Origin of the sequence: uncultured Desulfovibrio sp. (assembly GCF_944324935.1) — a bacterium.
In the GTDB taxonomy this organism is placed as follows: Bacteria; Desulfobacterota; Desulfovibrionia; order Desulfovibrionales; family Desulfovibrionaceae; genus Desulfovibrio.
The window spans coordinates 1-57,671 of the sequence record NZ_CALUYG010000009.1 but is presented as its reverse complement, the minus strand read 5'-3'; the positions used below and the strand labels follow the sequence as shown (position 1 = coordinate 57,671).

At 64.6% G+C, this 57,671-nt stretch carries 46 protein-coding genes and 1 pseudogene (1 of these 47 running past the window's edge); 11 read left to right on the top strand and 36 right to left on the bottom strand.

Annotated elements, in window-relative coordinates; genetic code table 11:
• On the bottom strand, positions 1–1,007 hold the 5' portion of the coding sequence (locus Q0J54_RS03660) for a trimethylamine methyltransferase family protein (RefSeq protein WP_296304044.1). The gene continues 433 nt to the left of window position 1, outside the view; 1,007 of the gene's 1,440 nt are visible here — the first part of the coding sequence; the start codon lies at positions 1,005–1,007; the stop codon falls past the left edge of the window.
• Between the two features lie 51 nt (positions 1,008–1,058).
• On the bottom strand, positions 1,059–2,579 hold the full coding sequence (locus tag Q0J54_RS03655; protein WP_296304043.1) for a BCCT family transporter: 1,521 nt from the start codon (positions 2,577–2,579) through the stop codon (positions 1,059–1,061).
• A gap of 343 nt (positions 2,580–2,922) precedes the next feature.
• Here Q0J54_RS03655 and Q0J54_RS03650 point away from each other — a divergent pair.
• Positions 2,923–4,470: pseudogene (locus Q0J54_RS03650) on the top strand (trimethylamine methyltransferase family protein).
• 161 nt (positions 4,471–4,631) lie between these two features.
• Here Q0J54_RS03650 and Q0J54_RS03645 read toward each other — a convergent pair.
• On the bottom strand, positions 4,632–5,003 hold the full coding sequence (locus tag Q0J54_RS03645) for a hypothetical protein (RefSeq protein ID WP_296304042.1): 372 nt from the start codon (positions 5,001–5,003) through the stop codon (positions 4,632–4,634).
• A gap of 347 nt (positions 5,004–5,350) precedes the next feature.
• On the opposite strand from Q0J54_RS03645, the gene Q0J54_RS03640 reads away from it, so the two are divergent.
• The gene (locus tag Q0J54_RS03640; RefSeq protein ID WP_296304041.1) at positions 5,351–6,319 is read left to right on the top strand and encodes an AraC family transcriptional regulator; all 969 of its coding nucleotides are present in this window, start codon (positions 5,351–5,353) and stop codon (positions 6,317–6,319) included.
• Between the two features lie 111 nt (positions 6,320–6,430).
• On the opposite strand, the gene Q0J54_RS03635 is transcribed toward Q0J54_RS03640, so the two are convergent.
• The 18 genes from Q0J54_RS03635 to Q0J54_RS03550 all read right to left on the bottom strand — a co-directional run bounded on the left by Q0J54_RS03635 (position 6,431) and on the right by Q0J54_RS03550 (position 32,195).
• Complete coding sequence (locus Q0J54_RS03635; RefSeq protein WP_296304040.1) at positions 6,431–7,078, bottom strand: flavodoxin; 648 nt, start codon at positions 7,076–7,078, stop codon at positions 6,431–6,433.
• A 45-nt stretch (positions 7,079–7,123) separates the two neighbouring features.
• A complete protein-coding gene (locus tag Q0J54_RS03630) occupies positions 7,124–7,882 on the bottom strand; it encodes a carboxymuconolactone decarboxylase family protein (RefSeq protein WP_296304039.1) in 759 nt (252 codons plus the stop codon).
• A gap of 155 nt (positions 7,883–8,037) precedes the next feature.
• Positions 8,038–9,087, bottom strand: coding sequence for an alcohol dehydrogenase catalytic domain-containing protein (locus tag Q0J54_RS03625; protein WP_296304037.1), 1,050 nt, complete (start codon positions 9,085–9,087; stop codon positions 8,038–8,040).
• Between the two features lie 33 nt (positions 9,088–9,120).
• Positions 9,121–10,308 (bottom strand): aldo/keto reductase, encoded by a 1,188-nt coding sequence (locus Q0J54_RS03620; RefSeq protein WP_296304036.1) that lies wholly within the window; start codon positions 10,306–10,308, stop codon positions 9,121–9,123.
• A 93-nt stretch (positions 10,309–10,401) separates the two neighbouring features.
• Positions 10,402–10,896, bottom strand: a complete 495-nt coding sequence (locus tag Q0J54_RS03615) for a cupin domain-containing protein (protein WP_346666747.1) — start codon at positions 10,894–10,896, stop codon at positions 10,402–10,404.
• 342 nt (positions 10,897–11,238) lie between these two features.
• Entirely contained in the window at positions 11,239–11,742 is a 504-nt protein-coding gene (locus Q0J54_RS03610; protein WP_296304034.1) for a flavin reductase family protein, read from the bottom strand.
• Positions 11,743–11,819: 77 nt separating this feature from the next.
• The gene (locus Q0J54_RS03605) at positions 11,820–12,374 is read right to left on the bottom strand and encodes a flavodoxin family protein (protein ID WP_296304033.1); all 555 of its coding nucleotides are present in this window, start codon (positions 12,372–12,374) and stop codon (positions 11,820–11,822) included.
• Positions 12,375–12,585: 211 nt separating this feature from the next.
• Entirely contained in the window at positions 12,586–13,236 is a 651-nt protein-coding gene (locus Q0J54_RS03600; protein WP_296304032.1) for a TetR/AcrR family transcriptional regulator, read from the bottom strand.
• A gap of 33 nt (positions 13,237–13,269) precedes the next feature.
• On the bottom strand, positions 13,270–14,643 hold the full coding sequence (locus Q0J54_RS03595) for a restriction endonuclease subunit S (protein ID WP_296304031.1): 1,374 nt from the start codon (positions 14,641–14,643) through the stop codon (positions 13,270–13,272).
• Positions 14,643–16,061, bottom strand: coding sequence for an N-6 DNA methylase (locus tag Q0J54_RS03590; protein WP_296304030.1), 1,419 nt, complete (start codon positions 16,059–16,061; stop codon positions 14,643–14,645). The genes Q0J54_RS03595 and Q0J54_RS03590 overlap by 1 nt, the downstream gene beginning before the upstream one ends.
• The gene (gene hsdR, locus Q0J54_RS03585; RefSeq protein WP_296304029.1) at positions 16,058–19,318 is read right to left on the bottom strand and encodes a type I restriction-modification system endonuclease; all 3,261 of its coding nucleotides are present in this window, start codon (positions 19,316–19,318) and stop codon (positions 16,058–16,060) included. The genes Q0J54_RS03590 and hsdR overlap by 4 nt, the downstream gene beginning before the upstream one ends.
• Positions 19,319–19,488: 170 nt before the next feature.
• Complete coding sequence (locus Q0J54_RS03580; protein ID WP_296304028.1) at positions 19,489–20,901, bottom strand: ABC transporter ATP-binding protein; 1,413 nt, start codon at positions 20,899–20,901, stop codon at positions 19,489–19,491.
• On the bottom strand, positions 20,894–21,907 hold the full coding sequence (locus tag Q0J54_RS03575) for a class I SAM-dependent methyltransferase (RefSeq protein ID WP_296304027.1): 1,014 nt from the start codon (positions 21,905–21,907) through the stop codon (positions 20,894–20,896). The genes Q0J54_RS03580 and Q0J54_RS03575 overlap by 8 nt, the downstream gene beginning before the upstream one ends.
• Positions 21,904–23,085, bottom strand: coding sequence for an acyltransferase (locus tag Q0J54_RS03570; RefSeq protein ID WP_296304051.1), 1,182 nt, complete (start codon positions 23,083–23,085; stop codon positions 21,904–21,906). Before Q0J54_RS03570 ends, Q0J54_RS03575 begins: the two co-directional genes overlap by 4 nt.
• The gene (locus Q0J54_RS03565; protein WP_296304026.1) at positions 23,075–23,905 is read right to left on the bottom strand and encodes an ABC transporter permease; all 831 of its coding nucleotides are present in this window, start codon (positions 23,903–23,905) and stop codon (positions 23,075–23,077) included. The genes Q0J54_RS03570 and Q0J54_RS03565 overlap by 11 nt, the downstream gene beginning before the upstream one ends.
• Complete coding sequence (locus Q0J54_RS03560; RefSeq protein ID WP_296304024.1) at positions 23,902–26,901, bottom strand: rhamnan synthesis F family protein; 3,000 nt, start codon at positions 26,899–26,901, stop codon at positions 23,902–23,904. Before Q0J54_RS03560 ends, Q0J54_RS03565 begins: the two co-directional genes overlap by 4 nt.
• A gap of 21 nt (positions 26,902–26,922) precedes the next feature.
• Entirely contained in the window at positions 26,923–27,897 is a 975-nt protein-coding gene (locus tag Q0J54_RS03555) for a glycosyltransferase (RefSeq protein ID WP_296304023.1), read from the bottom strand.
• A 518-nt stretch (positions 27,898–28,415) separates the two neighbouring features.
• Positions 28,416–32,195 (bottom strand): hypothetical protein, encoded by a 3,780-nt coding sequence (locus tag Q0J54_RS03550; RefSeq protein WP_296304022.1) that lies wholly within the window; start codon positions 32,193–32,195, stop codon positions 28,416–28,418.
• A 218-nt stretch (positions 32,196–32,413) separates the two neighbouring features.
• On the opposite strand from Q0J54_RS03550, the gene Q0J54_RS03545 reads away from it, so the two are divergent.
• From Q0J54_RS03545 to Q0J54_RS03525, 5 genes are all read left to right on the top strand, one after another.
• Positions 32,414–32,968: a recombinase family protein gene (locus Q0J54_RS03545; protein ID WP_296304021.1), complete on the top strand. Its 555-nt coding sequence runs from the start codon at positions 32,414–32,416 to the stop codon at positions 32,966–32,968.
• Positions 32,969–33,323: 355 nt separating this feature from the next.
• Positions 33,324–35,078, top strand: a complete 1,755-nt coding sequence (locus tag Q0J54_RS03540) for a type I secretion system permease/ATPase (RefSeq protein WP_296304019.1) — start codon at positions 33,324–33,326, stop codon at positions 35,076–35,078.
• On the top strand, positions 35,071–36,453 hold the full coding sequence (locus Q0J54_RS03535) for an HlyD family type I secretion periplasmic adaptor subunit (RefSeq protein WP_296304018.1): 1,383 nt from the start codon (positions 35,071–35,073) through the stop codon (positions 36,451–36,453). The genes Q0J54_RS03540 and Q0J54_RS03535 overlap by 8 nt, the downstream gene beginning before the upstream one ends.
• A 1-nt stretch (position 36,454) precedes the next feature.
• Positions 36,455–37,468, top strand: a complete 1,014-nt coding sequence (locus Q0J54_RS03530) for a hypothetical protein (RefSeq protein ID WP_296304017.1) — start codon at positions 36,455–36,457, stop codon at positions 37,466–37,468.
• A gap of 10 nt (positions 37,469–37,478) precedes the next feature.
• Complete coding sequence (locus Q0J54_RS03525; protein ID WP_296304015.1) at positions 37,479–38,786, top strand: TolC family protein; 1,308 nt, start codon at positions 37,479–37,481, stop codon at positions 38,784–38,786.
• Positions 38,787–39,064: 278 nt separating this feature from the next.
• On the opposite strand, the gene Q0J54_RS03520 is transcribed toward Q0J54_RS03525, so the two are convergent.
• A complete protein-coding gene (locus Q0J54_RS03520; protein WP_296304014.1) occupies positions 39,065–39,979 on the bottom strand; it encodes an AraC family transcriptional regulator in 915 nt (304 codons plus the stop codon).
• 139 nt (positions 39,980–40,118) lie between these two features.
• Between Q0J54_RS03520 and Q0J54_RS03515 the strand changes: the two genes are divergently transcribed.
• The 4 genes from Q0J54_RS03515 (at position 40,119) to Q0J54_RS03500 (ending at position 42,997) form a co-directional block, all read left to right on the top strand.
• Positions 40,119–41,171 carry a flavodoxin family protein gene (locus Q0J54_RS03515; RefSeq protein ID WP_296304013.1) on the top strand — a complete coding sequence of 351 codons (1,053 nt, stop codon included), beginning with the start codon at positions 40,119–40,121 and terminating at the stop codon, positions 41,169–41,171.
• Between the two features lie 34 nt (positions 41,172–41,205).
• A complete protein-coding gene (gene dmpI, locus Q0J54_RS03510; protein ID WP_296304012.1) occupies positions 41,206–41,406 on the top strand; it encodes a 4-oxalocrotonate tautomerase DmpI in 201 nt (66 codons plus the stop codon).
• A 27-nt stretch (positions 41,407–41,433) separates the two neighbouring features.
• A complete protein-coding gene (locus Q0J54_RS03505) occupies positions 41,434–41,889 on the top strand; it encodes a putative quinol monooxygenase (RefSeq protein ID WP_296304011.1) in 456 nt (151 codons plus the stop codon).
• 106 nt (positions 41,890–41,995) lie between these two features.
• Positions 41,996–42,997, top strand: a complete 1,002-nt coding sequence (locus Q0J54_RS03500; RefSeq protein ID WP_296304008.1) for an aldo/keto reductase — start codon at positions 41,996–41,998, stop codon at positions 42,995–42,997.
• 126 nt (positions 42,998–43,123) lie between these two features.
• Here the strand turns inward: Q0J54_RS03500 and Q0J54_RS03495 are convergent, their stop codons facing one another.
• From Q0J54_RS03495 to Q0J54_RS03430, 14 genes are all read right to left on the bottom strand, one after another.
• The gene (locus Q0J54_RS03495) at positions 43,124–43,603 is read right to left on the bottom strand and encodes an Hcp family type VI secretion system effector (RefSeq protein ID WP_296304007.1); all 480 of its coding nucleotides are present in this window, start codon (positions 43,601–43,603) and stop codon (positions 43,124–43,126) included.
• A 41-nt stretch (positions 43,604–43,644) separates the two neighbouring features.
• Positions 43,645–45,123: a type VI secretion system contractile sheath large subunit gene (tssC, locus tag Q0J54_RS03490; RefSeq protein WP_296304006.1), complete on the bottom strand. Its 1,479-nt coding sequence runs from the start codon at positions 45,121–45,123 to the stop codon at positions 43,645–43,647.
• Positions 45,124–45,131: 8 nt separating this feature from the next.
• Positions 45,132–45,623: a type VI secretion system contractile sheath small subunit gene (gene tssB / locus Q0J54_RS03485; protein WP_296304005.1), complete on the bottom strand. Its 492-nt coding sequence runs from the start codon at positions 45,621–45,623 to the stop codon at positions 45,132–45,134.
• 82 nt (positions 45,624–45,705) lie between these two features.
• Positions 45,706–47,229 carry a type VI secretion system protein TssA gene (gene tssA / locus Q0J54_RS03480; protein ID WP_296304004.1) on the bottom strand — a complete coding sequence of 508 codons (1,524 nt, stop codon included), beginning with the start codon at positions 47,227–47,229 and terminating at the stop codon, positions 45,706–45,708.
• Between the two features lie 164 nt (positions 47,230–47,393).
• A complete protein-coding gene (gene tssE / locus Q0J54_RS03475) occupies positions 47,394–47,810 on the bottom strand; it encodes a type VI secretion system baseplate subunit TssE (protein ID WP_296304003.1) in 417 nt (138 codons plus the stop codon).
• Positions 47,811–47,817: 7 nt separating this feature from the next.
• Positions 47,818–48,435, bottom strand: coding sequence for a hypothetical protein (locus Q0J54_RS03470; RefSeq protein WP_296304001.1), 618 nt, complete (start codon positions 48,433–48,435; stop codon positions 47,818–47,820).
• Positions 48,429–51,728 carry a type VI secretion protein IcmF/TssM N-terminal domain-containing protein gene (locus tag Q0J54_RS03465; protein WP_296303999.1) on the bottom strand — a complete coding sequence of 1,100 codons (3,300 nt, stop codon included), beginning with the start codon at positions 51,726–51,728 and terminating at the stop codon, positions 48,429–48,431. The genes Q0J54_RS03470 and Q0J54_RS03465 overlap by 7 nt, the downstream gene beginning before the upstream one ends.
• Before the next feature lie 206 nt (positions 51,729–51,934).
• Positions 51,935–52,726, bottom strand: a complete 792-nt coding sequence (locus tag Q0J54_RS03460; RefSeq protein WP_296303998.1) for a DotU family type IV/VI secretion system protein — start codon at positions 52,724–52,726, stop codon at positions 51,935–51,937.
• A 25-nt stretch (positions 52,727–52,751) separates the two neighbouring features.
• Positions 52,752–54,137 carry a type VI secretion system baseplate subunit TssK gene (gene tssK, locus Q0J54_RS03455; RefSeq protein ID WP_296303997.1) on the bottom strand — a complete coding sequence of 462 codons (1,386 nt, stop codon included), beginning with the start codon at positions 54,135–54,137 and terminating at the stop codon, positions 52,752–52,754.
• Positions 54,127–54,723 (bottom strand): type VI secretion system lipoprotein TssJ, encoded by a 597-nt coding sequence (gene tssJ / locus Q0J54_RS03450; RefSeq protein WP_296303996.1) that lies wholly within the window; start codon positions 54,721–54,723, stop codon positions 54,127–54,129. The genes tssK and tssJ overlap by 11 nt, the downstream gene beginning before the upstream one ends.
• Positions 54,724–54,739: 16 nt before the next feature.
• Complete coding sequence (locus Q0J54_RS03445; RefSeq protein ID WP_296303994.1) at positions 54,740–55,105, bottom strand: DUF4150 domain-containing protein; 366 nt, start codon at positions 55,103–55,105, stop codon at positions 54,740–54,742.
• A 37-nt stretch (positions 55,106–55,142) separates the two neighbouring features.
• A complete protein-coding gene (locus tag Q0J54_RS03440) occupies positions 55,143–55,733 on the bottom strand; it encodes a DUF3540 domain-containing protein (RefSeq protein ID WP_296303993.1) in 591 nt (196 codons plus the stop codon).
• A gap of 9 nt (positions 55,734–55,742) precedes the next feature.
• On the bottom strand, positions 55,743–56,645 hold the full coding sequence (locus Q0J54_RS03435) for a pentapeptide repeat-containing protein (RefSeq protein ID WP_296303991.1): 903 nt from the start codon (positions 56,643–56,645) through the stop codon (positions 55,743–55,745).
• Positions 56,646–56,654: 9 nt separating this feature from the next.
• Positions 56,655–57,647: a pentapeptide repeat-containing protein gene (locus Q0J54_RS03430; protein ID WP_296303989.1), complete on the bottom strand. Its 993-nt coding sequence runs from the start codon at positions 57,645–57,647 to the stop codon at positions 56,655–56,657.
• Between the last annotated feature and the right edge of the window lie 24 nt (positions 57,648–57,671).

The window sequence follows — 57,671 nt, the reverse complement described above, 5'->3', positions numbered from 1 at the left end:
ATGGTCTCGTAGCCGGCCTGGATGTCGGGGATCTTGGCATCGGTATTGCCCGCCATGAAGCGGGTGGGCAGGCGGTAGAGCGTCTGCGCCAGTTGCAAGGCCGCCCTGTCGACCAGTTTGGAGTCCGGCGAGCCGGTGACGAAAGCGCCGGTGCGCAGGTCGGAAGCATAGGTCCCGATGCCGTAGATGACGGGGATGCCCGGCGTGACGACCTGCGCCAGGACGAGCCCCGCGAGGATCTCGGCATTCTGCATGACCAGGGAGGCCACGTCGCCGATGGGCGCGCTGACGCCGTTCATGGGCGCGGTGAGCAGGAGGACGGGCTGACCGGCCCGGGCATAGGCGATGATGGTGTCCGCGGATTCCTGCGCATATTGCAGGGGCGAGAGCGCACAGACCGATGCCGTCAGGAAGTGGTTGCGGGCAAGATACCCCTCGCCCATGACCATCTCCACCATGCGGAAAATATCCTGCGTGGCCCGGTCGCTCATCTGCGGCCAGGAGAGGATGGGCTTGTCCGTGTACCGCAGCAGTTCATGGGTGATGCGCGTGTGTTTGGCGGGCGAGTCGTCCAGTTCATGCGGATCGACGGTGCACTGCCCCACGATGCGGGTCACGGAGCTTGTCTGGCCCAGCTTGTAGAAGTTGACGACATCGTCGAGCGTGCCCAGCCGCCGCGTGCCGCTGCGCTCCTGCACGAAAACCGGCCCGTGATCCTGCATGACCAGTACGCCGTCCTGTCCGTCGCCGACCAGCAGGCTCTTCCGGCTGTCGCGCGCCTGCCAGAGGAAACGCGGCGGGCATTGCGCCAGAGCCGCTTCCACCTGCGAAGGGGAAAGGCGGATGCATTCTCCGTCCACCCGTGCCCCGTGGCGTGCCAGCAGGGCACGGGCCGCCTCCGAATGGAAGAGGACGCCCTTGCGCTCCAGGACCTCCAGCGTCAGCGCATGGACTCGCTCGAGCTGCTGATCCGTCAGTACCTTGAATTCCCTGTTGAAGTACCTCATTACGTTTCCCTCCCGTACGCTGGCTGCGTCGGTTGTTGCAGTTTTTCGTGATCAGGAACGGCCTTCGCTGGTGGGAAAGTCGGCATGCATCATACGCCAGATGGAGATAATGTAGGCGATCATAACGAGGACGAAGAGCGTCCCGCCGGAGATGGCCAGCGACTTGATGGCCGAAAATCCGCCGCTCACCTGGAAGATGATGCCGGTCATGCCGATGACGCAGCCCCAGAGAACGCGCATGGCGAGGCTGGAGTGCTCTTCGCCCGGAGCCACCTGCCGCGCGATGAAGTGCGAGGCGGCGTCAGCGGTGGTGATGGCGAAGCCGCAGAAGCAGATGAAGGCAACGAAGCAGAGCACGGAGCCGAAGGGGAAGGAACCGAGCAGCATGTACAGCGCCTGCTCGGGATTTTCCTTCACCACCTGCCACATGGGCTGATAGCCGGAGAGCTGTTCGAAACAGGCGTTGCTGCCCCAGATGGTGAACCACAGCAGGCACATGATGATGGGGACGATGGCCGTTCCGAAGACGAATTCCCGCATGGTGCGGCCACGCGAGATGCGCGCGATGAAGCCGCCGGTAAAGGGCACATAGGACATGTTCCAGAGGATGTAGAAGATGAACCAGGTCCCCGACCAGGGACGGGGAGCGATCTGGGTGGCGTCGGCCCAGAAGAGGTTTTGCGGCAGGCGGAACAGAAATTCGCCCGTGACCTGCAACAGCATGTTCAGCGAGTAGGTGATGGGCGTATTGCCGAGGAAGAGCACAGCCACCAGCAGAAAGAGGGCAAGATAGCCGGTGGATTCGCTGAACAGGCGCATGCCCTTGGCGATGCCCGACGCGGAACTGAGGATATAGATGACGATGAGGCCCAGCATGACGGCAAACTGCCCAACAGGGCCGAGCTCGATGCCGAAAAGCAGCTTGAGGGCAAAGGTGATGGAGGCCACGCCCAGGCCGATCATCATGGCCACGCCGGCCAGCACGTCAACAATCTTGCTGATCAGGGTGTCGTTGCAGCGTTCACCAAGGATGCCGTACAGGCCGGTGGAGGTACGCAGGGGCTTCTTGTAGCGGTAGGCGGCATAGCCTATGGCCCAGCCCGCCGTGCAGAACAGCGGCCAGCCGAAAAGTCCCCAGTTGACCACGGCAAGGCGGATGGCCTCGGGCACGGCGTCGATAATGGTCGGGGCGCTGTAGAGGTGGTACAGCGGTTCAGCCGCCCCGAAAATGACGAAACCTGTCCCCAGGCCGGCACAGAACAGCATGCTGACCCAGGCGTAAAAGGAAAATTCGGGTTTGCAGTCCTTTCCGCCCAGCCGGATCTGGCCGAAGGGCCTGTTCAGCAGCATCCAGAGGGAGAACAGGATGGCCGCCGCGCCGACGGCAAGGATAAGCCAGCTGAAATTGGTCAGGACGAATTGCTGGATGGAGGCAAAGAAGGCGCCGCACGTCGCCGGGGCGACAAGGGCAAAGATCAGGATGGCGATGAACACCAACAGGGAGGGCCAGAACAACTTATGATCGACGAGGCCGAACAGGCCTGGTTTCCGGGCGCTGGTCACGGTATGCATATTTTCTCCTGAGCGTGCTGCGGGTTGCGGCATGCCCGCCGCTGCGCCGGGACGTCTGCCGTTGACGGATGTCGTAACGTCCTTGCCATGCTGGCGGCGGGACGATTTGCTGTGGGGGGGGCTTGCCACGCGGATACCTCCTTTTCCATGAGATATTTTTTTATTTTTTTTGATATATCAATTGCCCAAAACGGAAGCAAGCGTATGTAAGGGGTGTTTTTGGTGCTTTTATATAATATGCTGAAATTATTTACTTTAAAAAAATATTTTTTTCACATAACATAAAGGTCAGAGAAAAAAATAAATCAAAAATATTTTTGATTGAAATTTTTTTCTATCACATATATCAAAGAACAAAGGCCGGCATCCAGTCCCTGGTCCCGGCAGACAGGCTCGAAAAAAGGAGGCTCACATGGCACAACGCTGGAAACAGGCCGGTAGCCTTGCCAGCGGCGGATTGCGTCTCAACATGTTCACGCAGGACGAGATGGACGCCATCCATCGGGCTACCCTTGAGATCCTCGAGACCACAGGCGTGCTCATCGGCTCGCCGGAGGCGCGCGAGCTGCTCGTACAGGCGGGCGCCAGCGTCTATGACGAGGATCTGGTACGCATCCCGCAATGGCTGGTGGCTGAGGCCGTGGCCAGTGCGCCCGAGGTGCTGACGCTGCCGGGGCGCACGCCGGACAGGGATGTGATGATGGACGGGAGGCGGGTTGTCTTCACCAACTTCGGCGAAGCCGTCTATATCGTGGACCCGGAAAGCGGCGAACTGCGCAATTCCACCAAGAAGGACGTGGAGGATCTGACGCGGCTCGTGGATGCGCTGGACGTCATACCGGTATGCGAGCGCATGGCCGGGGCGCAGGATTATCCCGAAGCCGTGGCCGAGCTGCACAATTATGAAGCCCTGCTAATGAACACCACCAAGCATGTGTTCACCGGCGGCGGCAACGGCAAACTGACCCAGTACATGATCGACATGGCCAGGGCCGTGGTGGGCGAGGAGGACTTCGCCAACCGCTGCCCGGTGACCTTCAACACCTGCCCCATCAGCCCGCTGAAGCTCACCGGCGACGTCTGCGAAGTCATCATGGTGGCCGCCCGCAACGGGGCCATCGTCAACGTGCTGTCCATGGGCATGGCCGGCGGTTCCACGCCGGTCAACCTGGCCGGGGCGCTGGTGGTGCATAATTGCGAGGCGCTGGCGGGTCTGGTGCTTTCGCAGGTCACGCGCAAGGGGGCCAAATTCATTTACGGAAGCTCCTCCACAGCCATGGACCTGCGCTACGGCGCGGCGGTGGTGGGCACGCCGGAACTTGCCATGCTCAACGCCGGCGTCGCCTGCATGGCCCGCTACTACAAGCTGCCCTCCTGGGCAGCGGGCGGCTAGGGGGACAGCAAGTGCGGCGATGCCCAGAGCGGCCATGAAAAGACGCTGACCGGACTGCTGCCGATGCTGGCAGGTGCCAACATCATTTACGGTCTCGGCATGCTGGAGATGGGGATGACCATCAGCTACAGCCAGCTCTTGATGGACGCGGAAATGGCGGAGATGATGCTGTATAGCATGGACGGTATCGTGGTGAACGACGAGACCCTGTCCGTGGACGTGATCAAGGAGGTCGGTCCGCGCGGGGATTTCCTCTCCCACATGAATACCTTCGAGAATATGCACATCCAGTCGAAGCCCAAACTTATCGACCGGCTGACGCGCGACCGCTGGAAGGAGGCGGGATCGCTCGATATGGAAGCGCGGGCGCTGGAGGCGGCCAGAAAGCTGCTTGCCGAGTGGCGGCCGGAACCGCTGTCGGAAGAGGCCCGCAGGCGGGTACGCGCCGTCATCAATGCGGCGGAACGGGACTACGGCGTGCCGGAAAGCTCCCGGTAATGTGGTGCGGCGGCCGCCGGCAAGGGTGGCGGCCGCATGAGCGTACAGCCTGAGGCGGGAATGCACCGCTTCTGTTCAGGATAATCCAGCGGGGTGGCCGCAAGGCCGCCCCGCTTTGCGTGCGCAGGTGAGAGGGAGGGGAAGACGGGGTCTTCTTTGTGTCAACTTTCGTTTGACAATCTGCCACGCAAGGTCTGCACACCGCGTATCTCTCCCTGATCCGGTCGCTTATGCAGCGCCGAAGCCATGCGCAATTCGGCGTCCAGCACGGGAAAGCTCAGCATGCGCTCAAATTCCACTCCGGTGCGGATAAGCAGGCGGGAGCGTATCCATTCCAGGACAGCCAGCGTCATCAGCGCCACCACGGCTGCAAGGGCGATGACGACAAGCGTGGACACATTGCAGCTTGTCAGCACCCTGTCGTAGACCTGAAGCATGTGGATGGAAAACGTCAGCCGCAGGATGTTGATGAACAGGCTGAACAGCATGGCGCAGCCGAAAATTTTTTTGCATGCGGCAAGAAAGACATCCATGATAGCCATCCTCTGCCGATGCGACGGCAGCTCGTGGTCGTGGAAAGAAACCTTCTTTTGATATAGTTTTTTATATATATGCACTATTTAAATTTTCCATTATATTTCAATATGATATGTATTGCATAGTACACATTTCCCGCCTGTGCTGGCCGGACGGCGGCAAAATGCGCGAGGGATGCGGGTCGGGCTGACAGGCGCTGCGGGCCGGGTGGGACAGGCGGCCGGCGCGGCGTCTCGACTGTTGCGGTCAAGTCGGGTAGGATGGCGGACGCTCACCGGAAAGGCGCGCGGCTCCGTACGGAAAGCGCGTCATACACGCCCAATGCGTCGAGGAGATGACAAGCATGCCGGATGATTTTGATCGCGCAAGCCGCCTGAATGCCCGCATCAGGGAAAAGCTCCTGCACTATCTGCCGCGGCCCGGCATCCTGCCCACGGCCATCGAGGGCTTTAGCCTTGCGCGGCGCGAGGAGACGGGCACACCCGAAAAATGCTTTGAAAAGCCGCTGGTGGGGCTGGTGGTGCAGGGCACGAAGCATTCGTACATGGGCGGTCGGGAATATGTCTATTCCGCCAGCCAGAGCATCGTGGCCGCCGTGGATATGCCCATTTCCTCGTATGTGGAGGGCCCGACGCCGGAGGAGCCCTTCCTCTTCTGCTACTGCTATCTGGACAAGCCGCTGCTGGCCGCGCTGACGGCGGAGATGCCCCGGGGGACTGAGGCGGGAACGGACGAGATGACCGGCGTATCCGTTGCGGATACCCATCCCGATATTCTGGAGATGTTCCTCCGCCTCATCGAGCTGCTGGAAAAGCCGGAGCAGATAGCTCTTCGCGCGCCCATGATGCTGCGCGAATTGCATTATCTGCTGTTGATCAGTCCGCACGGCCATATCCTGCGGCGGCTGAACACCCTGGGAACGCAGAACCATCAGGCCATGCAGGCGGTCGAATGGATCCGCCGGAACTACAGAACCACGCTGCGTATCGCCACGCTGGCGCGTCAGGTCAACATGTCGACGGCCAATCTGCATCGCTGCTTCAAGCTGCTCACGGGGCTCAGTCCGTTGCAATATCAGAAGCAGCTGCGGCTGTATGAAGCACAGCGCCTCATGCTGTTTGAAAACGAGCGGGCCTCGGCGGCGGCCTTCAAGGTGGGATACGAGAGCATCACCCAGTTCACCCGGGAGTACAAGCGGGAGTTCGGCGAACCCCCGCTGCGGGATACGCATCGCCGCCGGGGCACGGCAGCGCTGTCCGGCCGGCCCGAGCCCCCGGCAAAGCGCGCCGCCTGTCCCGCCGACGGCGGGTAAGGAACGGACGCTGCCCCCTCCCGGGTTCCGGCACGGGCGTAAATGCGAACGGCCTGCCGCCGTCACCGGAAAAGGACGGCGGCAGGCCGGGGGGGAAGGGACGGCGGCGCTTCAGATCAGCCCCAGCTCCGTCAGCCAGGCTTTCACGGCCGGTTCCGCGCCGTCCACGCGCGATCCGCGCACCTCAAAGCCCTTCAAAAGGCGGGCCTGCGGGCAGAGCCGCCGGAGATCCTGCTCGCTTTTGCCCAGGCGGCTGCCTTCATGGGTGCAGAAGGGGACGAGCGTCCTGCCGCCCACCGGATAGCTTTCCAGAAAGGTCGCCACCGGCATGGGAAAGGTCCCCCACCAGTTGGGATAGCCGAGAAACAGGGTGTCGTAGTCCGCCGGGTTCGGCTGCATGGGCGCGATGGCCGGCCGGACGTTGCGCCGCTGCTCCTGTTTGGCCATATCCACCACGGCGTCATAGTCCCGCGGATAGGGGGTCAGGGGGCGGATCTCCGCGCTGTCGCCGCCTGTCAGCCGCTGGATGCACGCGGCAAGGCGGCGCGTATTGCCGGAGTGGGAAAAATGGACGATCAGCATGGACTTTCCTCCTTGAGCGGCGGCGTGCGCCGCATGTCCGCGCAGCAGCGGGGCCGCGGCGACGGCCGCGACGCCGAGGGCGACAGTGCGCAGGAATTCCCGCCGGGCGCGGAGGCCGCTTCCCTCAGCGTGAGCAGGGCGGGCGTACTGGGGCGGGGTGTGGTGTGTTTCGTTCATGGGGGATCTCCTTGATGGGGTCTCCCTGGTGGGGCCCCGCGAGCGCTACTTGCCGGCGTCGGCGTTCTTTTCGGGGATGACGGCATTGACGCAGGCCAGGGCGTTCAGCGTGCGGGGAAAGCCGATGCAGGGCAGGAGCTGGGCCAGGGCGTCGATGAGGTCGTCCTTGCTGTTGCCCACGTTGACGTTGCCCTGCACATGCGCCCGGACCTGAGCGTCGCAGCCGCCGAGGGCCGCGATGATGGAAAAGGTCAGCAGTTCGCGGGTCTTCAGATCAAGCCCCGTGCGGGTGTAGATGTCCCCGAAGCAGAAGGCCGAAAGATAGTCCTTCATAATGGGGAGCTGGGCGGGCGGCGTGTTGCGGTGCATGGCGTCGATGGCGTCGCCGAAGATGCGTTTTTGCACGCGCAGGCCGTCGGCAAAGCGGGACGCTTCGGACACTGTCGCCTGAGGCGCCGTCGGCAGGGCGATGCCTTCGGCGGCAAAAACGTCGTTGACCACGCGCAGGGCGGCTTCCGTGGCCGGAAAGCCGATGTACGGCGCGCACTGGTACAGCGCTTCCTTGATCTCCACGGGCGTCGCGCCAGCGCGCAGGGCGGCCCGGACCTGGGCGTCCATGCCGTCCGGCGTGCGGTTGGCGGCCAGAGCGACCAGCGTGACAAGCAGGCGCTGCGTGTCGGTGAGGCTGCCGCGCTGCATGATCTCGCCGTACACGAGCCTGTCCCGTATGGCGGCAAGTTCAGGGTCGGTCGTGGCGAGCGGCGTTTGATCGGTCCCCAGGAATTTTTTCATGGTACGTTGCATGGCGGGTCTCCTGTCCGGGCTGTCGGCCAGCGCCGGGTGCGTTGCGGAAAGCAGGCCCGCGGCAAGGTCAAGGAAAAAAAAAAAAAAAAGGGGCAGGTGCGGGCGTGAGCGCCGGCGGGTGGTCATGGTGCATACCTCCGGGAGGTTGTGCGGCATCAGGGCCGGATGATGGTTTTCAGGACGTTCCCCGTGGGGGAGATCTGCCGTTCAAAGGCCTGCTGCAAGTGCGAGAGGGGCAGCACATCGGTCACATAGCGCGTCACGTCGATGCTTCCTCCGGCAATGAGGTCGATGGTCCGCGCAAACTCCGCCCGCGTACAGGAGACGCTGCCGGTGAGGCGTATCTCATGCAGGACGGCCCTGTTGAGCGCAAAGGGGATGTCGGGCGTCATGCTGTTGCCGATAAGGACGATCTCGCCGCCGGGGCGCACGCCGTCCAGACAGGTCGCCAGCGCCTCCGCCGAGCCGACCGCCTCGAACGCCACGTCAAAGCCGCCCGCGGACAGTTCCCGCATCAGGGCCGCCCGATCCGGGGCATTGCCGTCCAGATAGTGGGTGAAGTCGCCTATTTCCCGCGCTTTTTTCAGCTGACGGTCGTCGATGCGGGACATGGTCAGGCAGGAGGCTCCCGCCCGTCTGGCCAGCCCGCCCACGAGCTGGGCGATGATGCCGCTGCCGACCACCAGCACCTTGTCGTGCAGCTTCAGGCGGGATCGCCGGACGGCATGATACGCGACCATGAGCGGGTCGATGAGCCCGGCCGCCACGTCCGATACGGCATCCGGCAGACGATGGGCATTGCGGGCCGGGCCCACGAAGTATTCCGCATAGCCGCCGTTGCAGACAAAACCGATATACCGCCTTCCGTCGACTTCCCGGCAGAGCTGTTCCCTGCCGCTGCGGCACATGTCGCACTGTCCGCAGTACAGATTTGCCCAGAAGGCGACGCGTTCGCCGATCCGGAGATCGCTGTCGCCGGGATCGACCACCACGCCGCAGAACTCGTGCCCCATATGGAAATCGGCGATGGGCTCCGTGTTCCAGCCTCTGCCGGCTTGCCACAGATGGATGTCGCTGCCGCAGACGCCGCAGGCCGACACTCGTATCTTGAGCATCCCCGGCGTTACCGGCGGGACGGGGACCTGCCGGATCTCCACGCGCCGGGGGCCGGTCAGCACCCCGGCTGTCATCATTTCCCGTGTCATTTTTCCGCTCCTTGTTCGCTCCGCATCCCGGGCTTACCGCGTCTGTACCTGTTTCTGCTGGTCAGCGGGATAGCGGTCGCCCACCACGGGCACGGCGGCCAGCGTCGCTTCAAGCTGCCGCCATTCGTCAGGGCGCGCCGTCAGTCGGGCGGCCCGGATGTTTTCTTCCAGATGCGCAAGCTTGGTCGTGCCGGGAATGGGGACAATGCCGTCGCCCCGTTGCAGCAGCCAGGCCAGCGCCACCTGGGCAGCCGTCATACCCCGCGACCGCCCGAACGTGTGGAGGGCTTCCACGAACAGCAGGTTTTTGCCCAGGGCCTCGGGTTGGAAGCGGGGCAGGGTGGCGCGATTGTCATTGCCTGAGGCAAAGCGGGTGTAGGCGGTCATGTCCCCGCCAAGAAATCCCCGGTTCAGGGGACTGTAGGGTACAAAGCCGATGCCCAGTTCCGCCAGCAGAGGAAAAATATCCTTTTCCGGCGCGCGCCACATGAGATGGTATTCGCTCTGCAAAGCGGTGACGGGCTGTTCGGCATGGGCCCGACGGATGGTCTCCGGCCCGACCTCGCACAGGCCGAAGCGCTTGACCTTGCCCTCACGGATGAGGTCGCCGACGGTTCCGGCCACATCCTCGATGGGCACGGCGGGATCAAGACGGTGTTGATAAAAGAGGTCGATGGCCTCCACCCGCAGACGTTTCAGGGAGGCCTCCGCCACCCGGCGGATAGTTGCCGGGCGGCTGTCCAGCCTGCCTGTCTGGTAGACTCCATTGATGATGCTGTGCCCGAATTTGGTGGAGATGGCGACCCGCCCCCTGTACGGGGCCAGCGCTTCGCCCACCAGCTCTTCATTGGTGTGGGGACCGTAGACCTGGGCCGTGTCGAAGAGGGTGATGCCATGTTCGGCAGCCTGGCGCAGCAGGGCGATGAGGCTCTTTCTGTCCGGGGTGATGCCGCGATTATAGGTAGCGCCCATAGCGCCGAAGCCCAGCGCGGAAACTTCCAGGCTGTATGCTCCTCGCCCCAGCGTACGTTTCTGTTCCATCAGGGGAAGATCGGGATATTCCCCGCTGCCGGAAGCGCCGGAAGGATGTGTCGCGGCGCGGACGCGGGCGGGAGTGGTCAGGGCACTCAGGGCCACGGGTGCGGCCGCCAGCAGGGCGGCCACTCGCAGGGCGGCTCGCCGGCTAATCTTCCCATGTGATTGTGCAGATTGGTCATGCATGAAGGTACTCCCTTGTTGCTTGAGAACTAACAGCGCCATGCCGGCCCCGACCGGGGCGACAGTCGGCCCGGTCGGGGAAAGCCCGCATGACGCCTAATTGCCGTTGTACTGGGCGTCCGTCACTTCCTCCATCCATTCGACGACCTTGCCGGGCTCCTTTTCCTCGCAGATGGAGATATGGGTCATGGCGCTGTTGGGGGCCGCGCCGTGCCAGTGCTTGACGCCCACGGGGCATATGACGACATCTCCGGCCCGGATCTCCTGGACGGGCTTGCCCCACTCCTGCGTTCTGCCCACGCCGGACGTGACGATGAGCACCTGTCCCACCGGATGGACATGCCAGTGCGAACGCGCGCCGGGCTCAAAGGTCACGCTGCCGCCGCTGGAGCGCATGGCGTTGTTGGCGGGATAGAGCGGATCGATGCGGACGCTGCCGGTGAAGAACTGGGGCGATCCCTTGACGGCGGCCTGTTCGCCGCCGCGGATGATGGTCTGACCTTTGTCGGGCTCGGCCAGAGCGGGCTGGGCGGCCGTCATGGCGGCGGCCGCGGAAACGGAAAGCAGGCCGGCGAGTACGGTTTTTTTCATAATGCTTCCTCCCTGTGACGAGTGTTCGTGATGAAGAGAGCATACGCCGCGACGCCCGGCGGGCCAGCCACGATACTTGCAACTTCTTGCCTGATCCTCGCAGGCGTTCGTCCCGTGACGCCGGCAGGCGCTTCACCGTCCGGGCGGCGTCCGGGAGGAGGCCCCGTCGTCCTTGCGGCACGGCTGCGGTGCGCTGCAAAGCGGCCCCTGTCCATGCCGCAGCGTGGGCCGCAAGGTGCGGATGCAAAAACACCTTTCCGGCAGGGGGGATCCGCGTCCCGCGGCGTGCCGGAAAGGTGTCTGGGGCGTCATGCGTCACGCCGCCCGGTCAGGGGGGCTGACTCACGCCTGCCGGGCCGGGGCGATCCTGGCATAGCCCATCCAGGCGAAGAGAGGGGCCTCGTCCGCATCGGCAAGGACGCGCTCCACGTCGCAGATGTGGAAATAGTGATCGCCGACGTCGATGTGCTCCCGCAGGCGGCACTGTATGGCCACAACGCTGTGCGCGGGAATACGGATGGCGCAGTCCGGCAGTTCCATCAGCGCGATGTCGACTGTCGTTGCCTTGTCCTGCGTTCTGCCGGTCGTGCTGCCGCACTGCATGACGGCGCGCGCCAGCGGCACGCCGGGGATGGTGAGCACGGCCTGTCGCGTGCCGCGCACCAGTTCGCCGGTATGGGAGGGCTTCATCATGGCAAAGCCGATGGTTTCCGGTTCCAGGCTCAGGCAGGTCCACCAGGAAACGGTGGCAAGATTGGTCCTGCCGTCGGGCGTGAGGGAGCAGATGAGCGATACCGGATTGGGGGAAGTATGCTTCGTCGCATCAGGAAGCGAGAGGGATCGCATGGCGTTCTCCTTGGGGAGTGCTGGTGTGGCCGGCGGGTCGTGGCCGTGCTGGACCGCGGCGCGCCGGCGGTTGTGTGTTACAGGGAGGCCCCGAGCGTGCGGGCTTCCCGCACGGCGGGATGTCCGGCCACCGCGCCCGCCTCAAAGACGCCTCCGGCCAGCACCTGTCCGCAGTCCCGCCAGTGGAGGAAGCCGAGCAGGGCGTGGTAGTAGTCCAGCACCGGTTTCCAGTTCTCCGGGCTGTTGCCTTCCGCCGCCATGAGGAGCACGCAGTCCTTGCGCGGATTGGCGTAGCCGGGTTGGCATTCGGCCACGGCAAACAGGCGGTCAAAAGCGGTCTTGAGCTGGCCGGAAAAGCCCCAATAATACATCGGCGAGGCCAGCACGAGCACATCCGCCGCCGTATAGGCCGGGTAAATGGCCGCCATGTCGTCCTTTTGCACGCAGGGGTGAGCGGCATCCCTGCCGCCCTTCACGCAGCCGAGACAGCCGCGTATGTCCATCTGCTGCAGATCGAAGCGGGTGACGATGTGTCCGGCCTCGGCCACGCCCTCGGCAAAGGCGTCGCAGAGCATGGACGTATTGCCGTGCCGGCGGGGGCTTCCGTTCAAGATGACGATGTTCTTGCTCATGGTCGTTCTCCTTCTATGCGGGAAATGGCGGCTGCGCGGACGGCGGCCGTGCGGAGGGGGGCGCGGGCACTGCCCGGCCGTGCCGCGCATGACATTTTTTTAACGACTACTAAAAAAATGTCAATGACCCAGGAAGGCCGGAGAGAGGGCAAGCCGGCCGTCAGCGCGCGTCAGGCGCAGCAGCAGGCGCAGCGGCGGTCGGCGGCGGGCATTAACGGTCGGTGGCGGAGGCGCGCGGCGGCAGCAGGCGGACGGCGAGGCCCGCGATGTCCGAGAGCGCGGAGAGGGAGAGGTCGTTCCTGGTCTGGAGGGAGAGGCCCTCGAGCAGGGTGTTCAGGGCGCCGGCCAGCGGCTCGAGGGGCGTATGCGGGGGGAGCTGCCCCTCCTGGACGGCCCGGCGCAGGCGGTCGGCAAACATGGTCTGAGTGGCCTGCCTGAGCTCGCGCACGGCCGCGATGATCGCCGTTTCGGACTCGGCGATGTTGACGGCGGCCAGCACCACCATGCAGCCGCAGGGCGTGTGCGGCGAAAGCAGGATGCGCGCCGCATCCTGAAAAAAGCGCTCCACGGCCGCGTACACGTCGGGCTCTTCCTGAAAGCGGCGGGCCGGGGCGTCCCAGTAGGTCCGCTCATAGTAGCGGAGCGCCTCGAGGAAGAGAGCGGCCTTGTTGCCGAACGTGGCGTACAGACTGGGAGGCTTGATGCACATGGCCGCGCACAGCTCCGCCACGGAGGCGGGCGCATAGCCCCGCCGCCAGAAGACCTCCAGCGCCTTGTGCAGGGCCTGCGCCCGGTCAAAGGCGCGGGGCCGGCCCTTGCCGCGACTGGGGGAGGACTGAGGGGTGGGAGGATGGGCGGGCATGGCGTTCTCGTTCCGAGGGGATGCGGGGAGGCGTCAGGCACGGGACGGACGGTCCGCCCGGCCCAGCTCGCCCCGGAAGGCGCGGGCAAGGATGGCCTTTTTCATGCGCTCGATGTGCGCCACGACGGCATCGGCGGCCTCCCCGATGCGCCGCTCCCTGCCGAGGAGATCGTCGAGGAGGCGGACGATTTCCCGCTGTTCGGGAAGCGTGGGGAGAGGGATGGTCAGACCCAGTAATTTCTTTTGCGAAATATTCCGCATTCCATCCTGATTGCCTGATGCGGCATTTTCAATTTGGCTTCTGTATTGATCTGACAGAGAAAAAAACAGCAGATAGTTTTTTAGTGTGCATTCATCAAGAGAGAATCTAAGTATTTTATCTGATAGCATCAATTTTTTTGTAATATTTTCGACGATGACACAATTTCCAACTAGCTGAAGAGTATTTGCCCGGCTAAATAAAAAGTCTCCTTTTTTTATCTGAATGTTTTCATTATATAATGATGGGTCTGGACAGGTTTTGCTCTCCATTTCATTAAAGAAACCCCACGTTACAGCACTGACCTTGATAATGCCTGCTTCATTTTCGCGTGGAGGCCTTTCCTCACACCGCACATTTTTCCCAGCCTCAATGTTCGTAATGATGTGGGCAAAGTCTTTTTTTTTCCAACTCTCCTTGCTTATCCCCTGCTCCTCCCGCCATTTGGCCGTCAGTTCTCCCGTGAACGCCTTGTGCAGGATGGCAGCCCGGCGGAGGGCCACACTGTCCCGCACGGCTTCCGCCTTTTGCCGGGCCTCGTCCAGCCGGGCAAAGAGGGATTCAATATGTCCGACGATGCGTTCTTGCTCCTCACGCGGGGGGAGGGGGAAGGGGATACGCGCAACCTTTGTGGCAGACAACTCAAGAAATGTTGTTCCGCTTGCATATGATTCAAGAAGCGGTTTACTCCCTTTTAAATACCAGTAGAGAAATCGAGGAATATATAAATGAGAAGGCAGAAAGTTCTTAAATCCCTGATTTGTGCACAGCGGGTTTTGTGCTATAACTACATAACCTATAGGTGCACGAGAAGAAAGACAAACTGTATTTGAGGGAAGCAGGCGTGCTGAAGAATTTTTGAGTCCCAAAGGGGTAAGCATTTTTTTGCCATGTGAAATATATACGGCATTATAGTTTGATAAATCTGCTGGTGATAACCATGGGATATTACCGTTATCGTAAAATTCTTTTGTCTTGGAAGAAGGTGTCCCACCGCTTGCAATTTGTGTAACATCTCCCAGCCGCACCCATTTCCAGCCCTCGGGCAGAGGGTAGGGCTGTTCCCGCACGGGGATCTCCGGCAGGGGGGCGCTTTCCGGCAGCAGGGAGGCGCGGGACGCGTCGGCATTCTTGCGGGGGCGGGCCATTATTCCGCCTCCTTGCCGGTCAGGCGTTGCAGCTCCCGTACCACGCCCCGCATCAGGTCCATCGCCTCGTCGAGCAGGGCAAGGCATTCCTCGCCGCTCTCGACGGGATCGGGCAGCTCGGTGGCGTCCACCAGCGCGGCGTCCCGGATCAGGCCGAGGTCCAGACTGTCCCCCCGCGCCGCGATGGCCTCCCGGCTGAAGGCGCTCCAGCGTTCATCCCGCACGGCGTGGCGGTCCGGCGCGGCATAGGCCGCCTCAAAGGCGGCGAAGTGCTCCGGCCGGAGCGGGTTGGTCTTGCCGAATGAAGGCATATTGGTACGCAGGTCATAAAACCAGACCTCGGCGGTATTGCCCCTGTCGCTCTGGCCGCGCGCAAAAAACAGCACGTTGGTCTTGACGCCCTGGGCATAAAAGATGCCCGTGGGCAGGCGCAACACGGTGTGCAGATCGCATTTGTCCATGAGGTCCGTCCGGATGCGCGCGCCGTCGCCGTCGGCAAAGAGCACATTGTCCGGCAGCACCACGGCGGCCCGGCCGCCGCGTTTGAGGCTTCGGTAAATATGTTGCAGGAAATTCAGCTGCTTGTTGCCGGTAGGGAAGGAAAAGTCGTCCCGGCTGGCCCGCTCGCCGCCCTTTCTGGTACCGAAAGGCGGATTGGTCAGCACGAGGTCGTAGTCCTTGAGGTCCTTGCCCGCCGTGGACAGGGTGTCGGCAAGGCGTATCTCCCCCCGCAGGCCGTGCAGCATGGCATTCATGAGGGCAAGGCGGTGGGTGTCGTGCACCAGCTCGCAGCCGGTGAAGGCCTGCGTTTTCTGAAAGACGGCCTGCTCCTCGTCCAGATCGAAATAGTCGTCGGTACGCGCCCTGAGGTATCTGTCCGCGGCGATCATGAAACCAAAGGTGCCGCAGGCCGGGTCATTGCAGCGCTCCCCGACTCGCGGCTCCATAAGGCGCACCATCACGTCGATGAGCACGCGCGGGGTGAAATACTGGCCCGCGCCGGACTTCTTCTCATTGGCGTTCTTTTCCAGCAGGCCTTCATAAAGGTTGCCGAGGCCTTCCTCCTGCGCGGAATACCAGTCCAGCGCATCGATGCTGGTGATGATCTTTTCCAGATTCTTCGGTTCGTCGATGTTGGACGCCGCGCCCTGATAGATCTCCCGCACGCGGCCCGTGCCGGTCTCGCCCAGTTCGGCAAGCGCCCGCTTGTACGCATGTTTGAGCTCGATGCCGCTGCGGGCGGTCAGCGCGTCCCAGCGGCAGGCGGCGGGGATGCCGGCTTCCTTGTCGGTCTCCTTGGCCATTTTCAGAAAGAGGAGGTAGGTCAGCTCGGTAACGTACTGATGGTAGGTAATGCCGTCATCCCGGAGGACATTGCAGAGGTTCCAGAGTTTGGCGACGATCTCCTGTGTGGTCATGCGGCAAGGCCTCCATCATCGTACAGATAGGCATTCAGTTCGTTCACAAGGCTTTCCAGGTCATTGCGGAACAGCTTGTTCAGCGCCGCAAAGCCGCCCTTGTCGCGAAAAACGACGCTCTCGTCAAAGGTGCGTACGGAAAGCACGGACTCGTTGAGCAGATATTTTTCCATGCGGTCGATCCATTTGCTCTCCGCGGCGGAAAAATCGTGAGCCCGCTTCAGCCGGGCCACGGCACGGCGGATGCGTTCCTCGTGGCCGAGCAGCTCCGCATTGACGCCGTAGCGGCGCACAAAGCCGATGATGTCCGCCGCGATGTCCGTATTGCTCATGCGGGACAGGGCGGAATTGAGCTGCCGGACGGTGAAGCCCTCCCGCCCCAGGACCAGGCGCAGGCTCTTGAGGCTCTCGCGCGTGAGGTCGGCCGGGCGCGTGCAGATGAGGTTCATGGCCGCGATCTCGTCGCGGTGCTCCCGCACGAAGCGGGCAAAGGATTCCAGATAGTCGGCGGGGCGCAGGTGATCCTTGCCGTAGCCCTGCGTATGGCTGGTGAGCGCGTCCGGCGTATCGGAAAGGACGATGGGCCGGCTGCCCGTCCCGTTCGACGCCCGCAGAAGGGCCAGTGCGTCCCGCCGGGCCAGCAGAAGTTCCCTGGCCTCTCGCGGCCGCGCCGTCCGCACCCGCCGGATGAGGGCCTCCGGCGTGTCGCCGCACAGGTCGGCAAACTGCTGCCGGGCTTCCTCCGGCAGGCTGCGCCGGCGGCGTTGCAGCAGGCCGAGTATCTGCATGACCTGACTCTGGATGTGCTCCGGCTCGTCCATGACCTCCAGCCCGTCCAGCAGCAGATCAAGGCTCGCCGAGGGATTGCTGACCACCGGCCGCATGCTGGTGAGCGGCCCAAGGGCGCTGAACTGGCCCACGGCGTCGTAGACCTCGAAATGCGTTTTGCCGATGGCCGGGCACAGGCGGGTGGCGCGGCCGAGCATCTGCTCGAAGAGGATGCGCGACTTGACCCGCCGCAGGAAGACGAGGCGGGTGATCTCCGGCACGTCGATGCCGGTGGTGAGCAGGTCCACCGTGACGGCGATGCTGGGAAAGCTCTCGTTCCTGAAACGGCGGATGGCCGCATCGATGTTCTTGCGGTTGCCGATGCTGCCGGTGATCTTCATGACGGCATCCGTATCCACCAGCTCCCCGGCATAGATCTCCTTGAGGATGCGGACGATCATGTCCGCGTGGCGGTCGTTGACGGCGTAAATGAGCGTCTTGCCGGCGGAGGCGTCCTCGGGGTCGATGTCCCTGGCGATCTCTTGCAGGATCTCCCGGTTGAAATTCTCGTTGATGACGGTGCGGTTGAACTCGTCCACCTCGAAGTCGAGCTCGTCGTCCAGAAGAGCGCCGTTGGTGATCTCGCCGGTGGCGGGATCGAAGAGGGCCACGGTATCCCCGGCCTTGTAGTGTATGCCCTGCTCGCTGAGGCGCGTGCCCAGCTGGTGCGGGGCGTCGTAATCCGCCAGAAAGCTGTCGATGACCGCCTCACGGTACAAGTAGGTGAACACGGGCGGCCCGAAGATCTGCGTGGTCTGGAGCGCGGGCGTGGCCGTCAGGCCGATCTTGACCGCCTGAAAATAGTCGATGACCTCGCGGTATTTGCTCTGGTAGTCGCGCTGGTCGCGGTAGAGCTGTTCGCCGTCGCTCATTTCCCGGTCGAGGATGTAGCCCCGGTGCGCCTCGTCGACGATGACAAGGTCGTAATCGCTGACCGAGGGCATGCTGTCGCTGCCTTCGCCGTAGAGGATGCGTCTGACCATGCTCTGCACGGTGGCCACATGCACGCGGGTCTCCGGCTCAATGTCCTTGTCCGTCAGGCCGCACAGGGAATAGATGCCGCTCAGCGGCTGGAGCTCCTCCAGCTTCACGTCCCTGAAGACGTCCAGCGCCTGCGTGCCCAGCGCGGTACGGTCCACAAGAAAAAGGATGCGCCGGAAACGCCCGCTCTTCAAAAAGCGGTACATCAGGCCCAGCACCGTCCGGGTCTTGCCCGTGCCCGTCGCCATGGCCAGCAGCAGCGCCTGAGCGCCCTCCATCACGGCCCGCTCGGCCGCCGCAATGGCGCGGAGCTGGTATTCACGCAGATTGAGGCCGTCTTTGTCGGTCAGGAAATCGGCGGGCAGGGCGGCAAGACGCCGGTTGCCCCGCTCGTCGTCCCGCGTGAGCAGCGCCTCCAGGCCGGCGGGGCTCATCCAGCCGTGCAGGGCGCGGGGCACGCTGGCGGCCTGCCGCACGTCCTGAAACCAGATGCCGGACGTTTCCGCATACTGCCGGATATAGGGCCTGCCGTTGGCGGCAAAGAGGAAGGGGACGCGAAAGCCCCGCCATTCCCCGATGATATGGGCCGCGTGCTCCGCGCGGATATGGCGGGCGTAGTCCTTGCACTGGTGGTCGAGCACGGCGGGGATGTCCTTGTGGCGGGCCTTGGCCTCGATGATCCCCACAAGCCGCGTCCCCACAAAGAGCGCGTAATCGGCATGGCCCCGGCCGCCCGCCTCGGCATCCGTGGGCCACTCGGCTATGGCCAGATTGCGCCCGGCCCGCGGCCGCGTGCCGAGCGCGTAGCGCAGGCTCTCGGAATCGGCCTCCCAGCCCACCTTTCGGAGCTGCTCGTCGATGAGATAGCGCGTTTCGGCCTCGGATATGCGGCGAGCGCCCGCGGCGGCGGCGGCACGCCTGCGGCGCACGTCTTCCGGCTCGGCGGCGTTGCGCGCGGCATGGGCGACGGCCTGTTCCGCCAGTTCCGCATCCTGCCCGGCCTTGCCGCCGTCTTCCTGCCGGGCCTCGTCCGTCGCGGCGGGCGTCACGAAGGCTTCCGGCCGGGAGGTCTCGTCGCCGTAGGTCTGGGAGAACCAGCCGCACAGGCTGTGCGCGATCTGCAGGAGGACGCGCGTCTTTTCCGGGGAAAAGGGGCCGCCCTCATGCGCCGCCCTGTTGCGCTCCTTGCGCAGCAGATGAAAGGCCGCGGCCACGTCGGAGGGCAGCACGTCCCGTTGCTGCAGGATATTGATGCGCGTCACCGCGTCGCAGCGTTCGGGCAGGGGAATATGATCCTGCGCGCACATGACCCGGATCATGCCTTCACACAGCAGGCCCGTCTTCATCAGGCAGGATTGCGGGTCCGAATGCAGATAGCGTTCGGCCAGCATGCCGAGCTCGGCCAGCTCGGGAAAGCGTGTCCGCAAAAAGGCAAAGTTGGATGTCATGTCTTCTCCCCGGGAACATGGGCCCCGTGCGCGGGGCCAACGGCGGAAACAGGCCGAAAACGCCCGTCCGCCCGCATTCTCGCGGGCTGCCCGGCAACTTCCCGCGCACGCAGGCTATGTCATTTTGGGGAAAAAGGCAAAAGTGCGGAGGGCGCGGGGCGGCCCCGCGCTCAGGGAGCGAGGACGCGCAGGCGGATGTCCTTCATGGGGATGCCCATCAGCCCGGTCGGCACGCTGCTGCTGACCGAGTGCAGCAAAAGCGCGTCATGCCGCCACTGGTGCTGCACATGATTTTCCTGCGAGCCTTCGGCGACGGCTACGCTGATGGCGTATTCCCCGCGTTCGATGACGGGCATACGGAAGGTGAATTCCGCCATGAAAAACCGTCCTTCCTCCACAAAAAGCGGCGCATCGGCGTAGCGCAGCCAGGTATTGTCGCCAAAGAGGGCCTGTCCCGTCCTGTCCTTGAACAGAAAGCCGACAATGGGACTGTTGATGTCGGCAAGCGCGCGGCAGCCTATCCGCAGGCAGACCATTTCGCCGCCGACGACCCAGCCGAGGGGCCTGCCCCGGGCATCCAGCAGCGCCACCTGTTCGATGGCGGCCTCCCCCTTGCCGAAAAAGTCCCCCTCGGGATCGAAGCGGAACACGCGGATGTCGTTACGCAGGGGCGGGCGGGCAAGGAGGTCGGCGCGCATGTCGCGGTAGTCCTCCTCCTGCCAGACGGGCAGGGAGGAGGGAGCCTGCGCCGTGGAGGGGGCGGGCGCGCGGCTCTCCCCCTGCGTGGCCTCGTAGAGGTTCTTCAGGTATTCGGCGCCGACGTCCCGGGGGCTGCCGTCCATGACGATGCGGCCGCCGTCGAGGAGCAGGGCCCGGTCGCAGAGGCTCTTGACGGCCGCCACATCGTGACTGACGAAAATGAGCGTGTGTGCGGCCATGAAGCGGCGCAGGAAGCGCATGCACTTCTGGGTGAAGAAGGCGTCGCCCACGGCCAGCGCCTCATCGATGACGAGGATGTCCGCATCCACATGGGCAATGACGGCAAAGGCCAGACGGACGACCATGCCGCTGGAATAGCTCTTGACCGGCTGGTCGATGAATTCCCCGATGTCGGCAAAGGCCACGATGTCGTCATAGCGGGCCTCGATCTCCTCCGGGGAAAGGCCGAGGATGGCGGCATTGAGCCGGACGTTCTCCCGACCGGTGAACTCGGGATTGAAGCCGCTGCCCAGCTCCAGCAGGGCGGCGATGCGGCCCCGAGAGCGCACCGTGCCGGAGGAGGGGGCAAGCGTGCCGCAGAGGATCTGCAGCAGCGTGCTCTTGCCCGCGCCGTTGCGGCCGAGGATGCCGAGGCTTTCCCCCCGGCGCAGGCGGAAGCTGATGTCCCGCAGGGCCCAGTAGGGACGGAAAAAGCGGCGATGCCCCCGAAAGAGCATCTGCCAGAGCCGGTGCGACGGTTTGGCATAGATCTCAAAATATTTGGAGACGGCATCCGCCTCCAGCACGACATCGGGCGCGGAAGACATCATACCTCCTTCTTCCAGCATGGCGACGGCGTAAGCGTCCGCCGGCAGCTCAGTCACGGCCGGCGCGTCCCGCATGCCCGGCCAGGACGGAGCGCGCCCAGGCCGCAATGGCCCGCAGCGGACGGGTCATCCGCCAGGAACGCGACGCCATCAGGCTGGCCTGCCGTTGTTCAAGGTCGGCAAGATAGGCGTGCAGATCGGCAAGGCGCGTGTGCAGATCGGCGCATGCCGTTTCGGCGGCGTGGCGGCGGCGGTCAAGGTCGCGCGCCTGTTCGTCGCGCTCCGCAAGCTGGCGCCGGCAGCGCATCTGCCGGTGGAGATGCAGAATCATGGCCTGTACCGCCGCCGAGGCCTCCGGGCCGGACGCAAGGAGCGCCCGCAGAAAGACGTCGTCCAGTGCGGGGCCGCCGGGCTTGCGCCAGACGCCCAGCCCGTGCGAATGGGGGAAGCGGCAGGTCTCCGGGGAAAGCGGTGCGATCTCAAGCCAGAGCTTCCAGACGCCGAAGCCCTCGCGCTGTTCGGCCACGTCATGCAGCAGCACGATGCCTCCCGGGCGGACTTTGGGCAGCCAGGCGTCAAAGTCATGCCGTACGGCATCATAGGTATGCAGGCCGTCGATGTGCAGGATGTCGATGGATGCTTCATCCATGCTGGCAAGGGCCTCGTCAAAGGGCATACGCATGAGAGTGGCGATCAGCGGGTAGTGCGCTTCGGCATGCGCGGCGACGTCGGCATAGACCTCCTCGCCGTAGAATCCGGCCTGCTCGTCGCCCTTCCAGGTGTCCACGGCGATGCAGCGGGTCGGGAGCCATGCCGCTCGCACGGCCTCGCAAAAGGCGAAAAAGGAAACGCCGGTATGCGTCCCCAGTTCGACGAGAAGCCGCGGGCGAACGCCGCGCACCAGCATGTCGGCGAACAGGATGTGCCCCTCCCACCCCCACGGCATGTGGTCCGCCCGGGGCGGTCGTGCCGGGAGCTCGCGGTCCAGATAGTGGGAAAGGAAGGCAAGCAGGGAGATGTCTTCCGTCATGGCGTCGCGCGCCCGCATGGATACTTCAGTCATGTCGTTTTCATCCTCAGTTTTTTTCGCAGCCGCATGGCGGGCCGCTCGATGCGGGCAAACATGGCGTCGGCAAGGAGGAAGCAGGCAAGGAGATAGACGATCACCACGCCGCAAAAGGTAAGATGGTTCAGCACGGCATTGTGCGAAGCCAGCGCCGCATAAACGCGCATGGCCACGAAAACAAGGGGGAGGTGGATGAGATACAGGGAATAGGATATCTTCGCCACATACTGGAAAAAGGCGGACAGCCTGTCCGCCGCCCGGGGGAGGCGGCCGGGCCGCATGCTCTCGCAGAAGGGGATGAGGCTCGCCGCAAGGACGCCGGAGAGCGGAAAATCCAGCAGCGCGTGGAGGGGCTTGTGCCGCTCGCCGGGAAGATGGCGGATGAAGAGGTCGGCATATTGCCACTCCACCAGCGCCAGCATGCCGCAGACGGCCGCAAGGAAGACGGCCGGGCGGGCAAGGCGGCGGTAAAGGGCGGGGCGGGTCCGCTTCAGGCAGGCCACGATAAGCCCGTAGAGCAGGGCATCAAGCCGCAGGTGCACCTGTTTACGCACGGCATCATCCATGTGGATGTCCGGCGTGGACAGGGCGACGCCGAAACGCAGCAGGGATTCGATGAGGATGATGGCGACGCAGACGCCGATGAGGAGGGCATGGTCGTTTTGCCCGGCGGGCGTCCTGGCGCGGCAGGCCCGGATGATGACGGGCAGCAGCAGATAGGAGAACGCTTCGATGGAAAGCGTCCAGGCGACGCCGATGAAATACATGTTGTCGAGCCAGCATTGCGCGAACAGCAGGTAGCTGTAATGTATCGCCGGGGGATCGCCGGAGAGGAGATCCCATGCCGTCAGAAGGAAAAAGACGGCATAATAGGCGGGAAGGATGCGGGTCGCCCTGTCCACGGCATAATTGGTCATGCGGGCCCTGTCGAAGCGTTCGTAGCGCAGCAGGGCCCCGCCGATGAGGAAGCCGCTCAGGGCAAAGAAGCATTCCAGCATGCAGTTGCCCACATAGACGGTGCGCCAGGTGATCCCGTCGCACTGGAACAGCAGATCGCCCGGCGTTACAAGCAGGATATGCAACAGGATGACGGCGCACGTCGCCAGGCCGCGCAAAATGTCGAGGCCGACGATGCGCTCCCCGGCCAGCGGGCGGGAGAGCTCGTCAGAGCACATCGGCAAAGCCCTTTTTCATTTTGACGAAACAGCGGAAACCGAGCTGGAACGCCAGCAGGGAGAGCAGCAGCAAAAGAAGGCAGAGGCCGTAATCCGGCTGCATGCCGTAGAGGAAGAGCTTGCGGCTCTCCTCCACGATGGGGGTCAGGGGGTTGCACAGCAGGAGGACGCGCAGGCGTTCCGGCACGAGGGAAAGGGGGTAGAAGATGGGCGTCATGAAAAAGAGGATGTGCACGACCACGGCCACGAGCTGGGGGATGTCGCGCAGATAGACCCCGAGGGCGGAGATGAGGCAGGCCAGCCCGGCGGAAAGGAGCAGCAAAGGCAGCAGGGTCAGCGGCAAGAGCAGCATGGTCCAGCTCGCCGTCTCCAGGAAGCAGAGGGCCCCGGCGGACAGCAGCAGGAACCAGGCCAGCCCGAAGACGAAGGACGTGCAGACCGTGATGAGCGGCAGCAGCTCCAGCGGGAAGATGACCTTTTTGACGAGGTTTGCCTGTTGCACGATGAGGTTGCCCGCCGTGTTGCAGCTTTCGGCGAAGATGTTGAACATGGTCAGGCCGCAAAACATGATCAGCGGGAAGGCCGCGCGCTCGTCGTCCAGGCTCTCGATGCCCCAGCGGGACTGGAAGATGATGCCGAAAACGAAGCTGTAGACCGCGAGCATCAGCAGCGGATGGGCGAAACACCAGATGATGCCCAGCACGGAGCCGCGATAGCGGGCCGCGATGTTGCGCCGCAGGAGCTGGCAAAAGAGGCCGCGATGCCGCCAGACGAGGCGGGGGGCCGCCGTGAGGTCAAGCAGGCGGAGCAGGGCGCTCATGCCTCCTCCGGCGAGCTGTCGCCCGTATAGGGCGGCAAATCCAGCGCAAAGAGGCCGGCCTCGTAGCCGTTGTGCCGGGCCAGCGGCACGGGGAGGCGCTCCAGCGCATGGGCGATGGTGCCGCCGATGCCGATGGGCTCGGCCGGAAACTCTTCCAGCGCCAGATCGAAGGTGAAGAGCTGGCGCAGGGCCTCGGGCCGGTACCAGTACATGGTTCCGGCCGAAAAGCAGAGATCGGCGCGGCACAGCTCGGGGCGCAGGCCGAGGCGGCGCAGCAGGTCTTCCGCCTCGGGCACTTCGCCGTCATGGCCGCCCGGGGAGATGTGGCCGGCGCGCATGCAGGCCAGCAGCTCGGGGCAGATGGGGGGAAAGACGCAGCCCAGTCGCGGATCTTCCGCAAAGTGCGCCATTATGGCGCTGACCGCGGCGGGATGGAGCAGGTTGTGCAGCAGATAGCGCCGCCAGGCGTCGCCGAAGGGCAGATGCGGGGACTGCTTGCCGTGTACATGGCAGAAGAGGTCGTAGCGCTGCTGGAAGGGGCGCATACCGATGATCCAGGGGGCCACGTCCCGGCCGCGATTTTCCACCAGCAGCACATGGACTTCCCGTACGGCGGGCAGCAGGGCCGGGGCGAAGAGCCGCCGCGCCGCCGCGCAGGCTCGCGCGTCCGTCAGGGTCAGGAAGAGGTCGAAGGGCGCGGGGAAACGCCGGAGCTGGCGCAGGAATTCCCCGGCCAGGGCAAAATTGTGCAAATGGACGTGCAGGCCCACGGGCCGCGTGCGCCGGGGGACGGACGTGAGGGGGGCAAGGGGCAGGGCGGGGTCCAGGAAGCCGGTTCCGGCGAAGGTGTCGGTACGGAGGATGAGGGCATCCTGTTTCTTTTGCAGGGAGGTCGGGGCCGCACAGTGGACGGGATCGGGGAAGATGATGTCCCGCAACAGCCGTTCGTTGCAAAAGGGCGAGCGAAAAAGCAGGCTTTCCAGCAGCGGCAGGAAGGCGTCGCCGTCCGGCAGGGCCAGGGAGGGGGCCAGATCGGCGAAGCTGTCGCAAAAGGCGTCGGCATAGTCGCAGCAGGCTTTTTCCAGGGCTTCCATGTCCGCCCGCAGTGCCGGGGACAGGTCCACGTCCTCGTAAACGGGGCGGCCGTCCTCGGTAAAGTCGATGACGCCCCCCCGCGCCGGGGAAAAGAGTTCCTCCAGCAAAAGGCGCAGATGGTTGCCCGTGTGCAGCAGACAGCGCGTGGTGGAGCCAAGGCGGCGGTCGCGCTCGTCATTTTCGGGGTCGGACCAGAAATAGAGCTTGTCCACGATCTTGCCCGTGGCCGCGTGCAGGGCCTCGCCGATGCTGCCGGCATAGCCAAGGTCGAACACCAGCACGCGTTCGCCCTCTTCGGCGAAAAGGGGCTGGTAGTAGCGGCGGATGCGCTCCCGCTTCCGCCGCAGGAGGGCGTCGATGTGCGCGGCATGGGGGCGCAGCGCCGCCAGACAGCGCCGTTTTTCGAACAGGAAGGGCCGGGCGAGCTCCTCCTCGCCCAGGCGGGCGAAGAGCTCCCGCGTCAGGGGGCCGTCGCCCAGACAGGCCAGCAGCACATGGCGCAGGGTGTGCCGCTCCGGCTGGGCGAGCGAGCGGATACCCTTGAGATAGCTTGGAAAATCATCATAGAGGAAGGGGGAATACGCGCGGCGTCCCGCCGCGAAGTAGACGGCGGGCAGGCCGCCGAGCCGGCGTCGTACCCGCTCATAGACCCGGAAGGGCAGCCAGCCGTCGCGGGCGGCGAAATACAGGCGGCCGTACCCGCGCGTGAGCTCCTTGTCCGTGGCGAGGCGCACGGCAAAGGCGGTGAGCAGGGGGGCGAGCAGCAGCTCTCCGGCTTCCGCCAGCGAGGCGAAGCGGGCCATATCGCGCGAAAAATCGACCTGATCGCCGTAAACGCGGGCAAGGGCAAGGGCAAGATAGGGGCTCGTGCGCGGCTCGGCGGCCCGCGCGGCGGCAAAGGTCTCCCGCCAGAGTTCCGGCGTGGGGCAGGCAAGTGCCTGCACCGACGGCAGCCAGTGGGCGCAGACGCCCCGCTTCAGCGCCTGTTCCACGTCGCTGTGGCGGTTGTCGCCGAAATGGAGCATCTCGCCGGGGGCGCAGCCTTCCTGTTCCGCCACACGGTCGTAAAGCGCGCCGTCGCTCTTGCGGGCGCCCTGCTCGCAGGAGACGTAGAGGGCATCGACCGCCAGGCCGTTCTCGCGCAGCATGTCGCGCAGGAAGGCGGCGGGCAGGTACATGTCCGAGACGGCGATGATCCGTTTGCCGAGGCGGCGGGCCGCGTCATACAGGGCGCGGGCGGCCGGGCGGGCGCGCAGCACGTCGCGCTCGCAGCGCAGTTCCGCTTCCCGCAGGGCGGCGGCGGTCTCCGGCGACAGGTTGTGCCGCCGGGCCATGTGGGCATGGATCTGCTCCAGCGTGGGATTGGGCAGGCCCAGTTCCGCCTCCGCCGGGGCGCGCATGCGCTGGAAATGGACGCCGTGGCGCGCGTCCACCCTGGCCGCGACCAGGCTGAAGACGTCATGCGGCCGCAGCACATGCCGCACGAGCAGGGTGTCGAAGATGTCGAAGCTGATGACGCGCAGGGCCGGGTCGGCCATGACGGCCGTCAGCTCCTCCAGCGCGGGCAGGGGCAGACGGTCATTTTGCCAGCGCCGGTCGTTGTCCGCCGGAGTGGGGGACGGGACGGGGCCGCGATGACGCAGCTTGTGCAAGCCGGCGCGCAGACCGGGCAGACAGCCGCGCGCGGCCAGCACCTCCTGGGCCAGACGCATCGGATAATAGCAGGTCAGCCGCACAAGCGGGCCGTCCCCGCGATGGACGCAGGCCGGGGCCTCGTTGAGGATCTGACGAAAAAAAACGTAGGGACCGGCCTGCCAGGCCGCGCGCCAGCGCCCGAAGGAGCGATGCACGCGGAAGGAGGCCGGCAGGAGGAGCAGGGCGGCAAGATGGCGGTGCAGCATTTCGGAGGGACCTTGCGTGGATCAGATCTGCCTGCTGCCGGCCTTGTGGCCCGGCGACAGAGGAAGAGGGGATGCCTCGGGCCGCCTGCGGGCGGGGCGCAGACGCTCCCGCAGCATGGACAGGGTGCGGCGCGGCCCGAAGCGGAAAAGGGGCAGGGCAAGCCGTGCCCCTATCCGCAGGACGGAAGGAAGACAGAGAAAAATCGCCCAGCCGGGGTGTCCACGGCGCAGCAGCGGGCGCAGATGGACGCGCCGCATGGCGCGGCCCATGCGGGCGTAGTCCGCCAGATAGGCGGCGGGCGTGATGACGCGGTGCAGGCTGGCCGCATGCTGCCGCCAGCCGGTCAGGGCGCGGGGCACATAGGCGAAACGGGCCTGGGCGGCGGCCTGCGTCCACAGCCACCAGTCGAACCAGACGGGCACGGGCGGCTGGAGGGAGAGCGTACGCAGCAGGGGCGCGGCAAGCATGGCACAGGAAAGGGTGGGGATGCGGTTTTCCAGCAGAAAGGCGGCATGCGCCGTGTAGGCCTCGCGTCCGTCGCGGCTGCGCGCGGCGTGCCAGCGCATGACGCGCGGCACATAGCCGACATACCAGCCCTCGGCGGCCCCGGGCATGAACAGGGGAAAGATGTCGTTCAGCACCACGTCCGCGCCGGTGCGCGCCACGGTTTCCAGGCGTTCGCGCAGGCAGTCCGCGTGCCAGACGTCGTCCGATTCCAGAAAGGCCACATAGTCGCCCCGGCACTGGGCAAGGCCCAGCCGCGTGGTGGCCGCCAGCCCGTGATTGCCGCCGTCGGCATGGGTGAGGACGCGCACGCGCCCGTCCCGCAGGGCGGCGGCCCGGGCAATGTCCAGCGAGTGATCGGCGGAGCCGTCGTCCACCACGATGAGCTCGAGGTGCGGCCAGGTCTGGGCAAGCACGCTGTCCAGCGCCGCGGGCAGATAGCGGGCGTAATTGTAGCTGCTGACAAGCACGCTGACGAACGGGTGTGACATGTCGCCTCGGCATCGGCCGCGCAGGCCGGAAGGGGTGGGGTGGTATGCCGCCGGGGACGGCCTTCGGGGCCGGGGGGCGACGCCCTGGCATCTCCCTGTGGCGGACCGCGCCGGTGCGACCGATGCGGCCCGCCCACCAGCCGTCAGCGGCTTACGGGCTGGTCAGGGAAAATGCGTGGTCAGGTCTCCTCATGGACGGACTGCCGATGGATGTCGCCCGCTTCGACGCCATCCGCCGCCTGTCGCCATTCCCGTCTTGTCAGCGGGTGTTCATTGCCCTGCGCCGGAACCGCCGCGCCGCGCCGGGGCGGCAGCGCCCGATTCCGGCCGTTTCGGGCATGGGCCGGAACGTGCACCCTTCCGTCCCGCGACGCCACGCCGCGTTCCGGCGGCAAAGATCTGCCCGCTGAACGCCGCCTGTTGCGCGGCTGCGAAAGGATGACGACATGTCCATGCGAAAATTTCCCTCAGGGGGAACCGGCCCCGCCGCACGGGCGGGGCCGGGGGGAGGTTGGAGGTTAGGCGGTGATGAAGCTGCCGGTATCATCCAGCTGGTCAAGGCTGACGCCCTGAAGCTGAACGATAGCGGAATGGCCGGAACCGGCATTGTCAGCCACGATGTAGGTATCGCCATTGAACATGGCGGCCACATACTTGACCGTACCATCCAGCGCGACGTCAGCAGCCGTCAGCAGAGCGGAAAGGCTGTTATACGTTGCGACATCTTCCATATAAGCGGTGCCGGAACCCGCACCAAGAGAACCGATTTTCAGCGTGTCACCATCGGCGGTACTGAAGTCGGTGATGATGGTCGTGGCCGAGTCCGTGTTTGCCGTGCTCTGCAAGCCAGCCACAGACAGCTCGAAGACATCCGCACCAGCTCCACCGGTCAGCGTGTCGACGATGCCGTCAGTGGCGGGCACAGCGGGAACGAGCGCGGAACCTGCCGTCGCATCGCCTTTACCCGTCAAAGTAAGACCAGTGGCGGTAATCGTAGGAGGTGTTGTGCTGGTAATGTAGTCACCCTCCTTGCCAGCAAGTTCCGTAATCACCAAATTACCACTGTTCTCGGAAGCCACGAAGGCGACGTTCAGAAACGAGTCGCTGTTGATGAAAGCAATGAGGTCAGCTAGATTGTTGATATCTGTTCCAGTCGGCACTGCTGCAGAAGTAACAGAGCCAATCTGGATGGTTTTTGCAGCATCACCAGTCAAGGACCCGGAGAAAGTATACGTCGCGGAACCCTGCACGGCGGGAACTTCCGCCGATCCAGCCGTCGCAAAGCTCACCGCCCCGGCCGTAATGGTGTCATCGCCGCTGCCGCCGATGATGGTATCGGAGAAGCTGGTGCCGGTGATGGCGGACGTGGCGTAGCCCGTCAGGCCGCCGATGTTGATCGTCATGCCGGAGGTGACGTTGGCGGAACCGTCGACCGTGACAGCTTCATTGTCACCGCCCAGATCGCCGGAAACGGTGATGGTTTCCGTGGAGGCAACGCCATTGACCGTTACGACATCCGTACCAGTACCGGTGTCCAGGGTAGCCGTAAGGGACGTTTCATTGTCGACGCCTTCCAGGGTAACGGTATCCACCTCAAGGCCGCCGGTGAAGTTCAGGCTGCTGGCAGTGACTGTGCCGAGATCGTTCGCCACCAAATCAGCGCCGACGTAGGTAACGTCCGCACCCTTGATGGTGGTCAAGGCAAAAGTATCGCCCATGTAGCCGGAAAGGTCGACATTGACGCTGCCCGTAGCGCTGATGTTTTCGAGGCCCTTCACCGTGGCGGTTCCGTCAACCACCAGCGACACATTGCTGTTATCGCCAGTTGCGGTGATGTCGCCCAGGGTAAGCTGGTCGCCAAGCAGACCGATGGCCTGCACGTCGACGCTGCCGGCCGCCTTGATTGCACCGAAGGTATTGTCGCCGAGCTGGCTGGCGGCCAGGCTCACGTCAGCGCCGCCGGTAATGGCGCCGAGGGTGACGTCGCCGGAAACGGCGGAGAAATCAAGGCTGATGTCGCCCTTGGACGCCACAGCGCCGCTGGTGAAGCCGGCAGCCAGGCCGCTCGCCACCACGTTGAGCGAGTAGTCATTGCTGGCGCTGCCCAAGGCACCAAAGGTCACGGCGGATTTCGCGCCATCCCCGGAGACGTTCAGGCTGTTCAGGCCGGTCAGGGCGATATCGCCAGTCAGTGCACCGTCGTTCTGCACCACGGTCACGGACTGGGCCGCGGCAAGGTTGGAACCGCTCAGCGAGAGATCGCCACCCGCCGTCAGGCGCACATCCGTGGCCTTACCGGCGACAATGGCAGCCGTGCCACCCTGGGCGGCATCCAGCACCACGCTGGCGGCGTTGGCGACGTCAAATTTCGCGCTGGAGCCCAGGGCGCCTTCGGCCTTGACTTCGAGGCTCTGGGCCTTGGCGGCGGTGATTGTGCCGGCGAAGGAGGTCTGCTCGGCATCATCCACCTTGTTGCTGGCCACGTTGAGCTGCACGCTCTGGGCCGCGCCGAAGGTGAAGATACCGGCAGCCGCCACGTTGGCGCCCACATTGATGACCGCATTGGGGGCGGAGGCAGCCGTGATATCGGTGGTGACCGTCTGCGCCTTTTCAGCGTCATCGCCGGCGTTGACGTTGACCGTCAGATCCACGGCGTCGGCAATGACGGCGGTGTTGGTCGTCGCCGCACCCTTTTCAGCGCCAAGGGATTCGACGGTGAAGGTGCTGCCGCTCAGGTTGGCCACGGTCACCTTGGCGCCCGTGTTTTCCAGCAGCAGGGTGGTGAAGTCCTGCGCGTTCTTGGCGGACAGGGTGATGGCGCCCGTATTGTCCGCAATGCCGATGGTCTCAAAACCGGAGACCGTGGGCTGCAGGGTGGCAGCGCCGGATTCGCTGATGATCAGGGTGTCGTTGCCCTCGCCGCCTTCCAGCACCGCGGTGGGAGCAAGGCCTTTTACGATGAAGGTGTCGTCGCCCGCGCCGCCCTTGACGGTCTGCATGGTGGCGGCGCTCAGATCGGCGCTGACGCTGCCGGTGGCGGCGGAGGCGTCAAGGCTGGTCAGCGCGGCGTTGACGGCGCTGGCCTCCAGCGAACCCGCGCCGGTGACGGCGACGGAAGCCGCATCCAGCCCGCTCAGGTCGGCATAGTTGACGCCGGAAGCGTTGATGGTCACGCTTTCCAGACCAGTGGTGGCCTTCAGGCCCACATAGGTGGGATCGGCCGTGGCGGAAGCGGCGGCGGCGCCCACGTTGTTGAGACCGAAGGTCATGCTGTCTTCCGCGCCGGTCAGCGCGCCGGTGGCGAACTGCACGTCCGTGGTGCCTTTCTGCAGGCCGTCCACGTTGACGGTGATGCCCGCGGCGGCAAGATCCTTGAGGTTGATGGCGCCGGTGCCGGCCTCACCCGCATGCAGGGTGTAGGTGGTCACGCCTTCGCTGCCCTTGGCGGAGAAGGTGCGGGTGATGGAACCGTTGTTGGTCAGTTCCACATTTTCCACGTTCTTCATGCCGCCGGTGGTGTTGGGATCGTCGGTGACGGTGAAGCCGTTGAAGTTGGCGTCCAGGGTCACGCGCAGGGTGTCGTTGCCCTCGCCGCCGTCGATGAGGTCATTTTCATTGAGGGTTTTTTCGGCGCTCAGGGCGGAGGCCACACCGGCAATGATGCTGTCGCCGGCGTCAAGGGTCAGCACGTCGCGGGCGGTGGTCAGCTCGTCGGTGACGGGCGGTTCCGGCGTGACGGGGCTGTAGGAAAGATCTTCATTGATGCCGAAGAGCATGTAATGCTCGATGGGGTTCAGGCCCTCGGCCGCAAAGGCATTGACCACATCTTTCACGGTGTATTCGCCGTACTGGGCGGGGTCCAGCGTTTTCAGCTGTTCCAGCTTGGCGGCCAGATAGGCGTTGTTATCGAAGATGGCGGAGGGGCTCACGCCTTCGGCCTGACCGAACAGCGTGTAGTGATCCCAGGCGGAGAGGCCGGCTTCGGCAAAGCTGTTGGCCACGTCGGTCACGGTGAAGCTGCCGTACTGCTCGGGGTCGAGGGTCTGCAACTGGGTCAGCTTGTTGGCCAGATATTCGCTCACCACGAAGTAGGGCGAGGGGCTCACGTTCTCGGCGTTGCCGAACTGCTCGAAGTGCTGATACATGCCGTCGGCATCATTGCTGTAGCCGGCCTCCAGCATGCTGGCTTTCAGTTCGGCCTCGGTGTAGTCGCCGTACTGCTCGGGATCGGCAGTCTTCAACTGGGCCAGCTTGTTGACGAGATAGGTCTCGTAGTTGAACCATGCGGGTGCGGACATGATATCCTCCATAAAAAAATTGATATTGTCAGGATAGCGTGTATCCTGAAGGTGGTCCCTTGTTTCGTCCCACTTGGGTACACCCAAATGCGACACCCTTTCCGCCAACAAAAACGCCTGGCACTGTTCGGAAAGGCTTGCCGCGGACTTCCGGGCGTACGGCCTTCAGGAGGGGAGATGCGGCCTGCGTGGCAGGGTTCGGCTTGAGGAGTTTACAGATGGATATAGGCTATGTTCGCGTCAGCAGCTGCGGTCAGCATACGGAACGGCAGCTTGAGGGCGTGCGACTCGACAAGGTTTTTCTGGACACCGTAAGCGGAGGCGATACCAACCGGCCTGAACTGCGGGAATGTCTGGCGGCATTGCGGCAGGGGGATACCCTGCATGTACACAGCATCGACAGGCTGACGCGCAATCTGCGGGACTTGCTGCATCTGCTGGAAGAGATGGCGGATCGCGGCGTGACCGTGCGCTTCCACAAGGAGCGCCTCATCTTTACGGATGACGCCTCGCCCTTCCAGCGGCTGCATTTGCAGATCATCGGCGCAGTGGCTGAATTCGAGCGCGCGTTCATACGGGAACGCCAGCGGGAAGGCATCGCCATCGCCCGCACCAAGGGCAAATACAAGGGCCGCAAGCCGCGTCTGACCAGTGAGCAGGTGCGGGACATCTGCCGCCGCAAGCGCATGAAGGAGCCGGTCGCCTGCATCGCCCGAACGTTCGGCATGTCGCGTCAGTCCATTTACCGCATCCTGAAACAGTGCGCCCGGTAGGGAAATGTCCGTGATCCCCCGGCCGCCGCCGAAAAGGGGAAAAAATATTTGACAAGGGAACAGGGATCAGCTACAGGAGAGGTGTCTCTTGGGATTGTCACATTTGGGTGTACCCCTGTGTGTCAGTTCGGCGCGCAGCCATACGGGAAAGGTGGCGCGCCTTTCCGTGGGATGCGCATGGGTTTTGCGGCAAAGGTCAACATAGCCTCTTTTTTACTGAAGGCAATGCCTTCGGGTCTTTTTTCGCGTCCATAGTCTGGACAAGCCCCGGCCGCTGCTTATATATACGCCATCGTTCCACCTGAACCGGCGTTTCCCGTTCTTCGCCGTGGCGACCAGCCAGACAAGAGACCCCATGCACGCATTCCTGATCGCCTGCCGACGCTTTTTTGGCTACGCCTTCTTTTTCAGCCTGTTCATCAATGTCCTGCAGCTCACCTTCTCCATCTATATGTTGCAGGTCTACGACAAGGTGCTCACCAGCTACAATCTGTCCACCCTGGCGGTCATCACGCTTGCCGCGGTCATCTGCCTTGTGGTCATGGCCCTGCTGGAATGGATACGCTCCCGCCTGCTCGTGCGCGCGGGCATAGCCTTCGACGACATGCTGGGCGAGGACGTCCTCTACCGCTCCCTGCTGGCCGCCGCCGCGCCCGAAGGCGTCAGAGGCGAGCAGGGCAGCCCCCGCGACGTGCAGACCCTGCGGAACTTTCTGGGCGGCAGCGCGGTCTTCGCCTTTTTCGACGTGCCGTGGATGCCCATTTACTTCCTGCTCATCTTCATCCTGCATCCGCTGCTCGGCGGCGTGGCCGTGGCTGGCGGCGTGCTGGTGTTCATCCTGGGCATCGGTACGGAGCGCCTCACCCGCAAGCGGCTCGAAGCGGCCACCAAACTCAATCTGCATGCCTCCCGCTTCACCGAAACCGCCATGCGCAATGCGAGCATCGTGCGGGCCCTGGGCATGGCGGGCAACGTCTCCCGCCGCTGGCGCAAGGTCAATGACGCCATCATCCGCCTCCAGACCCGCGCAAGCCGCGCGGCCGGCCTCATCCATGCCGTGAGCAAGGCCCTGAGGGTCGGCCTGCAGGTCGCCATTTACGCCGTGGGGGCCTACCTGACCGTACAGCATCAGACGACGGCCGGGGTGATGATCGCCGCCTCCATCATCATGGGGCGGGCGCTGGCCCCCATAGATCAGGCAATGGCCACCTATCGCCAGTCCCTCGATGCGCTGGCCGCCTACAAGCGGCTGAAAGCCACCCTTGACGCGACCATACGGCCCAACAACATGCATCTGCCGGATCCGCGCGGGGAGATAGCGGTGGAGAACCTCTATTTTGCCGTGGGGCAGCGGCAGGTCATCCGGGGCATGAGCTTCCGCATGCTGGCCGGGCAGGCGCTGGCCATCATCGGCCCCAGCGCGGCCGGCAAGTCCACCTTCTGCAAGCTGCTGCTCAACATCTGGCAGCCCACGGCCGGCAAGGTGCGCATCGACGGCGCGGACATCGCGAACTGGGACCCCGAGCGGCTGGGCCCCTTCATCGGCTATCTGCCGCAGGATGTGGAGCTCTTTGCCGGGACCGTGGCCGAGAATATCGCCCGCATGGGCGAAGTGGACTCCCGGGCCGTCATCGCGGCCGCACAGCAGGCCGGCGTCCATCAGATGATCCTGCGCCTGCCCCACGGCTACGATACCCAGATCGGCGAGCTCGGGGGCGCGCTTTCCGGCGGGCAGCGGCAGCGCATCGGCCTTGCCCGCGCCCTCTACGGCGACCCGCGCCTTGTGGTGCTGGATGAACCCAATTCCAACCTTGACGAAGAGGGCGAAGCCTCGCTGCGCCTTGCCATCCAGAATTGCAAGCAGCGGGGGAGCACCGTGGTGCTCGTGACGCACCGGCCGGACATCCTCGCGCTGGTGGACAACATCCTCGTCATGCAGGACGGGCGGATCACCCTGTGCGGCAGCCGTCAGCAGGTGCTGCAACAGCTCGCCGAGGCCAACGCCCGGACGGCCGGGGCAGCCCGGCAAAACGCCGTTGCCGGCGGCGGACAGGCGGCCGTGCCCCCGCCGCCCGCGGCAAATGCCGCCGGGGAGGTGCAGCATGGCTAAGCGATTCCTTGAAAAAGCCCTCCGCTTCCTCGAGACGACCGCCATCCGCCCCCTTTCCGACGTCGTGGCCCGCGAGAGCAAGGGCAATGAGGTGGAGGACCCCAACCGCATCATCCGGCAGGGGCTGTGCATCATCCTGCTCTTTTTCGGCGGCATGGGGCTGTGGGCCGTGTTCGGCCAGATCAGCGGCGCGGTGGTCGCTCCCGGCAAGATCAAGATCGAGTCGGAACGCAAGACCGTCCAGCATCTGGAAGGCGGCATCGTGGAGGACATCCTCGTGCGCGAAGGGGAGAGCGTCCGCCTCGGACAGCCGCTCATCACCCTGCAGTCCGTGCAGGTGGACGCCTCCACCGCCATGCTGCAACAGCAGCTCGTGGCGCAGCTGGCCGCCGGCGAGCGCGCCGCCGTGGAAAAGGTGCTCGGGCCGGAGCTCATCTGGCCCGACGAGCTCCGGGACATGGCGGACGAGCTGCACTGCGCCGATGTGCTCGCCAACGAAAGCAAGATTTTCGAGAGCCGGCGTGATGCCCTGCGCGGCCAGCTCTCGCTCATCGAGACGCAGATAGCCCAGCTCGATGCCCAGGTGGCGGGCTTCCAGGACCAGATCGCCGCCGAGACCAAGATCATAGCCACCCTGCGGGAAGAGCTGAACGCCAAGCGCGAGCTGTTCCGCCAGCGCTATCTGGAAAAATCCCAGATACTGGAGCTGGAGCGCAACCTCGCCACCCATGAGGGCAGCCGCGGTCAGCTGCGGCAGTCCGTGGCCGAGGCCCGGCAGCGGGCCACGGAACTCAAACTGCGTATGGAGGATCTGCGTAATCAGTTCGTGGCCACGGCCACGGCCGATCTGGGCCGGCTCCAGAACGAGATGGCCCAGACCCGCGAACGCCTGCGGCCCCTCAAGGACGCCAAGAGCCGCCTGCAGGTGACGGCCCCGGTGGCGGGCAAGGTGGTGGATCTCAAGGTGCATTCGCGCGGCGGCGTGGTCAAGCCCGGCGAACCGCTCATGGACATCGTGCCGGAAAATACGCCCCTCATCGTGGAGACGCAGGTCCCGGTCAACAAGATTACCGAGGTCTACGCCGGACAGGATGCGCTGGTGCAGCTTGACGCCTTTGATACGCGCCTTGTGCCGCACATCCCGGCGCGGGTCACCTATGTTTCCGCCGACCGGCTGGAGCAGCAGACCCCCGGCGGGGTCATGCCCTATTATCTCTGCCATGTGGAGATCGATCCCGCGGCGCTCAGGAAGGAAAACGCCTACCTCTCGCCGGGCATGCCCGTCACGGTGTTCATCACCACAAAGCAGCGCAGCGTCCTCTTCTACATCATGGAGCCGCTGCTCAAGAGCTGGGACCGCGCCCTGCGGGATTGACATGCGACGTCCGCCCGCGTTTGTCCCTGCCGCCTTCCTCGTCGTTTTTCTCGCCGTCTTCCTCGTCTGGCCCGTGGGCCGGGCCCTGGCCGCGGCCTTCCCGCGGCTGCCGGCAGGGGTGTCCTGCGTTGCCCGCGCGAACGTGGACGGCAGGGAGGTGGAGCTGGAACTCCGCCTGCTGAACGATGACCTGTTCATCCTGCAAACGCAGGTCCGGCACAGGGGCGGATCCGTCCTGCTGGCGAGCGTCAGCGGCAGCTGGCGGCAGTCCGGCGACGGGGCCCATCTGCTGCTGGACAATCCCTACGGCCTGCACCGCCGCGCACAGATCGGCGGCCGGGGAACCGTCTATCTGGATATGGCCCCCTGGCCCGGTGCGCCCTCCGTCCTCTTCGTGCTGGAGCGGGAAGCGCTGCGCGTGACGCCGGTCCGCCTCATGGGCGTCCTGCATGACGGCGCGGACGGCCGCCTGCTCCTGCGGGAAAGCGGCAGCGGCCTCGACCTTGCCGTGCTGGGCATGCCGGACGGGCCGGAGCCGCAAACGCCCCTGTTTGTGGAGCTCATGGCCCGGCTGCGCCATGACGGGCTGGTGGTGGAAAGCCTGCGCGCGCAGTCCGCCCGCATCCCGTCCGGCCTCATGGCCCGGCAGCCGTCCTTCGCCGACGTCTGCGGCACGGCTCCCTGGCTGCTGGAGCGGCAGGACCCGGCCCGGCCCGTCCTCTGCACCTTCCGCGCCCACGGCCCGCGGGAGGGCAGCATCGTCCTTGCCGGGGCCGGGCTGCGTGCCGAAGCACGCTACCGCCTCGGCCCGGAGAGCGGCATCCGCTTCGAACCGACGGAAGAGGAAGGCCGCATGCTCCGCCTGCTGGACGAAACGGACGTGCTGCGTCTGCTGGAGGCCGTCTCCTGGAAAACCGTCGGCGACAGTCTCGCCTTTCGCACCGCCGGCGGCAAGTCCGTCTACCTTGTTCCCCGGACCGCCCGCGCTCCCCGCCGGGCCAACCTCGCCCCCTAGGTGTCGCCCCATGAAACACATCCTTCTTGCCTTCCTCATCTGCTGCCTGCTGCCGCTGCCGGCCCATGCCCGACAAAGCCTCAGCCTGGAACAGGCGGTGGAACTGGCGCTCAGGAACAATCCCGGCGTGGAGGCCAAGCTCCTCCTGCTGGAGCAGGCCCGCATGAACGTCGGCGTGGCGCAAAGCTACTTCTGGCCGCGCGTCAGCCTGATCAGCTCGTATAACCGGGTCAGCAACTTTGATGAGCAGCAGGCCTACAGCGTCGATGATCTCAGTGCGCGTACCTGGAACAGCGGCGCGCGCCTGAGCCTGTCGCTCTTTGCGGGCTTCAGCCATCTGAACGGCCTTCAGAAATCCCGCATCGCCGTGGAGGTGGAAAAGGCGCGGCATCAGCAGGCGCAGCACGAACTTGCCTGCAATGTGCAGCTTCAGTTCCTGCAGCTCCTCAAGCTGCGCGAAGACAGGAAAAGCGCCGACAAGGCCGTCGAACGCATCAAGACACAACTCCATGCGGCGGAACAGTTCGTCAAGGTGGGCATGGCCCCGTACGCCAACGTGCTGCAGAACAAGACGGAGCTGCTGCGGGCCGAACAGCAGGTCATCCGCGTCAAAAACGACATCCGCAACGCCGAGGTGCAGCTCGCCAAATATCTGGGCCTGAAGGACGGACAGGAGGCGGACTACAGGGGCGATCTGGCCGACTACGGCACGGCGGTCGCCTACAGCGAGCTGGAGGCCATCAAGGCGGCCCTCAAATACCGCCCCGATCTTGTCATCGCGCAAAAGACCGTGCAGATGGCCTACAAGGACATGAACATCCGGCTGGGAGAATATCTGCCGCGCGTGGACGCCACGCTGGACAGCATGAAGTACAGCCGGGATTATGACGAGAAGCGCTTTTCCGACTATACCCGCCGCTACTGGGCGGCCGGCATCAGCTTCAGCTGGGAAGTCTTCAGCGGCGGGCAGACGACCTTTGCCAGCCTTGCCGAGAAAAAGCGGGCCGAATCCCTGCAAAAGGACTTCGAGGATGCCGTGGCCGGCGCGCGTACGGACGTCATACGGGCCCTGCTCGACATCAACGCCGCCCGCGAGCTCATCCAGACCACGCGGGCCGGCATCGTGGCCGCGCAGGAAAACTACGATATGGCGAGCAAGCGCTACATGACCAGCGTCGGCACCATCACCGAACTGATGGACGCCCAGCTCACGCTCAGTCAGGCGGAGACCGACGCCAGCGAGGCCCTGCGGGAATTTCAGAGCGCGCGCGCCCGGTTCTTCTACTATATCGGCAAAATAAATACGTCGCTGCGCTGAGGCCGCCTGGCCCGGGACCATGCGGTCGGGATGCCGGCAGAGGAAGGCCGGGATACGTTTTGCCGTCGCGCCGGAGGCGGCCCCGGCATCCTTGCGGGGCCTTCCGCGAAAAAGGCGATGTCCTTGCCGTGCTGACGGGCGGCGCAGGGCATCCCCGACGCGTGTCCGGCACGACGTATCCGTCAGAACATGGCGTCGGGAGCGCACGACGCGTCATGCACAGTGCCTTCAGACAGGTCGCAAGCCATCGGATGCGCCGCGTTCGACGTCGTTCCCCGTCAGCCCGCAATGCCGCGTCGAAGCGTTATATCGCGATGCGGAGGCTCACCAAACATCCGTTTATATTCTCTGTTGAACTGCGTCACACTCTCATAGCCTACGGCTATGGCGGCGTTTGCCGCCCGTTCATTCTCCATGAGCATCAGGCGTTGCGCCTCATATAAGCGTAACTGCTTGTGGTACTGCAACGGGCTGAATCCGGTGATCTTCTTGAAATGCCGTTGCAGGCTCGATATGGACATGCTGACCTGTCGCGCAAGAGCATCCATACGCAACGGATTGGAGACATTCCGCCTCATAATGGAAATGGCGTTGAGGACCTGAGTATTGGAGGAACCGCGAGTGTACAGCGCCCGCAAGGTGGGCCCCTGCGGTCCGACAAGCAGCAGGTAGTGGAGTTCCCGCAGGATGATGGGCGCGCGTATGGCTATCTGTTTCGGCTTGTCCAGAAGCTCGGCCAGACGAAGCAGCGCCTCCAGGAATTCCGGTTCGGCATCGGCGACGGAAACGCTCTGTCCAGCCTGAAAGGCGGGCCGCTCTTCCGGCTCCATTTCCGCGATCAGTTCGGTCAGTATCTTTTTATCCAAATAAAAAAATAACGAAAGGAATGGTTTTTCCGGGCTTGGCGAAACAACGTGCGAAAGGCTCGGCATATCCACGGCGGAAACGAGACACTGATTTTCCTGGAGCGCATATTCCCGCATCCCTATGATGGATTGTTTGCTCCCCTGAACGATGACGGACGCCAGCGGTTTTGCGAAGCACCGCTCCGAGCTGTTTGTTTTTTCGCGTCTCACCAGAGTCAAGCCAGGGATGGCGGAGGGGCGGGCGTCCGGTTGCGTCATGTGGCGCAGCAGAACTTCCTTCAATCGTCTGTTGCTCTCTTCCACGCGTTGCCGACGATCTTCCTTCATTTGCCATGCTCCTGTCGTCTCAAGGTGGTCTTTCGTGGGAATGGTTGTTCCCCTTTTCTATCACAGCTTCGCCTTTCTGAAAACCTGAAGACCAGAATAGGCAATTTTTTGATATGAACAGCTCTTTTGCAAGCAGGGCATGACCTCTACATATGGAGGCATACGATCCCCCGCCGGAGGAGAAAACAGGAAAAAGGCGACAGGCATCATCGGCCTTGACTGGCTTCTTGTAATGGGGCTTGCCGTCATGGCCGGAGCCGCTGAAGGCAAAACACGCATCATGTCGCATTGCCCGGCGCGGCAAAGGACGGCTGGTTCGTCCATCTCGCTGTGGAAGTTTTGGGAGAAAATCTCGAAAACGACAGGCTCGGATCCGTCAGCGATGCGGATGACGCGAAGATTCCCTGAACACCGGCGGCACGCGCATCTTTTCTTCCGCCGTGCAAGGAGCATCCCCATGAACCGTTTCCCTTCCTCCGGCACAAGGTCGTTGTTCCCTGAAAACAGCGCGGGGACTTCCGCAACACACGCTGATCATTTCAGAAGCCGCCGTTTTCTGCTGAAATTGCTGGGTGGTTCGCTCGTGTCGGGCCTGTCGGCTTCCGCAACCGCTTCCGCCGCCGGTCTGCCGCTCTCCAGCAACAAAGGAAAGACCATGAAAATAGTCGTACTTACCGGAAGCCCCCATCGACGGGGCACATCCGCTCTTCTGGCTGATGAATTTATGGCCGGAGCTTCCGCCAGAGGGCACGCCATCGTTCGTTTTGATGCCGCCTTTGAAAAGGTCGGGCCCTGTCTGGCCTGTTATTATTGCAGCGAACATGCTGGAGAGTGCGTCCAGCGGGATGCCATGCAGAAGATTCTTCCCGAAATACTTTCCGCGGATATGATCGTGCTGGTCACTCCGCTGTATTTCTTCAGCATGACCGCCCAGCTGAAAGCCGTCATCGATCGCATGATGCCGCAGCGTGACGCCTTGAGGCAGCATCCCATGAAATCCGCGATGCTTGTCACCTGCGGAAGCGATACCAGCTGGAATATGGATGCCATCATGGCTCAGTACAAGGCTCTTTTGCGCTATCTTCCCTGGGAAGACCAGGGCGTGGTGCTGGCAAAGCATGTCTTTGCCCGCAAGGATATCGAAGGCACGGAATATCCGGCTGCGGCACGAGCTCTCGGCATGAGCCTGTAACCTACTATTTTTTTACACTTTATGGAGAAAACGAATGCCTGTCATCACCCTTGAGGCCGCTGCCTTGGATAGGGAACAGAAGAAGCGGCTGGTCGAGGCGCTCACGGAATCTGCGGCACGGATTATGAACATGCCCAAAGACTCCTTTTATGTCTTTCTCAAGGAAAATAGTCTGGATACTGTAGGCGTCGGCGGAGTCCTTCTTTCCGAGAAGAATGCTCCCGGCCAGAATTGATTGGGGAACATGCCATTTCGAGAGCGTATGCGGCTTACCGCCGGTCATGCGCGCCCGTTTCACAAAAAGGATATGCCAATGACTCTTCGTTCCTTCACATGTGCCGTGTGTGCGGCCGTATTGCTTGGCCTGGCCGCCGGAGATATTCATGCCGCTGATGTCGCCTCCGTCCGCATTGCCCGTCTGCAAATCAAAAAGGATCGGCTCGCGGATTTTCTTGAGGCGGTGAAAGAGGGAATGGAAGCCGCGCTGCGTGTTGAACCCGGCGTGATCGCCATTTACGCCGTAGCAGACAAAAACGATCCGACAAAATTGACGTTCTTTGAAATGTACGTCGATGAAAACGCCTACCGGATCCACCGTGCAACGCCCCATTTTCAAAAATATTTCCATACGACAAAGGATATGATCGCCAAGCGTGAGCTCATGGAAGCTGTGCCCGTCGAGTTGCGCGACAAGCATAATACGCCTGGCGATAAGTGATACCGTCTCGTTGGGGAAATGAACGTCCGTCCCCCCGTCATGCGGGCGGGGGAAAATATCGCCCGCAGCGCAAGCGCGCACAGGGAAATGTCAGGAGGAGCATGCCATGAGACAGCGAATGCTGGGCAGGGGACTGGAGGTCTCGGCCCTTGGCTATGGATGTATGGGGCTGACCCAAAGTTACCCTCCCTACCTCCCCAGACGCGAATCCATAGCGGTCATCCGAAAAGCCATAGCGATGGGAGTTTCCTTTTTCGATACGGCGGAAGCCTACGGGCCCTGCAGCAATGAAAGCCTGCTGGGAGAAGCCTTGCAGCCGTACCGAAAGGATGTCGTCATCGCTACCAAGTTCGGCTTTGATTTTGCGAACGGTCAAAACGACGCCCACGATCGGCCTGTTACGCTCTCCAGCCGTCCTGACCATATCCGAAACGCGCTGGAAGGCTCCCTCAAAAGATTGAGGACGGATTATATCGACCTGTACTATCAGCACCGAGTTGACCCGGATACTCCGATCGAAGAAGTGGCCGAAACCATGGCCGCTCTCATCAGGGAGGGAAAAATTCGACACTGGGGCCTGTCTGAAGCCAGTGCGCGGACCGTGCGGCGAGCTCATGCCGTCTGTCCGCTCACTGCCGTGCAGAGCGAATACTCCATGTGGTATCGTGAGCCAGAAAAAGAGCTTCTCCCCGTACTGGAGGAGCTGGGGATCGGCTTTGTCCCCTTCAGTCCACTGGGAAAAGGGATGCTTGCCGGGCGGTTCAGCAAGGATTCCACATTTTCCCCTGAGGATTTTCGCAGCGCCATCCCGCGGTTCAGTCCCCAAAACCTCAAACATAATGTGGCGATAGCGGAACTTGTGCGGGAACTGGCGATAAGCAGGCGCACTTCACCCGCCCGTATTGCACTGGCCTGGCTGCTGGCGCAAAAAGCATGGATCGTCCCCATTCCCGGCACAAAAACCGTCGAGCGCCTTGAGGAGAATCTTGGCGCTGTCGACATCTCGTTCTCCCGGGCGGAATTGGACGACATCCGCCAGCGTCTGGAGCGGATCACCATCATCGGGGCGCGCTATCCCAAAGAACAGGAGATGCTGACGGGACGCTGACGAGATGCTGGTGCGAGCCTTCACATAACACAAGCCGGGCAACCTTGCGAAGGTTGCCCGGCGACGCAAACAGCGCGGGGAACGTCGCTTCAGGCCGTGCGGGACGGCCGCGAAGCGACAGGCCGGCTATTTCTTCCAGTCATCCACATATTCGATGTTGCCGTCGTTGTAAGTCCAGGTGATCTTGGAATAGGTGAAGGACACGCTTTCCATATCATGGTAGGGCTTGTTGTCCGGCAGGAAGGTCAGGGGCGTTTCCTTTTTCATGCTCACCACGATGGCTTCCTCCATCTTGATGGTGAAGTATTTTTCTTCCGTGCCGTCTGAGGCGATGCGGTAATGGTCGATGGTGACCGTGCACTGTTCGCCCGTGCAGCAGGCCTTGTACAGTTTGGGGCTGGCCTGATCCAGATGCTTGGTGATGGTCAGCGGATGGTGGATGCGCTGGCCGGTGGGCAGGCCCGTGTGGGTATCCTTGGGGATCTCCACAAGGTGTTCCACGGCGTAGACCAGCACCTTGTCCTTCTTGTCGCCGCCCTGCTGGCAATCGCCCTTGATCTCGCCCTGAGACTTGCCTTCCACCTTCATGTATGCCGTCAGTGCCATAATGCTTACCTCGTGTGGTTGGGACGCGGCACGCGTCCGCGTTACTTCTTATCCAGCTTGCCCACAAGCGAGAGGGTGAAGCTGGCGCCCATGTACTTGAAATGCGGACGGGCCATGATGCTGACAGTATACCAGCCCGGTTCTCCCGCCACGTCATTGACCGTGATCCGCGCCATGCGCAGCGGACGCTTGCTGCGCGTGACAGGGTCGGGATCGTCCATTTCGGTAACGTACTGGCTGATCCATGTGTTGAGTTCGCGCTCAAGGTCGTTGCGTTCCTTCCAGGTGCCGATATTCTCGCGCTGTATGACCTTGATGTAATGCGCGAGGCGGTTCATAATCATCATGTACGGCAGCTGGGTGGAGAGCCGGTAATTGAGCTCGGCCGCCTTGCCCTCGGCCGTATTGGCGAACACCTTGCTTTTCTGGCAGGAATTGGCGGAGAAGAAGGCCGCATTGTCCGCCCCCTTGCGCATGCTCAGGGCAATGAATCCTTCCTCCGCCAGTTCGTATTCCCGGCGTTCGGAAATGAGCACTTCCGTGGGGATCTTGGTTTGTACCTGCCCCATGGATTCAAAGGTGTAGACGGGCAGGTTCTCCACCGCGCCGCCGCCCTGCGGGCCGATAATATTGGCGCACCAGCGGTATTTGGCGAAGCTGTCCGTCAGGCGGCCGGCAAAGGCAAAGGCGGTATTGCCCCAGCAGAAGTCGTCATTGCGCGAGGCGTCCTCCTCGAAAACGAAGCTCCGGGCCGGGACGGTATCGGAGCCGTAGGGGACGCGCAGCAGGAAGCGGGGCAGGGTCAGCCCCACATAGCGGGCGTTTTCCGATTCCCGGAAGGCGCGCCACTTGGTGTACTGGGGCATTTCAAAGATGGACTTGAGGTCCTTGAGGTTGGGCAGCTCCTCCCACGAGTCGATGCCGAAGAATTCGCGACCGGCCGCGCCGATGAAGGGCGCATGCGACATGGCCGATACCGCGGCCAGATGCTGGAGCAGCTCCATGTCCTGCGGGCCGGGGCCGAATTCGTAATTGCCGATGACGGCTCCTACGGGCTGGCCGCCGAACTGTCCGTATTCCGCCGTATACACATGCTTGTACAGCCCGGAGCTCATAATCTCCGGGGCGTCCTGGAAGTCCGTCAGCAGATCCTCCTTGCTGACGCTGAGGAATTCAAGCTTGATGTTCTGGCGAAAATCCGTGTTGTCCACCAGATACTTGAGCCCGCGCCAGGCGCTTTCGAGCTTCTGGAAGTGCTCGTCGTGCATGATGGCGTTCACCTGCGCGCTCATGCGGGCGTCAAGGTCGGCAAGGAGCTTGTCCACCAGTGCCGGCGACACCTTGACGTCATCAGCGGGATGGCCCACCAATTCCTTGAGGAAGGCCTGGAGGCCGTCCCGGGTGGCGGCAAAGCCGTCATCGCCGGGCTTGAGGCGTGTCGCCTCGACGATCTCGTCAAGCAGGCTCGCCGCGGCGGGCGCTTCGGCTGCTGGGGTGGGGGCATTTTCAGTCTGACTCATGGGATTTCCTACTTTTCGTCAAGGTTGAGTTCGCTGAGCAAAGCGGCGCGGGCCTTTTCGTCGGAGACCATTTCCTGCACCCTGCGCCGGAACTCGGGCACGTTGGCCAGCGGACCCTTGAGGGCCTTGAGCGATTCGCGCAGCTCCAGCAGGCGCTCCAGTTCGGGGACCTGGCGCACGATGGCGTCCGGCGTGAAATCGTTGATGTCGTCAAAATGCAGGGTGACGGCCATGCGGGCATCGGGATCGCCGTCGGTCAGCTTGTCGGGGACGGAGATGGTCATGCCGAGGTTCTGCCCCTTCATAACGTCGTTGAAGTTGTTCTTGTCCACGGCGACAGGCGCGCGATCCTCCACCGGCCTGTCGTCTTCACGCCGGGTGAAATCGCCCAGCACCATGATCTTGAGGGGGAGTTCCACCTCTTCTCTGGCATCGCCGGTGGCGGGACGATAGACGATATTGACGCGCTCCTTGGGAGCGACGGAACCTTCCTTGCTCATAAAAACCTCCTTGCCCTGGGGGGGCGTCCGCCCCGGTGACGGGCGTGCAAGCGGTTAGGGTCGGCGGTCACGCGGCCGCGCATCACAAAAAGGGAGAGCGTGAGGGACGGAGGCGGCACAGGGCCGCTGCCGTTGCCGCCGCGCGCTGCCGGGCATCCGGCGTTTCCCCGGCGGACCAGACACTGTGGCAGACGCGCAGGGCGTCCAGGCTCAGCGTGTCCTGCCAGTCCGCGAGGTCGTGCCGGGCAATGGTTTCTTCCAGCTCTTCCGCCAGCGGCACGGCCGCTTCGGCATGCCCCGCCGCCAGCAGCAGGCGCGTCTGTTCGATGCGCAGGGGAAAGGCGCGCGCACTGCGGACGCCGGCCTGTCGCCGGGCATCCTCGAGCATGTCCAGCGCGGCGGCAAGGCCGCCGCCGGCAGCCGTTTCCCGGGCCCGCCGCACCACGTCGTCCGTATCCGTGCCGACCGTATCTGCGCTGGCAGCCGGAGCGGGCCGGGCGGGCGCGGCGTCCTCTTCCAGCCATTGCCGGGTCTCAGGCGAGGCGAAGGGGCTGCCGTCGGCAAAGCGCAGGCCCGTCAGTCCGGGAAGACGTTCGACGAAGGCGCGGCTTTCCCGCAGCGTGCGGGCGGCGTCATGCGGACGGTCACAGGCCGTCAGGGCGGAAAAGAGCAAAAATTGTCCGTCAAGACAGAAGGGGCAGGCCGGCAGCAGGCGGGCAAGGGCCGTGGCGGCCTCGGGGGCGCGTCCGGCGGCAAGCAGGTTCCGGCAGGCAGCCAGTTCCTCCACGGGCGGGGCGGGCAGGGCGGCGACGCCGCCGTCGGCGGGGGGGAGCTTGCTGATGCGTCCCCAGAGCGTCACATAGAAGGCCGACCAGACGGCGGGGGCCCGGGGGATGTCCCCGGCAAAGGCCAGCGCCGTACAGGCACGGGCCGCGGCAAGGAACTGCTCCTGCGCCGCCTGGGCATCGGCCGGGGGCGGCGTATCCGGCGGGGGCGTCGTCTGCTCGCCGGAGTCCGCCGGAGGCACTGGGGCCGGGGCGGGAGGCGGCGAGGGGGCTTCCGCCGGGGCGGGCGCGATGACCTCAAGGCGCTGGACTCGCTCCAGCAGGTCACGCAAGGGCGGCAGATCGGGCAGGCGGTCGGCCAGCGTGCCGTCAAGCTCCGTGAGGGAGGCCAGCAGATCGTCGCGCAGGGCGGCGGGCACGGGTGAGGTCTGTGCATCCAGCAGCGGGGCCAGGCGCTCCCGCCACCAGACGATCATATTGCTGCGGGCGCGCATCCGCTTGAGCGGCGGAAAGCAGACATCCCACCACTGGCGGAGCAGGTCGGCCAGGACGCGCGTCCCGTCGGCCATGCCCCGCAGGCCGTCCGTCTGCGCCAGTCCCACGCAGAGGTAGACGGCCGCCGGGATGTCCTTGGCCTGCGTTTCCAGCACGGCCGCGGCGCTGGAGGTCACCACGGACCAGTCCACGGCAACGGCCCCCTGCAGGGAGCCGAGCTTGCCGATCTCTTCGAGCAGGCGTTCATACGCCGGGCTCTGGCGCGGGTCATCCCCGGCGGGCGAGGTTTCGCTGACAGGGTGCTGTCCCAGTTCTCTCAACTGCATGGATGTTCTGCACAAATCAAGTCGTCCGTACCCTCCGGCATGCGCCGCGCCGGGCGCGGTCGCCGGAATGGGCAGCTAATATCCCGATCCATTCTTTTGAAGCATACACGCAAATGCGGCCATTGACAATTCCGCACCGTCCACTCGCGCCGGGCGTCGCGCGCTCAGGTCGAGATGACCACATGGCCGGACGGCTCCACCAGGGTCGTCCAGTGGATGCGTATGGGCTGCTCGTCAGTATCCAGCTCGGCTTCCAGAAAAAAGGCCAGCCGCAGCGGCTGCCGGGGGTTCGGCGCATAGTGCACCTGCACATGGCGCAGGCGAGGTTCGCAGCGGCTGATGAAGGCCGAGAGCTCACGCTCGATGCGCGGCAGATCCGAGGCCGCGAAGCTCGCCCCCAGGGCGCTGAAATCCGGCATGCCGAATTCCTGATCGAGCACGGTGTTGCCCTGGCGGCTGTTCAGGATTCGCGACAGGTGGTTGGTCACGGACTGGACGATATCCTCGGTTTCCACGGAATTGCGCTCTTCCCCGTGCGCGCGGGCATGGCGCAGGCGTTCCAGAAAGCGAAGCCGGCTCATGCTGCGCCTACCGTGAGGACTGTGCGGAAAAGATGATGCGCAGTTCCTTGTCGGTGCAGCGCACGTCCACCTGGGGCGCGCCGCCGTCCCGGGCGACGGCGCTGACGCGTATCCAGCCCGGATGCGCGGCGATCTGCAAACGCCGCACGCACCCCTCCGCCGGGCGCGTGTCCAGCGTCACCTGTGCGCTCCATTGTCCGTGCAGATCGACGCTGCGCGAGGTGACGTTGGCGGGCGTGATGAGGGTGTATTCCCCCAGGCTGCCTTCATAGGGAAAGAAGAGCGCCAGCGATCCGTCGCGGCGCGTCTCCACGCGCGGCGGGAACAGGCGTCCCTTGCCCGGCCGTTTGCCGCGCGGCAGTTCGCGCCAGACGGACGCTTCCGCCGGGGCCGGCTGCGGTTCCGGGGCCGGAGCCGGCACAGGGGCCGGCTCGGGCGCGGGCGGGCTTGCCGGCGGCGGCGTCACCGGTGGCCGGGGGACATTCCCGGTGAACATGAGGGCCAGCAGATTGCCGGTGGACGCGCCGCCCCCCAGAGCGGCGACGGTCATGCAGCAGACGAGCAGCAGCCAGACGGCGAGCATGATGCGGCAAAGCAGGCGCGTGGAGGTATCGGGCGTTACCATGTGTAGACGATCCTTTCCGGCAGGGTGGAAGGTGCGTTGTCCTTGGCTTCAAGGATGGCGGCGGAATTGTCCGGCAAGAGGCGCACCGTCAGGCTCGTTGCCGAGATGTCGCGCAGCTTCTGGGAGACCGTGGGGAAATCCTCCGGGGCAAAGGTGCGCTCGCCGTACTGGAAATCCCGCAGGAAGGCGATGAAATCGGGATATTCGTAGCGGGCCTCGAAATCGGGGAAGCGCAGGATGATCCCGGCGGCCGCGCACTGTCCCTCCGCATAGTGCAGGCGGGTGGAGCGCGGATAATTGTTGTTGACGAGACGCTGGGGGCCTTCGGTGCACAGCAGGTAGAATTCCGTGCTGTCCGGGCGTTGTCCGGCCTCCCGGTTGAGGATGGTCGGTTGTGAGCGCAGCAGCACTTCATAGGCGTCGCGCGGAGGCGTTGCGGCGACCGCTTCGGCCCGTGAGATCGTTGCAAGAAAGTCCGTGGTGAAGGGGAAGGGCGTCCCGTCCCAGAAGGCGGCCGCCGGCGCGGCGTCCTGACGGCGGATCAGCGCGGCCAGCGTCTTGGCGAGAAAGCTGGTGACGACGCCGTCCTTGCCGTAGAGCGCTTCCAGATTATGCCCCTGATACAGGGCGACGGGGCTGCTGAGCACCTCGTTCTCCCACTTGTGCTGGACGGCGGCGGCCGCCTGCACGGTGATGCCCTGCCGCAGACAGTCCAGCATGTCCTCCAGCAGCAGGCGTCCGGCGCCATGCGGCGCCGACAGGGGCTGAACGACGGTCTTCACATTCTTTTGCGCGAGCGTGTACGGACTTTCCGCCGGCGCATCCTTCGGATTGGCAAAATGTTCCTGCGCCAGCATCAGCGAACGCCCCTGACTGCCCATGACCTGAAGCAGATCGCCGCAATGGGCGAAATACTGCCGCAGCGACAGCGCGGCCTGAAGCGACAGGCGCAGATGATCCAGATCGCGCGTCACGTCGCGCAGGGCGGCCAGCAGTTCGGGCGATTCGAAGGAAAGGGAAAGGATGCTCCGCCAGACGGGGACCTTGCCGCTTTTCGGATCGGCCAGCGCGATGTCGCACAGCACCTGCAGGAGGAGCGCGTCCTGGATCCACGGGGAGATGGTCGCGCCGTTTTCTCTGGCGTAACGCGCGGGCGGCATCAGCTCGCTGCCCATGCGGCGCAGCAGGCGGACATGTGGCAGCGAGCCGACATCGCCCCCGGCCCCCAGCGCGGCAAAGATGTCGCTTTGCTGCAGATTGCCCCAGCCCTGGGCAAAGGTCGTGGAGAAGTCGCGCCAGGCTCGCTCATAACGGCGCAGATACTCATGGCGGAAGGTGGCGAGGTTCTGCCGCATGTTCTCATTGTTGCCGCTGATGGTGAGGATGTCGTCCAGTGCGTCGTCCATCACGGCATAGCCGCGCGAGGTGTAGGCCGGAGGGATGCAGACGTCCTTTTCCCCGGCAGGCGAGCCTTCCGGCCAGAATTGCGACAGGCAGACGCGCGCGGCCGGCAGCTTGGCATTGATGCTCTGCTCCACATTGGTCAGCAGCGAGGCATTGTTGCGGGTGACGGCCAGATCCAGCAGGGAGCGCAATCCGGCGGCCAGGGCGTTCTGCATCTCGCCGGCGGGCATCCAGTCAAGCGCCAGCAGATAGAGCTGAGCGGTGATCATGTTCCACTGTTCGCGCTCGCCGACGAGGGGGAAGACCTCAAGCCGCGCCGTTTCCTCTATGCTGCCGGCGCGCAGCTTTTCGGAGATGACGTCGCACAGCCAGCCGATCTGCAGGACGGCATCCCGGAACTGTTCCCTGTTGCCGTCGGTGACCGGCTGCATGATGGTGTCGTGCAGGCGGTTACGCAGAGGGGCCATGACGATCGCGTACGTCTGTTCCACGAAACGCATCTTGCTCTGTTGTTCCGCGCGTTCCAGCATGTCCAGGCCAAGCGTCGGCAGCAGCCAGCTCTTGCGGGCCTTTTCCAGTTGCAGGGCATAGAGCATCTCCGCATAGAGCTTCTGGACGGCCGGATTCTGCGAGATGCCGTCCGCCGCGGGCGGCGGCAGCAGCAGCACGTTCCGCTGATAGATGGTATTGGCCATGAGCAGGCCGCAGACGAAGAGCGTGAGCAGCAGCCATGCGCCGAATATCCACAGGCGTGTGGCGGCAAAGAAGGGCAGCCCGCCGTTCAGCGGGTGGGAGAAGCCCTGTTCCGGCAGCAGACGGGAAAAATAGGCGGAAACGAACGGCGGCAGGCCGCCCTTGTCGGGCAGCGGCGCGCCGAAGCAGAAGTGCAGTCCGCGAAGGGGGCTGAACGCCTGATGGGCCACCGGTACGCACAGCGGCGCCAGCAGCCGGGTCAGCCGCGGGCCGAGGTCGCGCAGGGCGCACAGGGCGTGCAGGGCATCGCCCTGAGGCGTCGCGCCGTCCCTGGCCAGCGTTTGCAGGTCACGTTCCAGCAGGTCGGCCGTCCGGTCCGCGGCGGCGGCCAGTTCCTCCTCGGGGCGATCCAGCAGCAGGCCGGGCGTTTTGTCCAGCAGGTCGGCGGACAGCAGACGCACCACGGCATCCATGCCCGGCAGGGCCTCCAGATCGCGCACCAGGACAAAGACAGGGCAGTTGAGCCGCCGGGTGAGCAGGAATTGCTGGACAGTATTGGACAGCCGCATGCCGAGCGCGGGCAGGGCGTCTTCGCCGCATTCCCGCAGGGCGCGCGCCGACACGACGAGGACGATCCCCTTGAAGGGACAGGCCCCGCGTTGCCCGGCGACCAGCTCAAGCAGCGTGGTCCAGTCCCCGGCATCGCTGTCCGGGGCGGGGGCGGCGCATTCCAGCACGACGGAAGAGCGCAGATAATGCCAGTGCAGGGGGGCATTCCCGTCGGCGGGGACCGTCTTTCCCGTCTCAGTGAGCAGGGAGGGGGCCGTGTCGCAGGTGAGCGTCAGGAACCACGGCTGGCTGAAGCGCAGGGACTGGTGAAAGCGGGCGGGCGAGGTGGTCATGATCTGCATGCCCTGCCGCCAGGCATCCGCCATGCCGTTGAGGACGGGGGAGCTCCGGCTCGTGACGTCCTGCTCGTTCAGCACCCTGCGGACGAAAAGCTTCCTGTTGTTCCAGCGCAGCGCGGCGCGCAGGGCCACGAACAGCACGATCAGCGCCAGCAGGCCGAGCAGCACGATGGCGCCGGTGAAGAGCGGCCAGCGCATCCACCACGCCAGCGCCGTCAACACGCCCAGCACCAGCACCGCAACGGCCAGCCAGAGCACCACTTTCACTATTTTGCCCAATGCCTGCATTTTTGTTTTCCTTGCACAGTGCTTCTCCAGGGCCCCCGCTCGTGCCGGCCCTCTCCGGCCGCCGGCTGGAGACCGCGGGCACGCATGCCGTCTGCGGGGCCCGGGAGGGAGAAAAATGGTTTCGCCGAAAGCCTTGCTCCGTCCCGTCCAGCCCGCCGCACCGCGTCAGCGCATGGGCGCGGCCAGCGACGGGCGACGGCGGTCCTTCAGAATCTGGGCAGCGGGATGTCGGCCAGATCCGCCGCGCACAGGGTCCCGAACAGCAGGACGACGAGGAGGGGGATCAGCACATAGGCCGCATTTTCCAGCGCCGTGGCCATCAGTGGTGTGGCGGACTGCCTGCGTGGCAGGACGGTCGTCGCGGCGGCGTCCTTGCGCCGCAGCAGGGCATAGGCCGCCTTGCGACAGCGCGCCAGCGTTTCCGGGCAGTCATGCAGCATGCCCCGGAAACCATAGAGCAGACAGAGCGCATATGTCTCCACCACCGCCGTGCTGCGCTCGTCGGCACCGTGCAGCACGAAGGTCTCCAGTGTGCGCGGGGTCTCATCCGGCCCCTCCTCGCCGGGGAGCGGCGCATCCGCGGCCGGGACGGCAGCGCGGACGATCGCCGACAGTCGGGAAAAGAATTCCCGTCCCCCGGCGGTCGTATCGAAATAGTGGTATTGCAGGCTGTAGCCCAGCCAGTCCGCCGCGTCCAGGCGTGAGCTTTGCAATATCTGCTCGTCCGCCCAGGCGTAGACGGCAAAACGGGCATCGTCGCAGGCCAGCCGCCATTGGCGGAGCGCATCGTCAGGGGAGCCCTCCGAGTCAGGCAGCCGCAGTTCGTCCGCGGCGGCGGCCGGCGTCTCGTCCGGCAAAAGCGGCTGGGCGCGTTCTTCATCGGCCAGCGCCTTCAGCCGTTCGTGCACTTCGTCCAGCGAGAGGGCCAGCCCTGCCGGCGTCGTGCCGCAATGCAGGGCCTCGGCCATGAGACGGGAAAATCGGGGAAGGAGATTCATACGGTTTCCGTACCGGCAATGGCGTCTAACGTTGGATGACGGCCAGCACCACGGCGACGTCATCGGGCGGCGCGGGGAGCGTCAGGGCAAGATTCCCCTGTTGCATGATCTTTCGCCAGAGCGGGTCGTTCTGGTCGATGGTCAGGTAGAGGGTGTCGGTGCGCAGGGGGAGACCGGCGGGCGGCTGGGCGGAGACCCGCAGGCGGATGCCGGGCAGGGCCTGGGCCACGATGCCGTCGAGGCTTTCCGCGGGCGCCAGCTTGGCGAGGCGCTCCATGCGCTCGGCCAGACCTTCCAGATGAGCGGAACGCACCAGCAGCCAGTAGCTGTAGGAGCCTGTGCGCGCCGTCTGCGGCAGGACGACCCCCATCCGGTCGGGACGGCCCTGCGTCTCCAGGGGAAAGGTAAAGGCCGGGCCGATGACGAAGGTGTCCACGAGGCGGGCGATGATGCCGCAGGCCGCCCGGAAGCAGGCGTGGAGGTTTTCGTGATCGTAGGGCGGCAGGGCGCGTGTGCCCTGCGGCGTTTCCCCCAGTGCCGAGAGCGAGGCGGAAAAGATGGAGAGCTCGCCGACAAGGCGGCAGAGGGCCCGGTAGACGGGCCACGGATGTATGGATGGTGCGTCCAGAAATTGCTCCAGCTCCGGGGCGTTGCGGCTGAGGATGCCCAGCACGCTGAACAGGGTGATGCCGTGCAGCGAGGAAACGCCGGAAACGCCGGCATCGCCGGCGATGATCTTGTATTCTTCCAGCTGATGGCTGCGGGAGAGCAGCGTGTCGCGTACGTCATGCAGCAGGCGGCGCAGCTCTGGCGCGGCATTGATGTCCACGCAGGGCGGAGAGAAGCTGGTGTCCAGATGGACTCGTTCGCCGTCCCGCAGCAGCCGGGCCAGCGGGAAGCGCGGCAGATCGGGGCAGTCGTCCGGGCCGAAGCACAGGCGCAGATTGAAGCGCAGGGTGGCGACGTCGGCCTCGGGGCCGTCGCCCAGCAGATCGGGGACCGTCTGCGGGGCCAGAGGCGCCGTGTAGCGGTAGTTTTCCGCCGCATCGAGGGGGTCGTCGGCGGGCTGCACGTTGTTGCCCTGCTCGCGAAAGCCCGCCAGCGCCAGCGAGATCACAAGCGGTTCTTCCGGGGTCGTCCAGGCCGCCAGGAAGGAACGCGGCGGCAGGGTGGCGTTGGCCGGCAGCAGGGCCCATTCGCCGGAATGGAGCAAAAGTTCAAGATGCGTCACTTCAAAGATGCCGTTGGCGAGCGCATCCTCATTGATGCTCAGGCGGCGTACGCCCCAGAGGTAGGGGTTCAGCAGGGCGGCCATGTTGGCCAGCGCCGCCAGCTGCTGCCGGTGGGCAAGCTGGAAATGCTGCGGCTGGAGAAAAAGGCCGTGCTCCCAGAAAAGCGGACTATCGTACACGTTCGGCTCCTGTAACGCTGAGCGCGGATTCCCCGAGGCGGATCAGCACCTGGACGGGGGCTGCGGAATAGACGGTGGAACGAAAGATGACCCCCTCGGTATCCGTATGCATCGGGAAAGGGAGCACGGCGGCGCACTGATCGGGGTGAAGGTGCGCGTACCCGGCCACCACGCCGAGATAGCGGGCATGCTCCGCGCGATCCATGACCACATCCCGCGTCGCCCCGGGTTGCAGTTGAAAGAGGCGGGCGCTCTGCGCCTGCGCCGCATCAGGGCGGCATTGCAACAGCTCATCCAGGCCGTCGGCGGTGGCGGCCTTGTTGGAAAAGGCGTCATACTCCTTGAGCTGGTAGAGGCAGAGCGTCAATCCCAGCGAGGTGTCCTTGTCCCGGTTGAGGTCGGGGGAGGCTTCCATCCGGCAGCGCAGGCCGCCGGGTTCCAGCCCCCAGACCACATCGCCGGGGCGCTCCGCCGGGGCCGGTGGCGGCGGCTGCGTGGCGGGGGCCGTACCGCCGCAGCCCTGGAGCGGCAGGCAGCAGAGCAGCAGGAGGGCGAGCCGGAACAGACGACAGCGGCGTATGCACATGCGGTTGACGGCCCGTTCAGGCGATCTGCACCCGCGCCTGTGCGGCCATGCAGCACAGGCCCGTGGTGTTGCCCTGATTGTGTTTCGTGCTGGCGCCCTGCGAGACGGCGGCCTTGCCTTCCAGGCTGACTTTTTGCGAGCCCTTGGTGAATTCCCCCTTGCCGATGAATTTCCCCGAGGCGACGCCTCCGGCGGTCCCGGCTTCATCGCCGTTGGAAAGCAGGGTGGCCGACTTGATGTGCAGCGCCGGCGCGCCGTCGATGAACACCTTGGTGCAGGCGGTGCTGGGCGCCACCATCGAACATTGAAAGATATTGACATACGGCACGGGCACGGTGCCGGTGGGCGTGGGCGTATTGCAGACGTCGGGCGGGGTGCTCATGCAGGTACCGCCTTTGAGAGTGAGCGCGAACATGGCGTTAGCCTACCTTGATATGCCGGCCGTCGATGTCCACCTGTTCCGTGGCGCGGATGTCGGCATGCTCCGCGCGCAGGCGGTAGGAGGAACGGGCCTCGCTGCGGACGCGGCCGGCGGCACGATGGGCAAGATCCCGTACCTCTTCGTCCAGAGCGGCATAGCGGCCCCGCCGCCGGAGGGCTCGCTCACCCATATGGCGGCAAAGGGTCTGGATGACGGCGAAGCCCTGGAGGAGCATACGGCCCCCAAGGGCCAGCAGCCCGGCCCGTACATCGACCGTCCGGCCGGAAAGCCGCAGAGCGTCGGCTTCCAGCGTCAGGGAACGGCCGTGCAGGCGCGTGTCCTCCGGCAGGGCCAGTTCGGCGGACGCTTGCGCGGCCGCCCGGCGCAGGACGCTGATGATCCAGGCTTCGCCGTTTTCCGTCAGGGCCAGCAGCACGGTGTCCCGGGGCTCTGGCCGGAGCAGGCAGCCGTCGGCGCGCAGGGCGCGGATCAGCCCGAACGGTCCGGCCACCAGCAGGATGTCGCCCGCCCGGGACTGGATCGTCCCGGTGACGAGGCTGTTTTCGCAGATGAGTGCGCGTGCTTCCATGATGTTCCCTCAGGCTGAGAGAGGAGAAAAGCGCTCCGCCGCAAGACGCGCCGGATCCGTCCGTCGGACGCCCTCAAGGCATGCCCCCCGCAGGGCGCCGTCATCCAGCCGGGCGGCATGGAGGTTGGCCATGCGGAGATTGGCGTCATGCAGGACGGCATGTTCGGCGTGGACATGCGAGAGGTCTGCCATTTCCAGATCCATGCCGGGCAGTTGTGCGCCCGACAGATCGGCATGGGCCAGAATGGCCTGTCGGGCATCCACCTGCCGCCATACGGCGGCGCGCAGATTGCAGTGGGCAAGATGCGCCTGCACGAGGCTGCACGCCGACAGCTCGCTCCCGGAGAGGTCGCTGTGCACAAGCCCCGCCCGATCCAGCCGGCAGCGCAGCAAGCGTGCCCCGGAAAGATCGGTCTGCATGGCCACAAGCTGCGTGAGGTCGCAATCCTCGGCGTCGAGCGCGCGGCAGCGGCATCCTTGCAGGACAACCAGCGTAGCCGCAATACGGCGGAAACGCAAGCCTGAGAGGTCGCAGTCAAGACAGTGCAGCATGTCCGCGGCGTTATCTTCCAGCGCCGGCAGGCGGGAGAGCCCCCGCAGCGTGGCCCGGACCAGCCGGGCGCGCGGCCAGTGCACGTCGTCAAGCGCGCAGTCCAGCAGGAAGGCCCGTTCGAGCACGGCATCATCCAGCCGGACGCGCCTCAGGACGGCGCGGGTGAAGTTCGCCGCGTGCAGGTCGGCTCCCCGGAAGGAGCAATCCCCCAGCATGGCCCCGGCAAAGACGGCATCGGCGAGGGCCGCGCCGTCAAAGCGGCAGCCCCGCAGGACAGCCCGCGTGAAGTCCGCATCATGCAGGTCCGCTCCGCTCAGATCCCGCGCTTCCAGTACGGCATCGGTGAAGGAAGTGCCCATACGTTTCCCCTATGCCTGGCGTTTTCGTGCCGCAAGGATGGTCCCGCTCAGGTCGGCCCCGTCAAGGCGGCTGTGTGCGTCAAGGCCGAGGCGGTAGAGGTCGGCCCCGTAAAGGCTGGCCCCCCGGGCATCCGCGCCGTGCAGCCGCGCTTCCCGCAGGCAGGCTTCGTAAAGGTCGGCCCGTTGCAGGGCCGCGCCGTGCAGCGAGCAGCGGGTGAAGTCGGCCTGCCGGGCGCGGGCGGCATCCCAGTCGGCGGCGGAAAAGTCGCAGTCCGTGAAGCTGCCGCCATCGGCGGACGCCCGACGGAACACGGCCCCTGGCGCGGCGACTCCCGTCCAGACGCTGCCGGCAAGCCCGGCCTCCGTCAGATCGGCCCCGGCCGCCCGTGTGCCGTGCCCGAGGGCGGCGTCCGTCATATCCGCCCCGCCCAGACGGGCGCGATCCAGATCAAGCGCGTGCAGGTCGGCGGCGCGCAGGCTCGCCCCGGAAAGATCGGCCCCGGAAAAGTCGGCATGGCGCAGGCGGGCATTCTCCATGCGGGCCCGGGGGGCTCGCAGGCCGGGGGCCCGGCTTTCCCGAAAGAGGGAGGAGGAAAGATCGGCCTCGTCCGCGTCGGCCTCCGCAAGATCGGCTTCGCTGAAATCCGCATCGACGGCGCGCAGCCCGCGCAGGTCGGCCTTCTGGAGATGCGCCCGCAGAAAACTCGCATCCGATGCGTCGGCCCCGGTCAGCTTTGCCCCGCGCAGGTCGGTCCCGACCAGCGAGGCTCCGCGCAGATCGGCCCCGGAAAGATCGGCTCCGGCAAGCTGCTGCCCGTCGAGCCGCAGGTCGGAAAGATCGGCTCCGGCAAGGCGGAGCCCCGCCAGTGAGCCGCCGCCGGCCAGCAGCGCCAGCACGGCGGCACGCGAAGACGGCGCGCCGTCGTCCGCCGTCTCCGGGACCGGCTGCCGCGTTTGGGCGGCCTCCGGCGACCGCGATTGGATGATGCCCGCTGTCACCATGACCGCAGAAGAGGCAGAAATTTA

Excerpts from the sequence above, each read along its gene's own strand:
- Q0J54_RS03625 (WP_296304037.1), bottom strand. The coding sequence starts at position 9,087 with ATGACACGGGAAATGATGACAGCCGGGGTGCTGACCGGCCCCCGGCGC.
- Q0J54_RS03590 (WP_296304030.1), bottom strand. The coding sequence starts at position 16,061 with ATGACCACACAGGAGATCGTCGCCAAACTCTGGAACCTCTGCAATGTC.
- Q0J54_RS03595 (WP_296304031.1), bottom strand. The coding sequence starts at position 14,643 with ATGGCCCGCCCCCGCAAGAATGCCGACGCGTCCCGCGCCTCCCTGCTG.
- Q0J54_RS03620 (WP_296304036.1), bottom strand. The coding sequence starts at position 10,308 with ATGCATGACCAATCTGCACAATCACATGGGAAGATTAGCCGGCGAGCC.
- Q0J54_RS03600 (WP_296304032.1), bottom strand. The coding sequence starts at position 13,236 with ATGCCCGCCCATCCTCCCACCCCTCAGTCCTCCCCCAGTCGCGGCAAG.
- Q0J54_RS03565 (WP_296304026.1), bottom strand. The coding sequence starts at position 23,905 with ATGAGCGCCCTGCTCCGCCTGCTTGACCTCACGGCGGCCCCCCGCCTC.
- Q0J54_RS03640 (WP_296304041.1), top strand. The coding sequence starts at position 5,351 with ATGCCGGATGATTTTGATCGCGCAAGCCGCCTGAATGCCCGCATCAGG.
- Q0J54_RS03560 (WP_296304024.1), bottom strand. The coding sequence starts at position 26,901 with ATGCTGCACCGCCATCTTGCCGCCCTGCTCCTCCTGCCGGCCTCCTTC.
- Q0J54_RS03630 (WP_296304039.1), bottom strand. The coding sequence starts at position 7,882 with ATGCAACGTACCATGAAAAAATTCCTGGGGACCGATCAAACGCCGCTC.
- Q0J54_RS03540 (WP_296304019.1), top strand. The coding sequence starts at position 33,324 with ATGCACGCATTCCTGATCGCCTGCCGACGCTTTTTTGGCTACGCCTTC.
- Q0J54_RS03515 (WP_296304013.1), top strand. The coding sequence starts at position 40,119 with ATGACCTCTACATATGGAGGCATACGATCCCCCGCCGGAGGAGAAAAC.
- tssJ (WP_296303996.1), bottom strand. The coding sequence starts at position 54,723 with ATGTGCATACGCCGCTGTCGTCTGTTCCGGCTCGCCCTCCTGCTGCTC.
- Q0J54_RS03495 (WP_296304007.1), bottom strand. The coding sequence starts at position 43,603 with ATGGCACTGACGGCATACATGAAGGTGGAAGGCAAGTCTCAGGGCGAG.
- Q0J54_RS03605 (WP_296304033.1), bottom strand. The coding sequence starts at position 12,374 with ATGAGCAAGAACATCGTCATCTTGAACGGAAGCCCCCGCCGGCACGGC.
- dmpI (WP_296304012.1), top strand. The coding sequence starts at position 41,206 with ATGCCTGTCATCACCCTTGAGGCCGCTGCCTTGGATAGGGAACAGAAG.
- Q0J54_RS03470 (WP_296304001.1), bottom strand. The coding sequence starts at position 48,435 with ATGGTAACGCCCGATACCTCCACGCGCCTGCTTTGCCGCATCATGCTC.
- Q0J54_RS03505 (WP_296304011.1), top strand. The coding sequence starts at position 41,434 with ATGCGGCTTACCGCCGGTCATGCGCGCCCGTTTCACAAAAAGGATATG.
- Q0J54_RS03545 (WP_296304021.1), top strand. The coding sequence starts at position 32,414 with ATGGATATAGGCTATGTTCGCGTCAGCAGCTGCGGTCAGCATACGGAA.
- Q0J54_RS03525 (WP_296304015.1), top strand. The coding sequence starts at position 37,479 with ATGAAACACATCCTTCTTGCCTTCCTCATCTGCTGCCTGCTGCCGCTG.
- Q0J54_RS03530 (WP_296304017.1), top strand. The coding sequence starts at position 36,455 with ATGCGACGTCCGCCCGCGTTTGTCCCTGCCGCCTTCCTCGTCGTTTTT.
- Q0J54_RS03430 (WP_296303989.1), bottom strand. The coding sequence starts at position 57,647 with ATGGTGACAGCGGGCATCATCCAATCGCGGTCGCCGGAGGCCGCCCAA.
- Q0J54_RS03460 (WP_296303998.1), bottom strand. The coding sequence starts at position 52,726 with ATGAATCTCCTTCCCCGATTTTCCCGTCTCATGGCCGAGGCCCTGCAT.
- hsdR (WP_296304029.1), bottom strand. The coding sequence starts at position 19,318 with ATGACATCCAACTTTGCCTTTTTGCGGACACGCTTTCCCGAGCTGGCC.
- Q0J54_RS03615 (WP_346666747.1), bottom strand. The coding sequence starts at position 10,896 with ATGAAAAAAACCGTACTCGCCGGCCTGCTTTCCGTTTCCGCGGCCGCC.
- Q0J54_RS03575 (WP_296304027.1), bottom strand. The coding sequence starts at position 21,907 with ATGACTGAAGTATCCATGCGGGCGCGCGACGCCATGACGGAAGACATC.
- tssE (WP_296304003.1), bottom strand. The coding sequence starts at position 47,810 with ATGAGCCGGCTTCGCTTTCTGGAACGCCTGCGCCATGCCCGCGCGCAC.
- Q0J54_RS03520 (WP_296304014.1), bottom strand. The coding sequence starts at position 39,979 with ATGAAGGAAGATCGTCGGCAACGCGTGGAAGAGAGCAACAGACGATTG.
- Q0J54_RS03610 (WP_296304034.1), bottom strand. The coding sequence starts at position 11,742 with ATGCGATCCCTCTCGCTTCCTGATGCGACGAAGCATACTTCCCCCAAT.
- Q0J54_RS03550 (WP_296304022.1), bottom strand. The coding sequence starts at position 32,195 with ATGTCCGCACCCGCATGGTTCAACTACGAGACCTATCTCGTCAACAAG.
- Q0J54_RS03435 (WP_296303991.1), bottom strand. The coding sequence starts at position 56,645 with ATGGGCACTTCCTTCACCGATGCCGTACTGGAAGCGCGGGATCTGAGC.
- Q0J54_RS03635 (WP_296304040.1), bottom strand. The coding sequence starts at position 7,078 with ATGAACGAAACACACCACACCCCGCCCCAGTACGCCCGCCCTGCTCAC.
- Q0J54_RS03465 (WP_296303999.1), bottom strand. The coding sequence starts at position 51,728 with ATGCAGGCATTGGGCAAAATAGTGAAAGTGGTGCTCTGGCTGGCCGTT.
- tssC (WP_296304006.1), bottom strand. The coding sequence starts at position 45,123 with ATGAGTCAGACTGAAAATGCCCCCACCCCAGCAGCCGAAGCGCCCGCC.
- Q0J54_RS03645 (WP_296304042.1), bottom strand. The coding sequence starts at position 5,003 with ATGGATGTCTTTCTTGCCGCATGCAAAAAAATTTTCGGCTGCGCCATG.
- Q0J54_RS03440 (WP_296303993.1), bottom strand. The coding sequence starts at position 55,733 with ATGGAAGCACGCGCACTCATCTGCGAAAACAGCCTCGTCACCGGGACG.
- Q0J54_RS03655 (WP_296304043.1), bottom strand. The coding sequence starts at position 2,579 with ATGCATACCGTGACCAGCGCCCGGAAACCAGGCCTGTTCGGCCTCGTC.
- Q0J54_RS03555 (WP_296304023.1), bottom strand. The coding sequence starts at position 27,897 with ATGTCACACCCGTTCGTCAGCGTGCTTGTCAGCAGCTACAATTACGCC.
- Q0J54_RS03445 (WP_296303994.1), bottom strand. The coding sequence starts at position 55,105 with ATGAGCACCCCGCCCGACGTCTGCAATACGCCCACGCCCACCGGCACC.
- tssA (WP_296304004.1), bottom strand. The coding sequence starts at position 47,229 with ATGCAGTTGAGAGAACTGGGACAGCACCCTGTCAGCGAAACCTCGCCC.
- tssB (WP_296304005.1), bottom strand. The coding sequence starts at position 45,623 with ATGAGCAAGGAAGGTTCCGTCGCTCCCAAGGAGCGCGTCAATATCGTC.
- Q0J54_RS03535 (WP_296304018.1), top strand. The coding sequence starts at position 35,071 with ATGGCTAAGCGATTCCTTGAAAAAGCCCTCCGCTTCCTCGAGACGACC.
- Q0J54_RS03500 (WP_296304008.1), top strand. The coding sequence starts at position 41,996 with ATGAGACAGCGAATGCTGGGCAGGGGACTGGAGGTCTCGGCCCTTGGC.
- Q0J54_RS03570 (WP_296304051.1), bottom strand. The coding sequence starts at position 23,085 with ATGTGCTCTGACGAGCTCTCCCGCCCGCTGGCCGGGGAGCGCATCGTC.